The organism is Tabrizicola sp. (assembly GCF_041919135.1).
Classification (GTDB): Bacteria; Pseudomonadota; Alphaproteobacteria; order Rhodobacterales; family Rhodobacteraceae; genus Tabrizicola.
On record NZ_JAYRUJ010000023.1, the window covers coordinates 1 to 55,509 of the forward strand.

57 protein-coding genes, 1 tRNA gene and 1 pseudogene (1 of these 59 only partly in view) are annotated in these 55,509 nt (G+C 68.9%); 46 read left to right on the plus strand and 13 right to left on the minus strand.

The window, feature by feature from the left end:
• Positions 1-244: 244 nt before the first annotated feature.
• Positions 245-664: a tellurite resistance TerB family protein gene (locus ACE3UA_RS15010; protein ID WP_374646511.1), complete on the minus strand. Its 420-nt coding sequence runs from the start codon at positions 662-664 to the stop codon at positions 245-247.
• A 102-nt stretch (positions 665-766) separates the two neighbouring features.
• Here ACE3UA_RS15010 and ACE3UA_RS15015 point away from each other — a divergent pair, with 102 nt between their 5' ends.
• A complete protein-coding gene (locus ACE3UA_RS15015) occupies positions 767-2,344 on the plus strand; it encodes a lysine--tRNA ligase (protein ID WP_374646604.1) in 1,578 nt (525 codons plus the stop codon).
• A 137-nt stretch (positions 2,345-2,481) separates the two neighbouring features.
• Entirely contained in the window at positions 2,482-3,156 is a 675-nt protein-coding gene (gene pth / locus ACE3UA_RS15020) for an aminoacyl-tRNA hydrolase (RefSeq protein WP_374646513.1), read from the plus strand.
• A gap of 80 nt (positions 3,157-3,236) precedes the next feature.
• Here pth and ACE3UA_RS15025 read toward each other — a convergent pair whose 3' ends face one another.
• Positions 3,237-4,235, minus strand: coding sequence for a YcjF family protein (locus ACE3UA_RS15025; protein ID WP_374646515.1), 999 nt, complete (start codon positions 4,233-4,235; stop codon positions 3,237-3,239).
• Positions 4,232-5,647, minus strand: coding sequence for a YcjX family protein (locus tag ACE3UA_RS15030; protein ID WP_374646517.1), 1,416 nt, complete (start codon positions 5,645-5,647; stop codon positions 4,232-4,234). Before ACE3UA_RS15030 ends, ACE3UA_RS15025 begins: the two co-directional genes overlap by 4 nt.
• A 188-nt stretch (positions 5,648-5,835) precedes the next feature.
• Here ACE3UA_RS15030 and truA point away from each other — a divergent pair, with 188 nt between their 5' ends.
• Positions 5,836-6,609: a tRNA pseudouridine(38-40) synthase TruA gene (gene truA, locus ACE3UA_RS15035; RefSeq protein ID WP_374646519.1), complete on the plus strand. Its 774-nt coding sequence runs from the start codon at positions 5,836-5,838 to the stop codon at positions 6,607-6,609.
• A 171-nt stretch (positions 6,610-6,780) separates the two neighbouring features.
• Here truA and ACE3UA_RS15040 read toward each other — a convergent pair whose 3' ends face one another.
• Together ACE3UA_RS15040 and ACE3UA_RS15045 are read right to left on the minus strand one after the other, a co-directional pair.
• Positions 6,781-7,605, minus strand: a complete 825-nt coding sequence (locus ACE3UA_RS15040) for a hypothetical protein (protein WP_374646521.1) — start codon at positions 7,603-7,605, stop codon at positions 6,781-6,783.
• Between the two features lie 106 nt (positions 7,606-7,711).
• Entirely contained in the window at positions 7,712-8,386 is a 675-nt protein-coding gene (locus ACE3UA_RS15045; RefSeq protein WP_374646523.1) for a hypothetical protein, read from the minus strand.
• Between the two features lie 118 nt (positions 8,387-8,504).
• On the opposite strand from ACE3UA_RS15045, the gene argE reads away from it, so the two are divergent.
• Complete coding sequence (gene argE / locus ACE3UA_RS15050) at positions 8,505-9,653, plus strand: acetylornithine deacetylase (protein WP_374646525.1); 1,149 nt, start codon at positions 8,505-8,507, stop codon at positions 9,651-9,653.
• Positions 9,654-9,702: 49 nt separating this feature from the next.
• On the opposite strand, the gene ACE3UA_RS15055 is transcribed toward argE, so the two are convergent.
• On the minus strand, positions 9,703-10,086 hold the full coding sequence (locus tag ACE3UA_RS15055) for a MerR family DNA-binding transcriptional regulator (protein WP_374646527.1): 384 nt from the start codon (positions 10,084-10,086) through the stop codon (positions 9,703-9,705).
• Positions 10,087-10,187: 101 nt separating this feature from the next.
• Between ACE3UA_RS15055 and ACE3UA_RS15060 the strand changes: the two genes are divergently transcribed.
• From ACE3UA_RS15060 to ACE3UA_RS15140, 17 genes and pseudogenes are all read left to right on the plus strand, one after another.
• Positions 10,188-10,619: a PaaI family thioesterase gene (locus tag ACE3UA_RS15060; protein ID WP_374646529.1), complete on the plus strand. Its 432-nt coding sequence runs from the start codon at positions 10,188-10,190 to the stop codon at positions 10,617-10,619.
• Positions 10,616-11,110, plus strand: a complete 495-nt coding sequence (locus ACE3UA_RS15065) for a PaaI family thioesterase (protein ID WP_374646531.1) — start codon at positions 10,616-10,618, stop codon at positions 11,108-11,110. The genes ACE3UA_RS15060 and ACE3UA_RS15065 overlap by 4 nt, the downstream gene beginning before the upstream one ends.
• Positions 11,107-12,417 (plus strand): MATE family efflux transporter, encoded by a 1,311-nt coding sequence (locus tag ACE3UA_RS15070; RefSeq protein WP_374646533.1) that lies wholly within the window; start codon positions 11,107-11,109, stop codon positions 12,415-12,417. The genes ACE3UA_RS15065 and ACE3UA_RS15070 overlap by 4 nt, the downstream gene beginning before the upstream one ends.
• Before the next feature lie 51 nt (positions 12,418-12,468).
• Entirely contained in the window at positions 12,469-12,924 is a 456-nt protein-coding gene (locus ACE3UA_RS15075; protein WP_197642560.1) for a universal stress protein, read from the plus strand.
• 117 nt (positions 12,925-13,041) lie between these two features.
• Positions 13,042-14,670: a phosphoethanolamine transferase gene (locus ACE3UA_RS15080; RefSeq protein WP_374646535.1), complete on the plus strand. Its 1,629-nt coding sequence runs from the start codon at positions 13,042-13,044 to the stop codon at positions 14,668-14,670.
• Position 14,671: 1 nt separating this feature from the next.
• A complete protein-coding gene (locus ACE3UA_RS15085; protein ID WP_374646537.1) occupies positions 14,672-15,043 on the plus strand; it encodes a diacylglycerol kinase in 372 nt (123 codons plus the stop codon).
• Between the two features lie 106 nt (positions 15,044-15,149).
• Positions 15,150-15,302 carry a hypothetical protein gene (locus ACE3UA_RS15090; protein ID WP_374646539.1) on the plus strand — a complete coding sequence of 51 codons (153 nt, stop codon included), beginning with the start codon at positions 15,150-15,152 and terminating at the stop codon, positions 15,300-15,302.
• 124 nt (positions 15,303-15,426) lie between these two features.
• Positions 15,427-15,990 carry a NifU family protein gene (locus ACE3UA_RS15095; protein ID WP_374646541.1) on the plus strand — a complete coding sequence of 188 codons (564 nt, stop codon included), beginning with the start codon at positions 15,427-15,429 and terminating at the stop codon, positions 15,988-15,990.
• 4 nt (positions 15,991-15,994) lie between these two features.
• Positions 15,995-16,597 (plus strand): tRNA (adenosine(37)-N6)-threonylcarbamoyltransferase complex dimerization subunit type 1 TsaB, encoded by a 603-nt coding sequence (gene tsaB, locus ACE3UA_RS15100; protein WP_374646606.1) that lies wholly within the window; start codon positions 15,995-15,997, stop codon positions 16,595-16,597.
• A 94-nt stretch (positions 16,598-16,691) separates the two neighbouring features.
• Positions 16,692-17,120, plus strand: a complete 429-nt coding sequence (locus ACE3UA_RS15105) for a GNAT family N-acetyltransferase (RefSeq protein WP_374646543.1) — start codon at positions 16,692-16,694, stop codon at positions 17,118-17,120.
• 163 nt (positions 17,121-17,283) lie between these two features.
• Positions 17,284-18,270 (plus strand): annotated as a pseudogene (locus ACE3UA_RS15110) (BMP family protein); the annotation flags it as partial.
• A 118-nt stretch (positions 18,271-18,388) separates the two neighbouring features.
• Complete coding sequence (locus ACE3UA_RS15115; RefSeq protein ID WP_374646545.1) at positions 18,389-19,933, plus strand: ABC transporter ATP-binding protein; 1,545 nt, start codon at positions 18,389-18,391, stop codon at positions 19,931-19,933.
• Positions 19,934-20,093: 160 nt separating this feature from the next.
• Positions 20,094-21,194: an ABC transporter permease gene (locus ACE3UA_RS15120; RefSeq protein ID WP_374646547.1), complete on the plus strand. Its 1,101-nt coding sequence runs from the start codon at positions 20,094-20,096 to the stop codon at positions 21,192-21,194.
• Positions 21,194-22,162 (plus strand): ABC transporter permease, encoded by a 969-nt coding sequence (locus tag ACE3UA_RS15125; protein WP_374646549.1) that lies wholly within the window; start codon positions 21,194-21,196, stop codon positions 22,160-22,162. The genes ACE3UA_RS15120 and ACE3UA_RS15125 overlap by 1 nt, the downstream gene beginning before the upstream one ends.
• Positions 22,163-22,245: 83 nt before the next feature.
• On the plus strand, positions 22,246-23,049 hold the full coding sequence (locus tag ACE3UA_RS15130) for a purine-nucleoside phosphorylase (protein ID WP_374646551.1): 804 nt from the start codon (positions 22,246-22,248) through the stop codon (positions 23,047-23,049).
• A gap of 83 nt (positions 23,050-23,132) precedes the next feature.
• Complete coding sequence (locus tag ACE3UA_RS15135; protein ID WP_374646553.1) at positions 23,133-24,050, plus strand: sulfite exporter TauE/SafE family protein; 918 nt, start codon at positions 23,133-23,135, stop codon at positions 24,048-24,050.
• Positions 24,047-24,808, plus strand: coding sequence for a TIGR02186 family protein (locus tag ACE3UA_RS15140; protein WP_374646555.1), 762 nt, complete (start codon positions 24,047-24,049; stop codon positions 24,806-24,808). Before ACE3UA_RS15135 ends, ACE3UA_RS15140 begins: the two co-directional genes overlap by 4 nt.
• 96 nt (positions 24,809-24,904) lie before the next feature.
• Here ACE3UA_RS15140 and ACE3UA_RS15145 read toward each other — a convergent pair whose 3' ends face one another.
• Positions 24,905-25,159 carry an accessory factor UbiK family protein gene (locus ACE3UA_RS15145; RefSeq protein WP_197642574.1) on the minus strand — a complete coding sequence of 85 codons (255 nt, stop codon included), beginning with the start codon at positions 25,157-25,159 and terminating at the stop codon, positions 24,905-24,907.
• Between the two features lie 109 nt (positions 25,160-25,268).
• Between ACE3UA_RS15145 and lgt the strand changes: the two genes are divergently transcribed.
• From lgt to ACE3UA_RS15165, 4 genes are all read left to right on the plus strand, one after another.
• On the plus strand, positions 25,269-26,132 hold the full coding sequence (gene lgt / locus ACE3UA_RS15150; RefSeq protein WP_374646557.1) for a prolipoprotein diacylglyceryl transferase: 864 nt from the start codon (positions 25,269-25,271) through the stop codon (positions 26,130-26,132).
• Complete coding sequence (locus ACE3UA_RS15155; RefSeq protein WP_374646559.1) at positions 26,129-27,184, plus strand: class I SAM-dependent methyltransferase; 1,056 nt, start codon at positions 26,129-26,131, stop codon at positions 27,182-27,184. The genes lgt and ACE3UA_RS15155 overlap by 4 nt, the downstream gene beginning before the upstream one ends.
• Positions 27,184-27,942: a peptidoglycan editing factor PgeF gene (gene pgeF, locus ACE3UA_RS15160; RefSeq protein WP_374646561.1), complete on the plus strand. Its 759-nt coding sequence runs from the start codon at positions 27,184-27,186 to the stop codon at positions 27,940-27,942. Before ACE3UA_RS15155 ends, pgeF begins: the two co-directional genes overlap by 1 nt.
• A gap of 111 nt (positions 27,943-28,053) precedes the next feature.
• Complete coding sequence (locus ACE3UA_RS15165; RefSeq protein ID WP_374646563.1) at positions 28,054-28,242, plus strand: hypothetical protein; 189 nt, start codon at positions 28,054-28,056, stop codon at positions 28,240-28,242.
• Here the strand turns inward: ACE3UA_RS15165 and ACE3UA_RS15170 are convergent.
• Positions 28,239-28,739, minus strand: a complete 501-nt coding sequence (locus tag ACE3UA_RS15170; RefSeq protein WP_197642579.1) for an Lrp/AsnC family transcriptional regulator — start codon at positions 28,737-28,739, stop codon at positions 28,239-28,241. The genes ACE3UA_RS15165 and ACE3UA_RS15170 overlap by 4 nt on opposite strands.
• Before the next feature lie 183 nt (positions 28,740-28,922).
• Between ACE3UA_RS15170 and trxB the strand changes: the two genes are divergently transcribed.
• From trxB to ACE3UA_RS15225, 11 genes are all read left to right on the plus strand, one after another.
• Positions 28,923-29,861 carry a thioredoxin-disulfide reductase gene (gene trxB / locus ACE3UA_RS15175; RefSeq protein ID WP_374646566.1) on the plus strand — a complete coding sequence of 313 codons (939 nt, stop codon included), beginning with the start codon at positions 28,923-28,925 and terminating at the stop codon, positions 29,859-29,861.
• A gap of 75 nt (positions 29,862-29,936) precedes the next feature.
• Complete coding sequence (gene crcB, locus ACE3UA_RS15180; protein WP_374646568.1) at positions 29,937-30,284, plus strand: fluoride efflux transporter CrcB; 348 nt, start codon at positions 29,937-29,939, stop codon at positions 30,282-30,284.
• Positions 30,281-31,324, plus strand: a complete 1,044-nt coding sequence (locus tag ACE3UA_RS15185) for an RluA family pseudouridine synthase (RefSeq protein ID WP_374646570.1) — start codon at positions 30,281-30,283, stop codon at positions 31,322-31,324. The genes crcB and ACE3UA_RS15185 overlap by 4 nt, the downstream gene beginning before the upstream one ends.
• Positions 31,321-32,031, plus strand: a complete 711-nt coding sequence (locus ACE3UA_RS15190) for an ATP12 family chaperone protein (protein WP_374646572.1) — start codon at positions 31,321-31,323, stop codon at positions 32,029-32,031. Before ACE3UA_RS15185 ends, ACE3UA_RS15190 begins: the two co-directional genes overlap by 4 nt.
• A gap of 233 nt (positions 32,032-32,264) precedes the next feature.
• The gene (locus ACE3UA_RS15195) at positions 32,265-33,281 is read left to right on the plus strand and encodes an amino acid ABC transporter substrate-binding protein (RefSeq protein WP_374646574.1); all 1,017 of its coding nucleotides are present in this window, start codon (positions 32,265-32,267) and stop codon (positions 33,279-33,281) included.
• A 126-nt stretch (positions 33,282-33,407) separates the two neighbouring features.
• Positions 33,408-34,685 (plus strand): amino acid ABC transporter permease, encoded by a 1,278-nt coding sequence (locus ACE3UA_RS15200; RefSeq protein WP_374646576.1) that lies wholly within the window; start codon positions 33,408-33,410, stop codon positions 34,683-34,685.
• Position 34,686: 1 nt separating this feature from the next.
• Positions 34,687-36,249: an amino acid ABC transporter permease gene (locus tag ACE3UA_RS15205; RefSeq protein WP_374646578.1), complete on the plus strand. Its 1,563-nt coding sequence runs from the start codon at positions 34,687-34,689 to the stop codon at positions 36,247-36,249.
• Between the two features lie 9 nt (positions 36,250-36,258).
• A complete protein-coding gene (locus ACE3UA_RS15210) occupies positions 36,259-37,026 on the plus strand; it encodes an amino acid ABC transporter ATP-binding protein (protein ID WP_197642586.1) in 768 nt (255 codons plus the stop codon).
• Between the two features lie 87 nt (positions 37,027-37,113).
• Positions 37,114-38,136, plus strand: coding sequence for a glycosyltransferase family 2 protein (locus ACE3UA_RS15215; protein WP_374646608.1), 1,023 nt, complete (start codon positions 37,114-37,116; stop codon positions 38,134-38,136).
• Between the two features lie 10 nt (positions 38,137-38,146).
• The gene (locus ACE3UA_RS15220; protein ID WP_374646580.1) at positions 38,147-40,429 is read left to right on the plus strand and encodes a glycosyltransferase family 2 protein; all 2,283 of its coding nucleotides are present in this window, start codon (positions 38,147-38,149) and stop codon (positions 40,427-40,429) included.
• A gap of 4 nt (positions 40,430-40,433) precedes the next feature.
• Complete coding sequence (locus ACE3UA_RS15225) at positions 40,434-41,759, plus strand: sulfatase-like hydrolase/transferase (RefSeq protein ID WP_374646582.1); 1,326 nt, start codon at positions 40,434-40,436, stop codon at positions 41,757-41,759.
• A 48-nt stretch (positions 41,760-41,807) separates the two neighbouring features.
• Here ACE3UA_RS15225 and argB read toward each other — a convergent pair whose 3' ends face one another.
• Entirely contained in the window at positions 41,808-42,707 is a 900-nt protein-coding gene (argB, locus tag ACE3UA_RS15230; RefSeq protein ID WP_374646584.1) for an acetylglutamate kinase, read from the minus strand.
• A 117-nt stretch (positions 42,708-42,824) separates the two neighbouring features.
• Between argB and ACE3UA_RS15235 the strand changes: the two genes are divergently transcribed.
• The 6 genes from ACE3UA_RS15235 (at position 42,825) to yihA (ending at position 49,789) form a co-directional block, all read left to right on the plus strand.
• Entirely contained in the window at positions 42,825-43,556 is a 732-nt protein-coding gene (locus ACE3UA_RS15235) for an SDR family NAD(P)-dependent oxidoreductase (protein WP_374646586.1), read from the plus strand.
• A 468-nt stretch (positions 43,557-44,024) separates the two neighbouring features.
• Positions 44,025-44,894, plus strand: coding sequence for a tRNA 2-thiocytidine(32) synthetase TtcA (gene ttcA / locus ACE3UA_RS15240; RefSeq protein WP_374646588.1), 870 nt, complete (start codon positions 44,025-44,027; stop codon positions 44,892-44,894).
• A gap of 66 nt (positions 44,895-44,960) precedes the next feature.
• Positions 44,961-46,451, plus strand: a complete 1,491-nt coding sequence (locus ACE3UA_RS15245; RefSeq protein WP_374646590.1) for a putative bifunctional diguanylate cyclase/phosphodiesterase — start codon at positions 44,961-44,963, stop codon at positions 46,449-46,451.
• A 109-nt stretch (positions 46,452-46,560) separates the two neighbouring features.
• Entirely contained in the window at positions 46,561-48,390 is a 1,830-nt protein-coding gene (yidC, locus tag ACE3UA_RS15250) for a membrane protein insertase YidC (RefSeq protein ID WP_374646592.1), read from the plus strand.
• Positions 48,387-49,139, plus strand: a complete 753-nt coding sequence (locus ACE3UA_RS15255; RefSeq protein ID WP_374646594.1) for an MOSC domain-containing protein — start codon at positions 48,387-48,389, stop codon at positions 49,137-49,139. Before yidC ends, ACE3UA_RS15255 begins: the two co-directional genes overlap by 4 nt.
• Positions 49,136-49,789 (plus strand): ribosome biogenesis GTP-binding protein YihA/YsxC, encoded by a 654-nt coding sequence (gene yihA / locus ACE3UA_RS15260; RefSeq protein ID WP_374646596.1) that lies wholly within the window; start codon positions 49,136-49,138, stop codon positions 49,787-49,789. The genes ACE3UA_RS15255 and yihA overlap by 4 nt, the downstream gene beginning before the upstream one ends.
• 38 nt (positions 49,790-49,827) lie before the next feature.
• On the opposite strand, the gene yidD is transcribed toward yihA, so the two are convergent.
• From yidD to rpmH, 3 genes are read right to left on the minus strand one after another with little or no spacing between them, the layout of a single operon-like run.
• Entirely contained in the window at positions 49,828-50,076 is a 249-nt protein-coding gene (yidD, locus tag ACE3UA_RS15265; protein WP_374646598.1) for a membrane protein insertion efficiency factor YidD, read from the minus strand.
• Positions 50,073-50,471 (minus strand): ribonuclease P protein component, encoded by a 399-nt coding sequence (gene rnpA, locus ACE3UA_RS15270; protein ID WP_374646610.1) that lies wholly within the window; start codon positions 50,469-50,471, stop codon positions 50,073-50,075. Before rnpA ends, yidD begins: the two co-directional genes overlap by 4 nt.
• Positions 50,472-50,503: 32 nt before the next feature.
• On the minus strand, positions 50,504-50,638 hold the full coding sequence (gene rpmH, locus ACE3UA_RS15275) for a 50S ribosomal protein L34 (RefSeq protein WP_103259146.1): 135 nt from the start codon (positions 50,636-50,638) through the stop codon (positions 50,504-50,506).
• Between the two features lie 245 nt (positions 50,639-50,883).
• On the opposite strand from rpmH, the gene ACE3UA_RS15280 reads away from it, so the two are divergent.
• From ACE3UA_RS15280 to ACE3UA_RS15295, 4 genes are all read left to right on the plus strand, one after another.
• Positions 50,884-51,627 (plus strand): TVP38/TMEM64 family protein, encoded by a 744-nt coding sequence (locus ACE3UA_RS15280; protein ID WP_374646600.1) that lies wholly within the window; start codon positions 50,884-50,886, stop codon positions 51,625-51,627.
• Position 51,628: 1 nt separating this feature from the next.
• Entirely contained in the window at positions 51,629-53,038 is a 1,410-nt protein-coding gene (locus ACE3UA_RS15285) for an NAD(P)/FAD-dependent oxidoreductase (protein WP_374646602.1), read from the plus strand.
• 93 nt (positions 53,039-53,131) lie between these two features.
• A complete protein-coding gene (locus tag ACE3UA_RS15290) occupies positions 53,132-54,472 on the plus strand; it encodes a sensor histidine kinase (RefSeq protein ID WP_374646612.1) in 1,341 nt (446 codons plus the stop codon).
• Positions 54,473-54,520: 48 nt separating this feature from the next.
• Positions 54,521-54,597 (plus strand) — tRNA-Arg (locus tag ACE3UA_RS15295).
• A 179-nt stretch (positions 54,598-54,776) separates the two neighbouring features.
• Here ACE3UA_RS15295 and ACE3UA_RS15300 read toward each other — a convergent pair.
• A protein-coding gene (locus ACE3UA_RS15300; RefSeq protein ID WP_374646614.1) for a UvrD-helicase domain-containing protein crosses the window boundary here: on the minus strand, positions 54,777-55,509 show its 3' end. Its footprint extends 2,003 nt past the window's final position; 733 of the gene's 2,736 nt are visible here — the last part of the coding sequence; the start codon falls outside the window, past its right edge; it ends in the stop codon at positions 54,777-54,779.

Genomic DNA, 55,509 nt, shown 5'->3' on the forward strand with positions numbered 1-55,509 from the left:
GGAAAGAAGGGCTGCAGCCGTGCCATCTGCACGTCCGTCAGCCAAAAAAGGTTGGTCATAGGTCAGTCTCCTTGCGGAGCCTGAATCACGCCGAAAGTGGAAGATCAATGGGTCCTGACCCTAGTTCACTTCTAAGTTGCACCAACTCCAGCGCATTTTGCAAGTGATACGTATATTAGATATGGGCGTTGGTGCCCAATGAATGCGCATCAAGCCGCAGGCGGTCAGGCCCCAACCTACGGGGTCACACCCCCATATGCCTTACCCTCGCGCCCCACTCGATCGCCGCGGCGTGCAGGCGGTCGATCTTCAGCTCCTCGCGGACCTCTTCCAGCATGCGAAGCTCGACCTGGGAGTGGCGGCCGTCGGCGGTGACCACGTCGCAGGCCAGCGCATAGGCGGTCTCGAAGAGGTGTTCGGGCAGGGCCTCGCGGATCAGGCCGAAGAGGGCGTCGAGGCCGTCTTCCTCCTCGAACAGGTCGAAGACGATGCGGCTGACGCGGCGGATGCGGTCGGGGTCGTAGGTGGCGAAGGCGGGCATGTGGTTGACCATGCGGGTGATCGCGACCAGCTCGGCCGTGCGCATGTTCTGGTCCGAGGCGGAGCAGGCCACCATTACGGCCACGAGGGCATCCTGCGGGGACATGGGGGAGGTGTCGGACATCTGCGGCTCCTGTGATCTCGGGCCGCAGATTATTGACGCGGGGCGGGGGGGGCAATAGAGGACGGGCGGTCGGGGGTTTCCCGGCGTTTCGGGAGAATGGACATGACTTCCCTGCGCGACGCGGCGATGAATTCGAAGGCCTGGCCCTTTGAAGAGGCCCGCGCGGTGCTGAAACGCTATGGCGGCAAGGACCCGGCCAAGGGTTACGTGCTGTTCGAGACGGGCTACGGCCCCTCGGGCCTGCCGCATATCGGCACCTTCGGCGAGGTGGCGCGGACGACGATGATCCGGCGGGCCTTCGAGATCATCAGTGACATCCCGACGCGGCTGATCTGCTTTTCCGACGACGTGGACGGGATGCGGAAGGTGCCGGAGAACGTGCCGCAGCAGGAGATGCTGCGCCAGCACATGCAAAAGCCCTTGACCTCGGTCCCGGACCCCTATGGCGAGTTCGAGAGCTTCGGCCACCACAACAACGCGATGCTGCGGCGGTTCCTGGACACGTTCGGCTTCGAGTATGAGTTCATCTCGGCGACCGAGTTCTACAAGTCGGGCCGCTTCGACGACACGCTGCGGCTGGCCGCCGAACGCTATGAGCAGATCATGGAGATCATGCTGGCGTCCCTGCGCGAGGAGCGGCAGCAGACCTATTCCTGCTTCCTGCCGATCCATCCCGAGACGGGGCGGGTGCTGTATGTGCCGGTGAAGCATGTCGACAAGGTGAACCACACGATCACCTTCGACGACGAGACCGGGCGGGAGTGGACGCTGCCCGTCACCGGCGGCCAGGTGAAGCTGCAGTGGAAGCCGGATTTCGGCGCGCGCTGGGCGGCGCTGGACGTGGACTTCGAGATGTACGGCAAGGACCATTCCACCAATACGCCGATCTATGACGGGATCTGCGAGGTGCTGGGCGGGCGGAAGCCGAACCACTTCACCTATGAGCTGTTCCTGGATGACCAGGGGCAGAAGATCTCGAAGTCGAAGGGGAACGGGCTGACCATCGACGAATGGCTGACCTATGCCGCCACCGAGAGCCTGTCCTATTTCATGTACCAGAAGCCGAAGACGGCGAAGCGGATGCATTTCGACGTGATCCCGCGGGCGGTGGACGAATATCACCAGCAGCTGCGCGCCTTCGCCGAGCAGGACGTGGCGGGTCAGGTCAACAACCCCGTCTGGCATATCCACAACGGCAAGCCGCCGGAGAGCCGGATGGTGGTCAGCTTCGGGATGCTGTTGAACCTGGCCTCGGTGGCCGGCGCCAAGGATGCGGGGGCGCTGTGGAAGTTCATCCGGCGCTATGCCCCGGAGGCGAGCCCGGAGAAGAACCCGGACCTGGACGCGGCGGCGGGCTTCGCGGTGCGCTATTTCGCCGACCGGATCGCGCCGACGCGGGTGTTCCGGCTGCCCGACGCGAAGGAGCGGGCGGCGATGGAGGATCTGGTGGCGCGGCTGAGGCTCTGGGACGGGGGTCTGGACGACGAGGCCTTGCAGTCGATGGTCTTCGCCGTGGGCAAGGCGCACGGGTTCGAGCCGCTGAGGGACTGGTTCAAGGCGCTTTACGAGGTGCTGCTGGGGGCCTCGGACGGGCCGCGCTTCGGCGGATTCATCGCGCTTTATGGCGTCGAGGAGAGCGTGGCGCTGATCGAGCGGGCGCTTTCGGGCGAACTGGCCTGACATCCCGCGCGACGCCGGTTTCCGAACGGAAACCGGGTCGAAATCCGTTCGGATTTCGGGCTCGCGCGGGTGGGTGCGGTTGAGGCGACAGGGCCGCCGGTCTATATCGGGAGCTGGGTGACGGCGGAGGCGATCGGGTGAAGCTATTCGTGGGCCTCGGCAATCCGGGGGCGAAATATGCCGGGAATCGGCACAACATCGGCTTCATGGCCGTCGACCGGATCGCCGCCGATCATGGCTTCACGCCCTGGCGCAAGGCGTTCCAGGGGCTGGTCGCGGAGGGGCGGCTGGGTGGCGAGAAGGTCGCGCTTCTGAAGCCCGAGACCTTCATGAACCTGTCGGGCCAGTCGGTGCAGGCGGCGGTGGCCTTCTGGAAGCTGCCCCTGTCCGAGGTCACGGTGTTCCATGACGAGCTGGACCTGGCCCCCGGCAAGCTGCGGCTGAAACAGGGCGGCGGGCACGCCGGGCACAACGGGCTGCGGTCGATCCATGGTCATCTGGGCGAGGCCTACGGCCGGGTGCGGCTGGGGATCGGGCATCCGGGGCACAAGGATGCGGTGGCGGCCTATGTGCTGCATGACTTCGCCAAGGCGGATGCGGGCTGGCTGGAGGACCTTCTGCGCGGCATCTCGGACGGGGCCGAGGCGCTGGCCGCGGGCGACGGGCAGAAGTTCATGAATGCGGTCTCGCTGCGGACGGCGCCGCCACGCTCCTCGACCACGACGGAGAAGGGGGAGGCGCCCGCGCCGGCGCCCGCCCCGGTGGAGGATGCGCGCAGCCCGATGCAGAGACTTCTGGACAGGTTCCGCTGAGCCTGGTCCGGCGGGCCGCATCTCCTCGTGCGACTTCGTCTTCTCGTCGGAAGGCGCGCCGCCTGCGAGGAGTGACGAAGTCAACGAGGAGCCGCCTCCCTGCCCGGCACCAGTCCCGTCAGGGCGCGGCGGACCAGCGAAGACACCGCCGGCCGGTCGAGCGCGGCGAAGGGCAGGGGCCGGCACAGCTCCATCGCCGCCACCCCGACCCGCGCCGTCAGCGCGCCGTTCACCACCCCCTCGCCGAAGCGGCGCGAGAGTTTCGACAGCGCCCCGCCGCCCGCGACCGAGCCGATCATGTCGTCGGTCAGCGCCAGCGCCCCGGCGGCGAGGAGCGAGGCGAAGACGCGGCGCAAGAGGCGCAGGCTGCCGAGGCTGCCGGAGCGGCCGCCGTAGATCTCGGCGATGCGGCGGATCATCCGCAGGTTGGCGAAAAGCGCCATCGCCACATCGGCCAGCGCGAGGGGGACCAGGGCGGTGACGGTGGCGACCTGGCGGGCGGCCGCCTCGATCACCAGCCGGGCCTCGGCGTCGAGGGTGGCCAGAAGCTCGCGTTCGGCCAGCGCGAGGAGGGCGTCGGCGTCCATCAGGTCCGGCGCGCGCTCGGCGAGGCGGGCGCGGCCCCAGGCGGTGTCGGGGCGGGCGGCGTAAAGCGCGCCCAGGGCGGAAAGCACGCGGCGCGCGGCCTTCACGTCGGCGGCGGCGCCTGCGGCCTCGGCCTGGCTGCGCAGGTGGTCGAGCCGTTTCAGCCGCAGGAAGGCGGCCCATTCCTTCGCCGCGAGCACCAGGGCGGCGAGGAGGGCGAGCGTCACGAGGAGGAGCGCGGTCCAGCCCAGCACCCGGTTGCGCGCCAGAAGGCCGGTCACGAAGTCCCAGGCGGCGACGGAGAGGACGAAGGTGAAAAGCGCGCCGAAGGCCCAGAGGGCGAAGCGCAGGGCGGGCGAGCCGCGGCCTTGCGAGAGCCGCGCCACCGCCTGCATGGCCTGGCCCTCGGGCGCGACGTCGGGCACCGGCGGGGCGGAGGAAGGATCGGCGGCCTCGTCCAGCTCCTGCAGGAAGGGCTTTGGCGGGCGGCTCACAGCTGGTCTCCGATCAGGAATTCCACCGCCCGGTCCAGGCGGATATGCGGCGGACCCTCGCCGGGTTTCAGGCTGATCCGGGCGGGGGCGAAGGACATGAGGTGATAGTCGGCGTCCAGCCAGGCCTCGGCCCCCTCGCGCGCGGGGGAGAGGAGGCGGGCGGGGTCGGCAGGCAGCGCGCCGGGATACATCAGCGCGGGCTTGCCGGTGGCCAGAAGCGTGCCGCGCACGGCGGGGACGGTGGCGCCGTCGCGGGTGACCGTCTCCTCGACCGTGGTGCGCAGCGAGGCGAGCGACATCGCCTCGGTCCGGGCGCCGGAGAAATCGGCGCGCGACTTCGCTTCGGCCAGAAGGGCCGCGGTGATCGCGGTCAGGGCGGGATGCTGTTCGTGGTGCAGATGGTCGGCCTTGGTGGCGGCGAAGAGGATACGCTCGACCCGGCGGGCACCGAGGAGGGCGGCGAGCCAGGAGTTCCGGCCGGGGCGGAAGGCGGAGAGGACGCCGGCCATGCTGCGGCGCAGGTCCTCGACCGCGCGGGGGCCCTGGTGGATCGCGCCGAGGACATCGACGAGGACGATCTGGCGGTCGACCTTGGCGAAATGGTCACGGAAGAAGGGGCGGACGACCTTCGACCTGTAGGCGTCGTAGCGCCGCTCCATCTCGCGCCAGAGGCTTGCGCGCGGGGTGAGGGCGGGTTTCGGCAGCGGGGCGAAGGTCAGGACCGGAGAGCCGGCGAGGTCGCCGGGCAGCAGGAACCGGCCGGGGGTGAGGTCGCTCTGGCCGGCGTCGCGGGCGGCGGCAAGGCAGGCGGTGAAGGCCTCGGCCGCCGCGCGGGCGCGGGTCTCGTCCAGGGCAAGCGCCCCGTCCTCGGCCCGGGCGAGGGCGAGGAAGGCGGCGGCCTCGGGGCGTCTTTCCAGCCGGGCAAGGGTGGATTCGGACCAGTCCTCGTAGCTTTGTTCAAGCAGGGCGAGGTCGAGGAGCCATTCGCCGGGATAGTCGACGATGTCGAGATGCAGGGTGCGGGGGCCGCGCCAGGAGGCGAGGAGGCCGGCGGGCTGGACGCGGAAGGAGAGGCGAAGCTCTGAGATCGCGCGGGTAGAGGCGGGCCAGCGCGGGTTGTCGCCGGTGAGGGCGGCGAGGTGGGTCTCGTAGTCGAAGCGGGGCAGGGTGAGATCGGGCTGGGGTTGCAGGTGGACCGCCTGGATTCGGCCCTGGGCCTGGGCCTTGAGTTGCGGCATCCGGCCCCGGTTGAGGAGGTTCGCGACGAGGGCAGTGATGAAGACGGTCTTGCCCGCGCGGGAGAGGCCGGTGACGCCGAGGCGGAGGGTGGTGTCAAGGAAGGTCCCGGACAGGGTGGAGCCCGCGCCCTCGATCCTGCGGGCGATGCCGTCGGTCAGTCCCGAAAATGCCAAGGCCCGCTCCCGCTGGTTCTCGGGGAAAAGATAGGCGGCGGCGCGGGGGAATGGTAGGGGTGGCAGGATGGGGGATCCACCCGCCTTGCGCTGGCGCCGCCCGGGCGGGCGGGTGTGCGCGCCTGCCGTCCGGCAACCGGGCGGCCAGCCACATTCACAAGGCGCCGCTTCCGGTATAGGGAGGGGCCATGCTCCGCTATGCGCTTCAGATCGAATATCACGGCGGCCCCTTCGCGGGCTGGCAGCGTCAGGCCGGCGGCCTGCCCTCGGTGCAGGCTTCTGTCGAGCGGGCTTTGGGCAGGCTGGAGCCCGGCCCCCATACCATCGCCGCGGCGGGGCGGACCGATGCGGGGGTCCATGCCACGGCGCAGGTGGCGCATGTCGATCTGGCGCGGGACTGGGATCCGTTCCGGCTGTCCGAGGCGCTGAACGCGCATCTGCGGCCCGATCCGGTGGCGATCACCGCCTGCGCCCCGGTGGAGGCGGAATTCCACGCCCGCTTTTCCGCGCTGGGGCGGCGATATGCCTTCCGGCTGGTCGCGCGGCGCGCCCCGGTCACGCATGACCGGGGGCTGGTCTGGCAGGTGCTGAACCGGCTGGATCTGGCGGCGATGCGGGCCGGCGCGGCGGAACTGGTCGGGCATCACGACTTCACCACCTTCCGCTCGACCCTCTGCCAGTCGAAAAGCCCAGTGAAGACGCTGGACCGGATCGAGATTTCGGAACTCGCCTATCCCGGCGGCATCGAATACCGCTTCGACCTTGCGGCGCGGTCCTTCCTGCACAACCAGGTCCGCTCGATCGTGGGCACGCTGGAGCGGGTGGGCGCGGGGTCCTGGGAGGTGGGAGACGTGCGCGCGGCGCTGGCGGCGCGGGACCGGGCGGCCTGCGGGCCGGTGGCGCCGCCGCAGGGGCTGTATCTGGTGGGCGTGGCCTATCCGGCCGATCCCTTCGCGCGCTGAGCCGACCGGCGCCGGGTTCGGGCCGGACGCCGACCTCTGCCTGACCGCGGACAGCCCGCGCGCGCAAGCCCGGCTGTGGCAGGCGCTTTGAAACAGAGGATGGGACGGTGCGGCGCGGCGCAAAAGGCCCGGGACGCGCGCCCCGGGCCGTGAAATCCGCCGCTGCCGGGGTCAGTTGGTCATCAGGTAATAGCTGTTCCGCACCCCGCCCATGTTCTGCACGGTGACGTAGAAATAGCCGTCCCAGGCCGGGGTGAAGTCGCAGTAGAGCTTATCGGACCAGCTGACGTCATAGCAGATGACATTGCCGTTCCCGTCGGTGACCGCCACGTCCAGGTCGGCGTCGCCGTCGCCCACGATGGCGACCTCGGCGTAGGAATTGCCGTAGAACGGCACCTCCCAGACATCGGTCTGGCCGGCCGGCAGCCGCGAGAGCCACTGCACCGCCCCGCCGATCCGCCCGCGCGAGCCTTCGGCCATGGCGTCGTCGATCAGCCCGAGAAGTGCCTCGTCCCCGGCGGCGAGTTCCTTGGCCTTGGCGAACATCGCATCGGCGGTGACCGGGGCATCGGCCGCGCCCTCGTCCTCGGAGGTGGCGGTGAAGAAGGTGGCCTTGCCGGCCGCGCGCGGGCTGCCGTCGTTCATCATCGGGGCCGGGGCTGCCGGGGCGGCGGGGGCGGCCTTCTTGCGGAAGCTTTCCTGTCCGCCCTCGGCGAAGGCGACCTTGGCGGGGTCGAGGGCGGCGGGCTCGGCCGTGGTCGCCTCGACCGAGGCGGCCAGCTTCGCGGCGGCGAGCACGGTGATCGCATCGCCCTGGGCGACGCCGGTGGCATAGAGTTCCTGCGCAAGGCCCATGGTCGTGGCGCCGCCCGGCGCCGTGCCCTCGGCCGAGGGGCCGACGTTCGCGCCGGACTTGTCCTCGGCCAGAAGCGGAAGCGAGAGCGCGGCCAGCATGGCGGTGGTGGCAAGCGCGAGGGAAAGGCGTTTCTGCGTCATCTCGTTACCTTCTTGAAAAAACCGGCCCGCATCCGGCCGGACTGACCGCATCCTTGCAGGGAGTCACGCGTTTGAGAAGGTGGCACCGCGTGACAAATGCCGTCACTCAGTTGCCGATCAGCCGGTAGCTGTTCACGCTCGCGCCCGGATTGCCGATGGTGACGGTGAAAAAGCCGTTGCGGGCCGGCGTCAGGCTGCAAAGCACCGGCTGCACGCTGGCCGGGCGGGCGCAGAGGATGGCGCCGGTCTCGTCGGTCAGGGCAAGGGTCAGGGGGCCGTCGCCGTCGCCGATCAGGCCGATCTCGGCCGCGACCTCGCCGAAGAGGGGCAGGGTCCAGCGGTCGGTCTGGCCGGGGGCAAGCTCGGCCGTGGCGACAAGCGCGGTGGGCAGGGCGCCATGCGGCAACTGGGCGTCCAGGGCATAGACCAGGTCCTGCAGGTCCGGATCCTCGCCCGCGAGGTTGCGCGCCATGGCCATCGCCGCCTCGCCGCCCGGATCGGGCGCGGCGGGGTTGCCGGGGGGCGCGTCCAGCCGGGCCTTGCCCTCGGTCTCGCGGGTCCAGCCGACGGCGGGGCGCTGGCTGATCCCGCGCGCCAGCCGGATCGCCGCCAGCAGCGCCATGACCTCGCCCCGCTCCAGCGCCGCCTGCTGCGCGCGCTGGGCCAGCACCAGCCGGGCGGCGCTGCCCGGCGCGCCACTGGCGGGGCGGGAGAGGTTCGGCGCCTCGGCCAGGGCGGGCAGGGCGGCAAGGGCAAGGATCGGCAGCAGGCGCAGGGTCATGGGCGGTCCGGTTCGGGGGTGGGATCCGTTGTGGCAAAGAGGGGCGGCAGCGGCAAGCCCGCGCGACCTTTCCGCGCCGCGCGTTTCACGCTAGCAGGTGGCAAAAGGGGAGGAAGCAATGCGCGGGATACTCGACCGGCTGGTGGGTTTCGACACGGTAAGCTCGAAGCCGAACATCGCGCTGATGGACTATGTGAAGGGCCTGCTGGAAGGCGCGGGGATCGCGGTGACGCTGGTGCCGGACGCGGAGGGCGGCAAGGCGAACCTCTATGCCACCACGGGACCGGAGGGGATGGGGGGCGTGATGCTCTCGGGCCATACCGACGTGGTGCCGGTCGAGGGCCAGGCCTGGACGAAGCCGCCCTTCGCGCTGACCGAGGAGTCGGGGCGGCTTTACGGGCGCGGCACGACCGACATGAAGGGTTTCGTCGCCTGCGCGGTCGAGGCGATGCTGCAGGCCGCGCGCCGGCCGCTGCGGGTGCCCTTGCACCTGGCGCTGTCTTATGACGAGGAAGTGGGCTGCATGGGGGTGCGCAGCCTGATCGACCTGCTGGCCGCGGCCCCGGTCCGGCCCCGGTTCTGCATCGTCGGAGAGCCGACCGGGATGCAGGTTGCCACCGGGCACAAGGGCAAGGTCGCGCTGCGGGCCAGCTGCACCGGGCGCGAGGGACATTCGGCGCTGGCGCCGCTGGCGCTGAACGCGCTGCATCTGGCGGCGGATTTCCTGGGCGCGGTGCGGCGGCTGCAGGCCGAGGTCGCGGCCACGGGGCTGACGGACGGCGATTACGACGTGCCCTACAGCACGCTGCATGTCGGCAAGATGTCGGGGGGCGTGCAGGTGAACATCGTGCCGAACCATGCCGTGCTGGATTTCGAGATCCGCGCGCTGGCGGGCGAGGATGTGGCCGCCCTGATCGCCCGGCTGGAGGCCGAGGCCGAGGCGATCGTCGCGCCCCTGCGCGCCGAGTTCCCCGAGGCCGCGATCCGGGTGGAGCGGCTGTGGGACTATCCGGGGCTGGGCACGCCCTCGGATGCCGGGGTGGTGAATTTCGTCAAGGGTCTGACCGGGGCGAACGGCACGATCAAGGTGGCCTTCGGCACCGAGGGCGGGCTTTTCGACCAGCGGCTGGGGGTGCCTACGGTGATCTGCGGGCCGGGCTCGATGGCGCAGGGCCACAAGCCGGACGAATTCGTCTCGGTCGAGCAGCTGGAGCTGTGCCGGGGGATGCTGGGCCGGCTGGTCGACCGGCTGGAGACGGGGATCTGAGGGCGCGAAGCCTCTCGCGCGGAGTGTTCGGCTGCTCCGCGCCCCGGTGTCAGGCGTCGGGCAGGCGGTCCAGTTCGGCGACCGCCGTTTCCCTCAGGGCGCGCAGGTCCGCCAGGGTGCTGTCCAGTTCCTCGCGCTGGCGTTCAAGCGCCTGCAACTGGCGGTCGGCAAGGGCGAGCCAGGCCTGGAGCTGCGGCCTTTCGCCCTTCTTGCCATAGATCAGCAGCCACTGGCGGATCTCCTCGAGGCTGAAGCCGAAGCGGCGGCCGCGCAGGATCAGCTTCATCCGCGCCACCTCGCGCGGGCCGTAGAAGCGGGCGCGGCCTTCCTTCTCGGGGGCCAGAAGCTCGATATACTCGTAATAGCGCAGGGTCCGGGGCGTCACGTCGAACCGGCTGCACATTTCCTTGAAGCTGAGGCGGGTCTCGCTCATCTGCGCCTCCTTTCGTCCTGCAGCCTAGGCGCAAGCGGTCGCGCCGCGCAACGGTGACGCTGGGGCTTGCGTTCCCCGCGGGCTGGCGGTTTGATCGCGCCATGCAAGATCGAGACACCCTGACCATCGCCCGGCAGTTCATCGAGGCGCTGCCGCACAGCCGGACGCTGGGCATGCGGCTGAAGGAGATGGGCGAGGGCTGGGCCCTTCTGGCCATGCCCTACGACCCAAAGCTGGTGGGCGATCCGCAGACCGGGGTGATCCATGGCGGCGCCGTCTCGGCGCTGATGGACACGGCCTCGGGCGCGGCGGTGCTGTGCCATCCGCAGGCGGGATTCTCGACCGCGACGCTGGACCTGCGCATCGACTACATGCGCCCCGCGACGCCGGGCCAGACGATCCGGGCGCGGGCGGAATGCCACCATGTCACCCGCAGCGTGGCCTTCGTCCGCGCGGTGGCGACGGATGACGACGCGGACCGGCCGGTGGCGATGGCGACCGGGGCCTTCACCATCGAGCGGGGCGCGCAATGAAACGGCCGGAGCCGGTCCATGTCGTGAAGCAGCGGCGCGAGGGGCTCCTCCGCACGCTGGTCGATGCGGTGCCCTACATCGCCTTCCTCGGCATCCGGTTCGACCGGCGCGGCGACGAGCTGACGGCGGTGCTGCCCTACAAGGAGGAGCTGATCGGCAATCCGATCCTGCCCGCGCTGCATGGCGGGGCGACCGCCGGCTTCCTGGAGATCGCGGCGATGATCGAGCTGTCGTGGTCCACCCTCTGGGACGGGGTCGAGGCGCAGGGCGCGCTGCCGGAGGGGCCGCTGCGCCTGCCCAAGACCATCGATTTCACCGTGGATTACCTGCGCCCCGGCCTGCCGCGCGACGCCTATGCGCGGGCGCGGGTCAACCGCTCGGGCCGCCGCTACGCCAGCGTGCATGTCGAGGCCTGGCAGGACAACCGCGCGCGGCTCTTCGCCCAGGCGACGGGGCATTTCCTGATGCCGCCGGCCGAGTCGCCGAAGTGAGCGACATCACCCACGGCCGGGTGCTGCGGATCGCGGGGCCCATCGTCCTGTCGAATGCGACGGTGCCGCTTCTGGGCGCGGTGGACACGGCGGTCATCGGCCAGCTGGGCGATCCGGCCGCGCTGGGGGCGGTCGGGATCGGGGCGGTGATCCTGGCGACGCTCTACTGGGCCTTCGGTTTTCTCAGGATGTCGACCTCGGGCCTGGCGGCGCAGGCGCATGGCGCGGGCGATCATGCCGAGCGGTCGGCGGTGCTGCTGCGGGCGCTGGTCGTGGGCGCGGCGGCGGGGCTTGCGCTGGTGGCGGTGCAGGCGCTGCTGTTCGCGGCGGCCTTCGCGGTGGCCCCGGCCAGCGCGACGGTCGAGCGTCTGGCAGGGCAGTATCTGGCGATCCGCATCTGGGGCGCGCCCGCGACCATCGCGCTTTACGCGATCACCGGCTGGCTGATCGGGCTGGGCCGCACGCGCGGCGTCCTGGCGCTGCAGGTCTGGCAGAACGGGGCGAACGTCGGGCTGGACCTGTGGTTCGTGCTGGGCCTCGGCTGGGGCGTGCCGGGGGTGGCCTCGGCCACGCTGATCGCGGAATGGACCGGGCTGGCGCTGGCGCTGTGGCTGGCGCGCGAGGCCTTCGGGCCGGGGTTCCGCGCGGGCATGGCGCTTCTGGGCGACCGGCTGGCGCTGCGCCGGATGTTCACCGCCAGCCGCGACATCATGGGCCGCACGATCGTCCTGCAACTGTCCTTCACCAGCTTCGTCTTCCTGGGCGCGCGCTTCGGCGACGTGACGCTGGCGGCGAACCAGGTGCTGATGCAGTTCCTCGAGGTCACGGCCTATGCGCTGGACGGCTTCGCCTTCGCGGCCGAGGCGCTGATCGGCCAGGCGGTCGGCGCGCGCTCGGTCGGCCAGACGCGGGCGGCGGCGCGGATCTGCATGCAATGGGGGATCGGCGGGGCCATCGGGCTGGCGCTGGTCTTTGCCCTGACCGGGCCTGCGATCATCGACCTTCTGACCACCTCGGACGTGGTGCGGCAGGAGGCGCGGGCCTATCTGCCCTGGCTGGTCGCCGCGCCGCTGATCGGCATTGCCGCCTGGATCTATGACGGCATCTTCATCGGCGCGATGCTGACCGGCGAGATGCTGCGGGCGATGCTGGCCTCGGTCGCGGTCTATGCGCTGGCGCTGGCCGTGCTGGTGCCGCTGGCGGGCAATCACGGGCTCTGGGCGGCGCTGATGGTGCTGAACGGGACGCGGACGCTGACCCTGTGGCGGCTCTATCCCAAGGTCCCGGCGCTGGCGGCCAGCGGCTGAGGCTTGCCTTTCCCCGCCGGGAAAGGGCATGATCCGGCCAAGGGGGAAATGATGCGGAAATTCCTGGTCGTCCTGGACGACAGCCGCGAATGCCTGAACGCCATGCGCTATGCCGCGCTCCGGGCCTCGCATACCGGGGGCGGGGTGACGATCCTTTCGATCGTCCCGCCCGACGAATTCCAGACCTGGGTGGGCGTGGCCGACCTGATGCGGGCCGAGGCGCGCGACCGGATCGAGGCGCATTTCGAGGTGTTCGCCAAGTGGATGCGGGACAAGCAGGGGGTCAACCCGGAACTGGTGATCCGCGAGGGCGACCCGGTGGTCGAGATCCTGGCCCAGGTGAAGGACGATCCCCAGATCAGCGTGCTGGTGCTGGGGGCCGGAACCGAGAAGGCCGGGCCGGGGCCGCTGGTCACGGCGCTCAGCCGCAACTCGGGCAACCTGCCGATTCCGATCACCATCGTGCCCGGCGACATGTCGAAGGAACGGCTGGAAAGCATCACATGACCGCGCGCGAGGGCTGAAGGACAGGCAAATAAGCGCATGCTTACAGCAACCCGCCAGACCATCCGCTAGATGGGCGCCAGGGCCGCAGCCTGGCCCGGCCTTCCCCAGGACAACCCGATGCCCCTTCCGCTGCTGACCGAGCGCCGCCCGACGCTCTCCGCCCTCGGTCTCAACCTGCTGGTCACCACCTATCTTCTGGCGCTGTGCAACGCGACCTTCTGGGGTCACCTGTTCCGCATCTTCGAGGGCCGCACCCTGACGGCCCTGGTCTTTGCCGGGGCGGTCTGGGCGCTTTTGCTGCTGGTGGTGCAGTCGCTGGCGGCGCGCTGGATGCAAAAGCCGGTGCTGGTGACGCTGCTGCTGATCGGCGCGGTCAGCTCGTGGTATGCCGATGTGATGGGCGTCGTGATCGACCGCGAGATGATCCAGAACGCGATGACGACGACCTTCGCCGAATCGCGGCATCTGGTCACCCTGGCCTTCCTGACCCATGTCGGCCTGTTCGGCGTCCTGCCCTCGCTCCTGGTCCTTTGGGTCGGGGTCCGGCGGCAGACGCGCTGGCGGGCGCTGGGCAGCTGGTCCCTGGTCACCGTCGGGGCGGCGGCGCTGGTGGTGGGGCTTCTGTTCACCAACCTCAAGGCCTATTCCACCGTCCTGCGCGCCGACAAGGAACTGATGGGCGCGGTCCAGCCGCTGGCACCGATGACGGGCGCGCTGCGCTATGCCAGGATGATGCTGAAATCGACGCAGATCGTGGTGCAGCCCACCGGGCTTGACGCCGCTCCGGGCCCCTACCTGGGCGAGGCGTCCAAGCCGGTCCTCATGGTCATCGTGGCGGGCGAGACGGCGCGGGCGCAGAACTGGTCGCTGGGGGGCTACGGACGCGAGACGAACCCCGAACTGGCGGCGCGCGACATCCTCTACTACTCCGACGTCACCAGCTGCGGCACCGCGACCGCGACCTCGCTGCCCTGCATGTTCTCGCCCCTGACCAAGGCCGACTATTCCTATGAAGGGGGTCTCTCGCACGAGAACCTGCTGGACGTGCTGGCCCATGCCGGGTTCGACGTCGAATGGTGGGACAACAACACCGGCCACAAGAACATCGCCGACCGTGTCGCCTCGCGGACGATGACGGCGGCGGACGGGGCCGAGTTCTGCCAGCCCGAATGCATCGACGCGGTCTTCCTGGAAGACCTGCAGAAGAAGGCCGGGACGATCACCCGCAACACCGTCATCGTGCTGCACCAGATCGGCAGCCACGGACCAAGCTACTGGCTGCGCTATCCGGCCGACCGCGAGGTCTTTGCCCCGGCCTGCCAGACGCCCGAACTGACCGAGTGTTCGGCCGAGGAGATCGTGAACGCCTATGACAACACGATCGCCTATACCGACCATTTCCTGGCGCAGGTGATCGACCTTCTGGACGGGCAGGGGCGGGTGATCCCGGCGATGTATTATGTCTCGGACCATGGCGAGAGCCTGGGCGAGGGCGGGCTCTACCTGCATGGCGCGCCCGAGTTCATGGCGCCGGACTTCCAGACGCGGGTGCCGATGGTGCTCTGGATGTCGCAACGCTTCCGTGCCAGTCTGGCGCTGGATGCCGGATGCATGGCGGCGGCGACGGGGGAAGCGGTGAGCCACGACAACATGTTCTCGACCGTGCTGGGCCTTCTGGACGTCGCGACCACGGCGCGGGACGCGGGGCTGGACCTCGCGGGCCATTGCCGCAAGGGCGCGGGCTGAGATGTCGGTGCAGGAGAAACCTCCGCGCAAGAGCGGCCTGGCGCATTTCATCGCGGCGGCCGGCTATTCGGCGGCGGGGCTGGCGCGGCTGGCCCGGGAAAGCGCCTTCCGGCAGGAGGCGGGGCTGATCGCGGCGCTGCTGCTGCTTTTCGTCGTCCTCGGCGCCAGCCTGCCCGAAACGCTGGGGCTTCTCGGCCTGGGGCTGCTCCTGATCGCGGTCGAGGCGCTGAACACCGCGCTCGAGGTGCTGGTGGATCATCTCTCTCCGGGCTGGTCGGCCTGGGCGAAAGAGGCCAAGGACCTCGGCTCGCTGGCGGTGGCCTGCACGATCGGGCTGGTGCTGATCTATGCCGGGGTCGTCCTGATCTGGTAGATAGGCGCCGCACGCAGACCTGCCATGCGCGAACGGGGGTTGGGGCGGCGCGCGCGCAGGGCTAGATCGGGGGACGGGAGGAGCGCAAGCCTAGAGGTCCCGAAAGATGTCCATCCATTCCCTGCCCCGCCAAGCCAGCGCCATTCCGGTCGAGGCGCTGTATTTCCAGACGGATCGCCAGCCCGAGACCCCGGTCCGGCTGCGCCCGCTGACCGCGCTGGAGCAGATGTATGCCTATTGGGGCTCCGACCTGCGGTAGGCGCGCAGGCGCAGGGCGGGTGAATCGCCCACCCTGCCCGGGCGGCCCGCAATTTAGAACTGTTCCAAACTTGACAGTGGCGGGCCGAGGGCGCATATCCGACTGATCCTGTCGGAGACTCATCATGTTCATCCAGACCGAATCCACCCCGAACCCGGCGACGCTGAAGTTCCTGCCAGGCCAGACGGTTCTCGACACCGGCACCGCAGACTTCCCCGGCGCCGAGGCCGCGGCGAAATCCCCGCTTGCCCGGCGCATCTTCGCGGCCGGCGGCGTGACCGGCGTCTTCTTCGGCAATGACTTCGTCACCGTGACCAAGGCCGAGGACGTGGAGTGGCAGCATGTCAAGCCGCAGATCCTGGGCGCGATCATGGAGCATTTCCAGTCCGGCCAGCCGGTGATCGAGGGTGACGGCGCCCCCACCGGCGGCCATGCCGAGCATAGCGGCGAGGATGGCGAGATCGTGCGCCAGATCAAGGAACTGCTGGACACCCGCGTCCGTCCCGCGGTGGCGCAGGATGGCGGCGACATCACCTTCCACGGCTTCGACCGCGGCGTGGTCTACCTGCACATGCAGGGCGCCTGCGCGGGCTGCCCCTCCAGCACGCTGACGCTGAAGATGGGGATCGAGAACCTTCTGCGGCACTATATCCCGGAAGTGCTGGAAGTGCGTCCGGTCGCGGCCTGACGTGATCCTGCCGATCCTCGCCTTCGACACCTCGGCCGCGCATTGCGCGGCCGCTTTGCTCTGGCAGGACGGCCTGATCCTGCATGACGAGGCGATGGAGAAGGGCCAGGCCGAGCGGCTGCTGCCGATGCTCGAGGAGGTCCTGGCCGAGGCCGGGCTGGGCTGGTCCGACCTCAAGGCGCTGGCCGTGGGCACCGGGCCGGGCAATTTCACCGGCGTGCGCATCGCGGTCGCGGCGGCGCGGGGGCTGGCGCTGGGCCTCGGCATCCCGGCGGTGGGCGTCACCCGGCTGGAGGCCCTGGCCCATGGCCTGCCGCGTCCGCTGACGGTGGTCGAGGATGCCCGGCGCGGCGAGGTCTATGTGCAGCGGTTCGACCCCGACGGCGAGAGGCCGGCACGTCTGGCCCCTGCGCTCGCCCCCGTCGCCGGGCCGGTGACCGGATCGGCGGCGGGAGCCATGGCCTTGCCTCCGGCGATGCCGCTGGCCGAGGCCATCGCCCGGATCGCCGCCGCCCGCGCCCCAGGCGCGCCGCCGCCCGCCCCCTTCTACCTGCGCGGTGCCGATGCCGCCCCGCCCGCCGACCCGCCGCCGGTGATCCTGCCGTGAGCCTGCGACTCTCTCTGACACCCCCCATCCCCTCGCCACGAGGGGAGGCGCGAATCCCGGACCTGCGGAAGGACGGGACGGGGGGGCCTGCCGGATGACACCGGAAGACCTCGCCGTCCTTCACGCCCGCTGCTTCACCATTCCCCGCCCATGGAGCGCGGCGGAATTCGCCGGGTTCCTTACCGATCCCCTGGCCTTCCTGCTGGTCGAGGGCGACGCGGGCTTTCTTCTGGGCCGCGCCGTGGCGGGCGAGGCGGAGCTGCTAACGCTGGCCGTCGCGCCCGAGGCCCGGCGGCGCGGGCTGGGCCAGCGGCTGGTCGGCAGGTTCCTCTATCAGGCGCGGCTGCGCGGGGCGGCAAGCGCCTTCCTCGAGGTGGCGGCGGACAACGCCCCGGCGCGGGCGCTGTATGAACGGGCCGGCTTCGCCACGGCGGGACGGCGGCGCGGCTATTACGCCGGTCCGGACGGGGCCTTGGTGGATGCGCTGGTCCTGCGCCGCGAACTGGTCCCGGCCGCAACCTGACCGGATGGTCAGAATTCGAAGATCCCGGACGGAATAACCCTTGACCGTTCCAAGGGAAACGGCCCAACTTCAACCGTGAGTGCCGAGTGTCGACTCTGCTCCCGTCGGGGTGCCGGGCCGCTGGCCGGCATGACGGACAACGACAACCGACCGGGAGCATCCGATGACCTTCATGAAATCCCTGCTGGGCGCCACCGCCATGGCGCTGACCGCCGGCGCCGCCCTGGCCGATCCTGCGATCATCTTCGATCTGGGCGGCAAGTTCGACAAGTCGTTCAACGAGGCCGCCTTCAACGGCGCGACCCGCTGGGCCCAGGAAACCGGCGGCACCTTCAAGGAGTTGGAGATGCAGTCGGAAGCCCAGCGCGAACAGGCGCTGCGCCGCTTGGCGGAATCGGGCGCGAATCCGATCGTGATGACCGGCTTCGCCTTCGGCGACGTGCTGAACACCGTGGCCCCCGACTTCCCCGAGACCAAGTTCGCCATCGTCGACATGGTGGTGGAGCAGCCGAACGTGAAATCGGTCGTCTTCAACGAGCATGAGGGCAGCTATCTGGTCGGCATGCTGGCCGCGCTGGCCTCGAAGACCGGCACCGTCGGCTTCATCGGCGGCATGGACATCCCGCTGATCCGCAAGTTCGGCTGTGGCTATGCCCAGGGCGTCAAGGCGGTGAACCCGGACGCGACCATCGTGCTGAACATGACCGGCACCACCCCGGCGGCCTGGAACGACCCGGTGAAGGGCGCGGAACTGGCCAAGGGCCAGAAGGCCCAGGGCGCCGACGTGATCTATGCCGCCGCCGGCGGCACCGGCGTGGGCGTGCTGCAGGCCGCCGCGGACGAGGGGATCCTGTCGATCGGCGTCGATTCGAACCAGAACTACCTGCATCCCGGCAAGGTCCTGACCTCGATGGTCAAGAAGGTCGACAACGCCGTCTACGAAGCCTTCAAGGAGGGCACCGACCTCAAGCCGGGCCTCAACGTCATGGGGCTGGCGAACGACGGCGTCAGCTATGCGATGGACGAGAACAACGCCAGCCTGGTGACGCCCGAGATGCAGGCCCAGGTCGATGCCGCGGCCGAGAAGATCAAGTCGGGCGAGATCGTGGTGCACGACTACATGGCCGACAACACCTGCCCGGCCGCCACGTGCTACGGCGGCGGGGCAGATGATCCGGGCCGCGCCGGGCCTTGGCGCGGCACGTTTCGCAAGGAGCGCCACCCGCGCGGCAGACGCGGGCGCATCCGGCGGCTGACAGGGGGAAGGCATGGCTGACGGCACGCTCGCCATCGAACTGAAGGGCATCTCCAAGGCCTTCGGTCCGGTCCAGGCGAACAGGGACATCAACTTCGCCGTGCCGCGCGGCACGATCCACGGCATCATCGGCGAGAACGGGGCGGGGAAATCCACGCTCATGTCCATCCTCTACGGTTTCTACAAGGCCGACGCAGGCGAGATCTTCATCGGCGGCAAGCCGACCGCCATCCCCGACAGCCAGAGCGCGATCCGCGCCGGGATCGGCATGGTGTTCCAGCATTTCAAGCTGGTGCAGAACTTCACCGTGCTGGAGAACGTGATCCTGGGCGCCGAGGAGGGGCAGCTCCTGAACCGCTCGCTCGCCAAGGCGCGCGAGGTGCTGGAGGGGCTGAGCCGCGACTATGACCTCGACGTGGACCCCGACGCGCTGATCGAGGACCTCTCCGTCGGCCATCAGCAGCGGGTCGAGATCCTGAAGGCCCTTTATCGCCAGGCCGACATCCTGATCCTGGACGAGCCCACGGGGGTGCTGACCCCGGCCGAGGCCGACCACCTGTTCCGCATCCTGGAAGGGCTGAAGGACCAGGGCAAGACCATCATCCTGATCACCCACAAGCTGCGCGAGATCATGGAGGCGACGGACAACGTCAGCGTCATGCGGCGCGGGACCATGGTCGCCACGGTCAGGACGGCCGCGACCTCGCCCGAGGAACTGGCCGAGCTGATGGTCGGCCGCAAGGTCCTGCTCGAGGTCGAGAAGAAACCCGCCACCCCCGGCGCCGTGGTCCTGAAGGTCGAGGACCTGCGCGTCAGCGACGAGCACAAGGTCGAGCGGCTGAAGGGCGTCAGCTTCGAGATCCGCGCCGGCGAGATCCTGGGGATCGCGGGCGTCGCCGGCAACGGCCAGTCCGAGCTTCTGGCCGCGCTGGGCGGGATGGTGCGGGCGACCGGCAAGGTGACGCTGAACGGGGTCGAGCTGCCGCTTGCGGGCCGGGGCGCGGACGGGCAAAGCCGCCGCCGGGCCGGGATCGCCCATGTCCCCGAGGACCGGCACCACTACGGCCTGATCCTGGACTTCACCGCCTGGGAGAACGTGGCCTTCGGCTATTTCAACGAACCCGAATACCAGAAGAACGCGCTGTTCATGGACAATGCCGCGCTGCGCGAGGACACCCGCCGGAAGATGGAGAAATACGACGTCCGCCCGCCGATTCCGGGCCTTGCGGCGAAAAGCTTCTCGGGCGGGAACCAGCAGAAGATCGTCGTCGCCCGCGAGATGGAGCAGAACCCCGACCTCCTCCTGGTCGGCCAGCCGACCCGCGGCGTCGACATCGGCGCGATCGAGTTCATCCACAACCAGATCGTCGCCCTGCGCGACGCCGGCAAGGCGGTGCTTCTGGTCAGCGTCGAGCTGGACGAGATCATGTCGCTGTCGGACCGGATCGCGGTGATGTTCGACGGCCGCCTGATGGGCTTCCGCGACCCCGACGCGACGGATGAGCGTGAACTGGGGATGATGATGGCCGGAATGGCCGGGCAGGGGGAAGCGGCGTGATGGTTCCTTCCCGGCGGCGGCCCCCCACCCCCACCCCCTCCCCGCAGGCGGGAAGGGGAGGCGCCCGCTCCCTGTGCCTGACGGTTGATGCCGGGCGCCTCCTGGCGGAGGGCCGGGATGGGGAAGCCGCCTCCCGATCGAACGACCGGAGGCTCGCCTGATGGACCGTCTCCCCCGCTGGGCCGACGTGGCCCTCGTGCCGCTGATCTCGCTTCTCCTTGCCGCGATCATCTCGGCGCTGGTCCTGCTGTCGATCGGGCAAAGCCCGGTCGAGGCGTTCAACGTCATGGTGGATGGGGCGCTCGGCTCGGCCTATGGCTGGGGCTATACGCTGTATTACACCACCAGCTTCATCTTCACCGGCCTTTCGGTGACCTTCGCCTTCCACGCCAGCATGTTCAACATCGGCGGCGAGGGGCAGGCGCAGCTGGGGGGGCTGGGCGTGGCGCTGGTGGCGCTGGCGCTGCCCTGGCCGCACTGGACGCTGGCCCTGGCGGCGGCGACCCTGGGCGCGGCGCTGTTCGGCGCGGCCTGGGCGGCGATCCCGGCATATCTCCAGGCCAGGCGCGGCAGCCATATCGTGATCACCACGATCATGTTCAACTACATCGCCGCCGCCTTCCTGGTCTACCTCCTCGTCGACGTGCTGCGCCCGGCCGGGCAGATGGACCCGGCCTCGGCCCGCTTCCCCGAGGGCGCGCATCTGCCGGCGCTGAACGACATTCCCGGCCTGAACCTGATCTTCACCAAGCCGGTCCCGGCCAACGTCACCCTGTTCATCGCGCTGGCCATGGCGGTCGTGGTCTGGGCGATCCTGTGGCAGACGCGGCTGGGCTACCAGATCCGCGCCTTCGGCAAGTCGGAACCCGCCGCCCGCTACGCCGGGATCAATCCGACCTTCATCATCATGGTCGCGATGCTGGTCTCCGGCGCGCTGGCGGGAATGATGAGCGTCAACAACGTGATGGGCGAGGCCGAGCGGCTATTGCAGAACTCCTCGGAAGGGGCGGGCTTCATCGGCATCGCGGTGGCGCTGATGGGGCGGAACCATCCGCTGGGCGTGGTGCTGGCGGCGCTGCTTTTCGGCTTTCTCTACCAGGGCGGGGCCGAACTGGGCCTCTGGACCTCGATCCCGATCGAGATGCGGATCGTGGTGCAGGGGCTGGTGATCCTGTTCACCGGCGCGCTGGACATGATGGTGCGGATGCTGCTGGCCCGGATCTTCGCGCTGTTCCGCAGCCGCAACCCGGGGGTGGCGTGATGGATTACGCAACGCTTCTGCAGCTTCTGGACACCACGCTGCGGCTGGCCACGCCGCTTCTCTTCGCCTGCCTGGCCGGGCTGTTCTCGGAACGCTCGGGCATCTTCGACATCGGGCTCGAGGGCAAGATGCTCGCCGCCGCCATGGCCTCGGGCGCGGTGGCCTTCCTGACCGGCTCGGCCTGGCTCGGCCTGCTGGCGGGGATCGGGGCCTCGCTGGTCTTCGCGGCGATCCACGGCCTCGCCTCGATCACCTTCCGCGGCAACCAGCTGATCTCGGGCGTGGCGCTGAACTTCCTCGCCTCGGGGATCACGGTGCTGGTGGCGCAGGCGCTCTTCGGCCAGGGCGGCCGCACCCCGCCCCTGTCGGGCGCCGCCCGCTTCAACCCGATCACGCTGCCCTTCGCCGACGAGCTGCAGGGCGTCCCCGTCCTCGGCCCGCTCTACCACGAGGTCATCTCGGGCCACGCGCTGCCGGTCTACCTCGCGCTGGCCATGGTGCCCCTGTCCTGGTGGGTGTTGAACCGCACCCGCTTCGGCCTGCGCCTGCGCGCGGTCGGAGAGAACCCGGCCGCGGTGGACACGGCCGGCGTCTCGGTCGTGGGGCTGCGCTATGCCGCCCTGGCGATCACCGGCATCCTCTGCGGCCTGGCCGGGGCCTATATGGCGACCGCGCTGCAGGCGGGCTTCGGGCGCGAGATGACGGCGGGCCGCGGCTATATCGCGCTGGCCGCGCTGATCTTCGCGAAATGGCGCCCAGTGGCCGCGCTCTGGGCCTGCCTGCTGTTCGGCTTCTTCCAGGCGCTCGCCCTGCGCCCCGACGTGGTGCAGGCGGTGGTGCAGGTCAAGGTGCCCGTCCCCTTCCTGGACGCGCTGCCCTATATCCTGACCGTCGTCGTCCTCGCCGGCTTCATCGGCAAGGCGATCCCGCCCCGCGCCGGGGGCGAGCCCTATGTGAAGGAACGCTGAGGCGCTTTCATACTGGTCCAAATATCCCACGGGGGTGCGGGGGTGTGAAACCCCCGCTCCGCCTCCAGCCAGAGGCGATGCCGATGACCGATGCCGCTACCCTTGCCACCCTGATCCGCGCCCGCGCCGGGGATGCCCCCGTCCGCCTCGGTCTGATCCTCGGCTCCGGCCTCGGCCATCTCGCGCATGAGGTGGAGGGGGTCGCGATCCCCTATGCCGAACTGCCGGGATTCCCGCATGTCGGCGTCTCGGGCCACAATCCGCAGCTGCACATCGGCGATCTGGAGGGCACCCGCGTCGCCGTCTTCGGCGCGCGCGAGCATTACTACGAGAACGGCAATCCCCGGGCGATGCTCCTGCCCCTGCAGGTGTTGCAGGCCCTGGGGGCCGGGGCGGTGCTTCTGACCAATGCCGCGGGCTCGCTGCGCGCGGATATCCGGCCGGGCGATCTGATGCTCCTGTCCGACCACATCAACTACAACGGCCTGAACCCGCTGATCGGCGAAAAGACCGACGCCCGCTTCGTGCCGATGACCGAGGCCCACGACCCGGACCTCCGCGCCGCCCTCAAGGCCGCCGCCGCGCGGCAGGGCCTGCCCCTGCCCGAGGGCGTCTACTGCTGGTATTCCGGCCCCTCCTTCGAGACCCCGGCCGAGATCCGGATGCTGAAGCTGCTCGGCGGCGATGCGGTGGGCATGTCCACCGTGCCCGAGGTGATCCTGGCCCGCTTCCTGGGGCTGAGGGTCGCGGCGATCTCGACCGTCACCAACATGGCGGCGGGCCTCTCGGACGAGCGGATCGGGCATGAGCATACCAAGGCGATGGCCCCGCTCGGTGCGGCAAAACTGGAACGGATCCTGCGCGAATACCTGCGCAACCTGACCTAGCGCGCATCGGGGTTTGACTTCGCCGGCAAGACCGCGCAAGCCTTTGAACACTCCGCCCCTTTCCGCCCGAGCCAGCCGTCGCCATGCAGGTCTACCTCCCCATCGCCGAGGTATCGGTCAATGCCTTCCTGATTCTCGGGCTGGGCGGAATCGTGGGCTTCCTGTCGGGGATGTTCGGGGTGGGCGGCGGCTTCCTGATCACGCCGCTCCTGTTCTTCATCGGCGTCCCCCCGGCCGTCGCGGTGGCCACCGGCGCGAACCAGGTCGTGGCCTCCTCGGTCTCGGGCGTGCTGGCGCAGCTCAAGCGCAAGGGCGTGGACTTCACCATGGGCTGGGTGCTGCTGGCGGGGGGCTTCGCGGGCTCGGCGCTGGGGGTCTGGGTCTTCCGGCTGATGACCGAGGCCGGCCAGGTCGACCTGTTCGTCCAGCTGTCCTATGTCGTCTTCCTGGGCCTGATCGGCGCGATGATGTTCCAGGAAAGCCTGCGCAGCATGCTGCGCGCCCGCAAGCCCGGCGGGCCGGTCCGCCGCGCGCATGTCCATTCCTGGGTGCATGGCCTGCCCTTCAAGATGAAGTTCCGCGCCAGCGGCCTCTACATCAGCGTCATCCCGCCCCTGGCCGTGGGCGCGCTGGTCGGCTTTCTCGCCGCGATCATGGGGGTGGGGGGCGGCTTCATCATGGTGCCCGCGATGATCTACCTTCTGGGCATGCCGACCAAGGTGGTGATCGGCACCTCGCTGTTCCAGATCATCTTCGTCACCGCCTTCACCACGGTGATGCATGCCGTCACCAGCCAGTCGGTCGACATGATGCTGGCGCTTCTGCTGATCCTGGGCGGGGTGGTCGGGGCGCAGATCGGCACCCGGGTCGGGGTGCGGCTGAAGGCGGAACAGCTGCGCATCCTGCTGTCGCTCCTGGTCATCGCGGTCTCGGTCCGCATCGCGGTGGACCTCCTGATCGAGCCGGCCGAGCATTACTCGGTCGCCGCGGTGCTGCCATGATCCGGCAGGCGCTTCTCCTCCTGGCGCTGGCCCTGCCGGCCGCCGCGCAAGAGCAGATCGTCGCCGGGATGAGCCAGAACCGCGTCTCGATCACCGCCGATTTCGACGGTTCGGAAATCCTGATCTACGGCGCGGTCAAGCGCGACGCCCCCCCGCCCGAGGGCCGGGGTCCGCTGGAGGTGATCGTGACGGTCGAGGGGCCCTCGACGCCGGTCGCGGTGCGGCGCAAGGACCGCGTGGCGGGCATCTGGCTGAACAACGCCGAGGTGCGGGTGGACAGCGCGCCCAGCTTCTTCGCCCTGGCGACCACCGGGCCGCTGGACCACATCCTGTCGGACACCGACAACCTGCGCTACGGCATCACCATCGAACGGGTGATCCGCGCCGTCGGCATCACCGCCGAGGCGGACGAGGCGGGCGAGTTCCTGCTGGGCCTGCTGCGGGTGCGCACCAACGAGGACCGCTACCGCGTCCTGCAGGGCAAGGTGGAGCTGACCGAGGACACGCTGTTCCGCACCGACATCGTGCTGCCCTCGAACCTGACCGAGGGCGAATACAAGGTCCGCCTGTTCCTCTTGCGCGACCGCAAGGTGATCGCGCACCAGGAGCGGGTGATCGGCGTGCGCAAGGAGGGGCTGGAACGCTGGATCTTCAACCTGGCCAGAGAGCAGCCGCTGCTTTACGGCCTGCTGTCGCTGGTGATGGCCGGGGTTGCCGGCTGGGGCGCCTCGGCCGCGTTCCGGCTGGTCCGGGCCTGAGCGCCGCTCCTCGTTCGACTTCGTCTCCTCGTCGCCAGGGATGCGCCGCGAGGAGTGACGAAGTCATCGACGAGCGGCCGGTCGACAAGCGGGCCGTCAGCCCTTCTTCGCCAGCGCCGCTTCCAGCGCCGCGATCCGGGCTTCCAGCGCCGCGTTTTCCTCGCGCGCCTTCTGGGCCATGGCGCGGGCGGCGTCGAATTCCTCGCGCGTCACGAAATCGCGATCGGCCATCCAGCGGTCGATGAAGCTGCGGAACGCGGTCTCGGCCTCGGTCTTCGCCCCCTGCGCCACGCCCATGGCATTGGTCATCAGCTGGCTCATGTCGTCGAGAAACTTGTTGCGGCTTTGCATGGGCCTCTCCTTCTGCGGGCTGCGTCCTATATGGCCCCGCCCGCCGGCAGGGGCAAGCGCGGTTGACTTCACCGGCCCCGCCCGCGACAAGCGCCGGACGGAGGCCAGCATGATCCCCTTTCCCGACATCTCGCCCACCCTGTTCGAGATCGAGCTTTTCGGCTTCACCCTGGCGCTGCGCTGGTATGCGCTGGCCTATATCGCGGGGCTCCTCTTCGGCTGGTGGATCATCCTGCGCGCGGTCCGCAATCCGCGCCTGTGGTCCGGCGCGCCGCCGCTGACCCCCGAGCAGGTCGAGCGTTTCCTGACCTGGGCCGTCTTCGGCGTCATCCTGGGCGGGCGGCTGGGCTATGTGATCTTCTACGACCCGCAGACCTACATCGCCGACCCCCTGCAGATCGTCCGGGTCTGGGAGGGCGGCATGGCCTTTCACGGCGGCTTTGCCGGGGTGGTCGTCGCGGGCCTGATCTTCTGCCGGCGCGAGAGGATCCCGATGCTGTCGCTGGGCGACCTCTTGGCCATGGCCGCGCCGGTCGGCCTCATGCTGGGCCGGCTCGCGAACTTCGTCAACGCCGAGCTTTGGGGCCGCCCGACCGCGCTGCCCTGGGGCGTGATCTTCCCCGGCGAGGCGGCGCAAAGCTGCGAAGGCGTCGTCGGCCTCTGCGCCCGCCACCCCAGCCAGCTTTACCAGGCCGCGCTCGAGGGGCTGCTGCTGGCGCTGGTCCTGATCTGGCTGGCCTTCCGGCGCGGCTGGCTGAAGCGGCCGGGCGCGTTGATGGGGCTGTTCCTGGCCGGCTACGGCCTTGCGCGCTTTCTGGTGGAATTCGTCCGCCAGCCCGATGCGCAATTCGTCTCGCCCGGCAATCCGGTCGGCTGGGCGCTGCAATTCGGCGGCTACGGCCTGACCATGGGCCAGATCCTCTCGCTGCCGATGATCGCGGCCGGCCTGTGGTTCGTGCTGCGCGCCCGATGACGCCGCTGGCGCGCCTGCTGGTCGAGCGTATCCGCGAGGGCGGGCCGATCCCGGTGGCCGACTACATGGCCGAGTGCCTCCTGCATCCGCTGCACGGCTATTACACCACGCGCCAGCCCTTCGGCGCGGCCGGCGACTTCACCACCGCGCCCGAGATCAGCCAGATGTTCGGCGAACTTGTAGGCCTCGCCCTGGCCCAGGCCTGGCTGGACCGGGGCGCGCCCGATCCCTTCACCCTGGCCGAGCTGGGGCCGGGGCGCGGCACGCTGATGGCCGACATCCTGCGCGCGACGCGGGGGGTGCCGGGCTTTCACGCCGCCGCCCGGCCGGTGCTGGTCGAGGTCTCGCCCCGCCTGCGCGAGGTGCAGGCGCGGACGCTGGCCCCCCAGATCCCGCTCTGGCTCGACCGGGTCGAGGATCTGCCCGACCGCCCCCTGTTCCTGGTCGCGAACGAATTCCTGGACGCCCTGCCGATCCGCCAGTTCCAGCTGACGCCCGAGGGCTGGCGCGAGCGGCTGGTCGGGCTGGCCGAGGGGGCGCTGGCCTTCGGCCTCTCGCCGCCCCTGCCGCAGGTGCCCGACAGTCCCGCCTTCCGCGCCGCAAGGCCGGGCGATCTGGTGGAGCATTGCGCCCCGGCCCGGGCGGCGGCGGCGGCGGCGCTGGGGCCGGTCCTGCGCCACGGCGGCGCCGCGCTTTTCATCGACTACGGCGGCTGGCGCTCGAACGGCGACACGCTGCAGGCCCTGCGCGCCCATGCCTTCGATCCCGTTCTGGCCCATCCCGGTCAGGCCGACCTGACCGCCCATGTCGATTTCGAGCCGCTGGCCGCGCTGGCCCCGGCCCATGCCTACACCACGCAAGGCGAGTTCCTGCGGCGGCTCGGCATCGGGGTCCGGGCCGAGAGGCTGGCGCGGAACCTGACCGGCGCCGCGCTGGAAAACCACCGGGCGGCGCATCGCCGCTTGACCGATCCCGCAGAAATGGGTTCGTTGTTCAAGGTGCTGGCCCTGACCCGCGCCGACTCCCCCGTGTTACCCGGATTTGGCCCCTGATGCATTCGACGCTGGAGATCATCACCTCGGACGCGCTGGACACCCGCCACGGGTTCTTCACCCGCAAGGGCGGGGCCTCCTCGGGCATCTTCGCGGGGTTGAACTGCGGCATCGGCTCGTCGGACCAGGCCGAGATCGTGGCGATCAACCGCGCCCGGGTGGCCGAGGCGATGGGCGTCGCGCCCGAGGCGCTGGTCACCCTGCATCAGGTCCATTCCGCCAGGGCGATTCCCGTCACCGGCCCGCGCACGGATCGCCCCGAGGCCGATGCGCTGGTCACCGCAACACCGGGGGTGCTGCTTGGCGTGCTGACCGCCGATTGCCAGCCGGTCCTGTTCCATGACCCGAGGGCGCGCGTGGCGGGGGCCGCCCATGCTGGCTGGCGCGGCGCGGTGGACGGCGTGCTGGAGGCGACCGTCGAGGCGATGGAGGCGCTTGGCGCGCGCCGGGCCGACATCCGCGCAGTGATCGGCCCGACGATCAGCCAGGCCGCCTATGAGGTCGGGCCGGAATTCGTCGACCGTTTCCGCGACGAGGATCCCGAGGCCACGCGCTTCTTCGCCAATGGCGCGGGCGACCGTCTCCTGTTCGACCTGCCGGGCTACGGCCTCTGGCGGCTGCGCGCGGCGGGGGTGGGCCATGCGGAATGGACCCGGCACTGCACCTACCGCGACGCGGCGCGCTTTTATTCCTTCCGCCGCACCACCCATGCCGGCGAGGCCGACTACGGCCGTCTGATCGCGACGATCCGTCTCTGATTCAACTCGAACGGGCATGAAAATGCACCGTTTCGCCCCAATCTTTTCCGCATCCTCGCCGCAATCGGGCACCAGCCTGCCTGGAAATCCACATGCTGAGCGGGGACGGGCATGATCATCGAGTTGAAGACCAGGCGGCGCTGGATCGTGTCCGTGCTTGCGGCCGTGGCCGAGGCGGAAGCGGCCCGCCCCCCCGCCCGCGTCGCGGCAAAGCCCTCCGCGCGGCGGCTCAGGCCCGGCGAAAAGGGCTTTGCCTCGCGGCTGAAGGCGGCCACCCGCGCGATGGCCCCGGCGGATTAGGCGTTCCGCGCCAGCCGCGCCTCCAGCACGTCGAAGGGCAGGCCGGGCTCGTCCTTGGCGCAGCGGATCACCAGGCTGGTCTTGACGTTCGCCACATGGTCGGCCTTCAGCAGTTCCTCGGTCAGGAAGCTCTGGAAGGTGGACAGATCGGGCGAGACGCATTTCAGGATGAAGTCGATCTCGCCGTTCAGCATGTGGCATTCGCGGACCAGCGGCCAGGCGCGGCAGCGGGCCTCGAAGGCGGAAAGGTCGGCCTCGGCCTGGCTCGACAGGCGCACCATGGCGAAGACCTGGACCTCGAACCCCAGTTCGCGCGCGTCGATATCGGCGTGATAGCCCTTGATATAGCCCTGCTCCTCCAGCCCGCGCACGCGGCGCAGGCAGGGCGGGGCCGAGATTCCGACCCTGCCGGCCAGTTCGACATTCGTCATCCGGCCATCGGCCTGCAATTCGGCCAGAATCTGACGGTCGATCGGGTCTAGCTTGTGTCCGGCCATCGGGGTGCCCTCTTTGAAGTCACCTTACTTAAGCGCCGAGCCGGGTTTGCGCAATAATGTTTCAACCGGGCGCAAGAAAACGCATTGTCGCAGGTTCGCCATGCCGGCAAGACCGCCATGCGGGGGCTTTCCGCCCCTGTCGCGGCGGACTATATCGGGACCGGATTTCTGCAGGGGGCAAGCATGGGCGAGACGCGTCACACCAGGGTTCTGATCATCGGTTCGGGGCCCGCGGGCTATACCGCCGCGATCTATTCCGCCCGCGCCATGCTGGAGCCCCTGCTGATCCAGGGCCTGCAGCCCGGCGGCCAGCTGACCATCACCACCGAGGTCGAGAACTGGCCCGGCGACACGGAAGTGCAGGGCCCCGACCTGATGGTCCGGATGGAGGAACACGCCAAGGCGATGGGGGCCGAGGTGATCAGCGACTACATCACCACGCTCGACCTGAAGCAGCGCCCCTTCACCGCCACCGCCGACAGCGGCATCACCTATACCGCCGATGCGGTGATCCTGGCCACCGGCGCGCAGGCGAAATGGCTGGGCCTGCCCTCCGAGGAGAAGTTCAAGGGTTTCGGCGTTTCGGCCTGCGCGACCTGCGACGGGTTCTTCTACCGCGGGAAAGAGGTCGTGGTGATCGGCGGCGGCAATACGGCGGTGGAAGAGGCGCTGTTCCTGACCAATTTCGCCGCGAAGGTCACCGTGATCCACCGCCGCGACAGCTTCCGCGCCGAGAAGATCCTGCAGGAGCGGCTGTTCAGGAACCCCAAGGTCGCGGTCGTCTGGGACAGCGAGGTGACCGAGATCCTGGGCACCGAGACCCCGCTCGGCGTCACCGCCGTCAAGGTCCGCAACCTGAAGTCTGGGGCCGAGTCCGAGATCCCCTGCGCCGGGTTCTTCGTCGCCATCGGCCATGCCCCGGCCTCGGAACTGGTGAAGGACCAGCTGCCGTTGCACTCGGGCGGCTATGTCGTGGTCGAGCCGGGCAGCACCCGCACCGCGATCCCCGGCGTCTTCGCGGCGGGCGACCTGACCGATCACATCTACCGCCAGGCCGTCACCAGCGCCGGAATGGGCTGCATGGCGGCGCTGGATGCCGAGAAATTCCTGGCCGGGCACTGATCCATCGGGACCGGCGGGCGCGACGGGGCAAGCGGCAACATTGACAATCCGCCCGCTCCGCCGCAAACCGGGCCCATGTCCCAGACCCTTCCCCTGATCGCGCTTGGCGGCGCCGCGGGTTCCGTCCTGCGCTACCTGATGGCCACCGCCATCGGCGCGCCCCTGGGCACGGCGGCGGTGAATGTGCTGGGCAGCTTCGCCATCGGCATGTTCTTCATCCTTCTCGGGCGCGAGGGCTGGCAGGTCCTGCTGATGACCGGCCTTCTGGGCGGCTTCACCACCTTTTCCGCCTTCTCGCTCGACACGCTGAAGTTGATCGAACGGGGCCAGCCGCTGCAGGCCCTGGCCTATGTCGCCGGCTCGGTCGCGCTTTCCCTTCTTGCGGTCGCCCTTGGCGCCGCCATCGCCCGGAGCCTGACATGACCGTCCAGATCCTGACCGTGACCGAGGACGAGGGCGAGCAGCGCCTGGACAAGTGGTTGCGCCGCCGCTTCCCGCACCTGACCCAGGGCGCGGTCGAGAAGCTGTGCCGCACCGGCCAGATCCGGGTGGACAAGGGCCGGGTCAAGGCCGCGGACCGGGTTTCCCCCGGCCAGATGGTGCGGGTGCCGCCGCTGCCGCCCGCCGAGGCCCCCGCCGATCCGCGCCCCAGGGGGATCAGCGCGGCGGATGCGAAGATGATCCAGGCGGCGGTCCTCTACAAGGACGAGCATCTGATCGTGCTGAACAAGCCCGCCGGCCTGCCGTCGCAAGGCGGCTCGGGCCAGGGCGAGCGGCATGTCGACGGCCTCGCCGAGGCGCTGAAGTTCGGCTACAAGGACAAGCCCAAGCTGGTGCATCGCCTCGACAAGGACACCTCCGGCGTCCTCATGCTCGCGCGCACCGACCGCGTGGCCCGGGCCCTGTCCGAGGCGCTGCGGCATCGGGCGGCGCGCAAGATCTACTGGGCGGTCGTCGCCGGCGTGCCGCATCCAAGGCAGGGCTCGATCAAGTTCGCGCTGGAAAAGGCGCCGGGCCGGGGCAGGGGGGGCGAGGGCGAGAAGATGCTCTGCGTCCACCCGGCGAAGATGGCCGACCACCCCGAGGCGAAGCGGGCGCATACCGATTATTTCACCCTCTGGTTCCTCGGCACCCGCCTGTCCTGGATGGCGCTGGAGCCGGTGACGGGCCGCACCCACCAGCTGCGCGCCCATATGGCCGAGATCGGGCATCCGATCCTGGGCGACGGCAAGTATGGCGGCTCCGAGACCGAGAACCTGGGCGACGGCTGGGGGGCGGGCACCGGCGGCGACCTTTCGAGAAAGCTGCACCTGCACGCACGCTCGCTGACCATCGAACACCCGATCCTGAAGACGCCGATGACCTTCACCGCGCCGCTGCCAGAGCATATGGCCCGTACCTGGAAGCTGCTGGACTGGAAGGAAACCGACGTCCCCGCCGACCCGTTCGAGGCGATCCGATGAGCGTCTGGGCCCCCCGCCGCTTCTGGACCACGGCCGGCACGGTTCCGGCCGAGGGCGGCGGCTTCGCCGTCCAGCTTGACGGCAAGCCGGTGCGCACGCCGCTGAAGGCGCCGCTGGTCCTGCCGACCGAGGGCCTCGCGCAGGCGGTGGCCGCCGAATGGCAGGCGGTCGAGGGCAAGGTCGACCCTTCCGTCATGCCCTTCACCCGCATGGCGAATTCCGCCATCGACAAGGTCGCGCCGCAGTTCGCGGCGGTGGCCGGGATGCTGGCCGAATACGGCGGCAGCGACCTGACCTGCTACCGCGCCGAGCGTCCCGAGGGCCTTGTTGCCCGTCAGGCCAAAGGCTGGGATCCGCTGCTCGACTGGACCGCCGCCACCTTCGCCGCGCCGCTGCACCCCACTCCCGGCGTGATGCCGCGCCCCCAGCCCGAGGCCAGCCTCGCCGCCCTCTCGGCGGCCGTCCATGCGATGACGCCCTTCCAGCTTGCGGCCTTCCACGATCTCGTCGCGCTCTCCGGCTCGCTGGTCCTCGCGCTGGCCGTGACAAGGGGCCGGCTGCGCGCCGAGGAGGCCTGGACCCTCAGCCGGATCGACGAGACCTGGCAGATCGAGGAATGGGGCGAGGACGAGGAGGCGGCCGAGGCAACCGCCCGCAAGCATGTCGATTTCCTGCAGGCGGACCGATTCTTCGCATTGTGCCGGTAACAATTGGGCAGGAAGACTGCGCAATTGATCGCCGATCCCGTGGCGACCTGCCACAACGCCGCGGAAACAGGCGTTTTTTCTGAATGTGACCGCTACCGCTTGACGTCCCAAACCGCTTTCGCCGAAACTGGCGGCACTGGGAGATCAGCTCCGCAGTCCGCCGGTCGCGGGGTCGATCGGCAGCAAGAAAAAGCGCGGCCCCTGGAAGGCCGCTCACTCAGGAAGAGGTAAGAATGAAAAAGACCGTATTCTTCGGCGCGCTGGCGGCCAGCACGCTTGTCGCCGGTCTGGCGGGGGCTGGAACGCTTGATGACGTCAAGGCGCGGGGGGAGTTGATCTGCGGATCGAACACCGGCCTGACCGGGTTCGGTGCCCCGGATGCCAGCGGCAACTGGACCGGCTTCGACGTCGACCTGTGCCGCGCCATCGCCGCGGCGGTCCTCGGCGATCCGAACAAGGTCAAGTTCCTGCCCACCACCGGCGAGACCCGTTTCACCGCGCTGCAATCGGGTGAGGTCGACGTCCTGGTCCGCAACTCGACCTGGTCCTACTCGCGCGATACCGAGCTGGCGCTCGATTTCGTGGCGGTGAACTACTACGACGGCCAGGGCTTCATGGTGAAGAAGGATCTCGGCGTCTCCTCGGCCAAGGAGCTGGACGGCGCCACCGTCTGCATCCAGACCGGCACCACGACCGAGCTGAACCTGGCCGACTTCTTCAAGCAGAACAACATCACCTACCAGCCCGTCACCGTGGCCGACGACTCCGAGGCGCAGCGGCAGTATCTGGCCGGCGCCTGCGACGCCTACACCACCGACGCCTCGGGCCTGGCCTCCAGCCGCGCGACCATGCCGGATGCCGAGACCCATATCATCCTGCCCGAGATCATCTCGAAGGAACCGCTCGGGCCGGCCGTTCGCCATGGCGACAACCAGTGGGGCGACGTGGTCCGCTGGACCTTCTTCGCGCTCCTGGTCGCCGAGGAAAAGGGCGTGACCTCGGCCAATGTCGAGGAAGTCGCGACCTCGACCACGGATGAGGAAGTGAAGCGGATGCTCGGCGTCTCGGGCGACATGGGCGCGAAGATGGGGCTCGACAACGACGCCTTCAAGCGCGCCATCGCCGCCGTCGGCAACTATGGCGAGGTCTACGCCCGCAACATCGGCGAAGGCACCACGATCAACCTGGCCCGCGGCCTGAACGCGCTGTGGACCCAAGGCGGCCTGCAATACGCCCCGCCGTTCCGTTGATCCCGACCCGGGGGCGCCCATCGTGGCGCCCCCTTTTTTCACGACAACGATAACCCGGCAGACCAGGGGCCATGACCCCGTCGCCACCGGAAAAACGGGGCCGTCTGCGGGCAACAGGGGGAAGCCATGGCAATGGCCACGGACGTGCCGAAAGACAGCTTTCGGCTCTCGATGCTGGTATACGATACGCGGTACAGGTCCTATACGATCCAGATCGTGGTCCTGCTTCTGTTCGCCATGGCGGTGGCCTGGCTTCTGAACAACACGGCGCAGAACCTTGCCGCGCGCGGGAAGGAGTTCGACTTCACCTTCCTCTGGCAGCGCGCGGGCTATGACATCGGCCAGCAGCTGATCCCCTATACCAACGACAGCACGCATTTCCGCGCGCTTCTGGTCGGGCTGATCAACACGCTGGTCGTGGCCTTCTGGGGCTGCATCTTCGCCACCATCCTCGGGGTGATCGTCGGCGTCCTGCGCCTGTCGCACAACTGGCTGATCAGCCGGATGATGACCGTCTATGTCGAGACCTTCCGCAACATTCCCCTGCTGCTCTGGATCCTCCTGTCCTACGTCATCCTCTCCGAGACGACGCCCCAGCCCCGCGATTTCCGGGTGACGGACGAGATGGCCGCCGCCGGAGAGGCGCCCGCCGCCTCGATGATCTTCTTCGACACCGTGGCCGTCACCAACCGCGGCACCAACATTCCCGCCCCCCTGTTCGAGCGCGGGCTCGGCTCGGTCGACCTGGGCTTCGTCACGCTGAACCTGACGCTTCTCGCCGTCCTCGCGGTCGTGGCGGGCTCGTTCTGGGTCAACCACCGCCTCGTCGCCGCCGCCCGCGCGCAGCAAGAGGCGACGGGAGTGCGGCCGGTGACCTGGTGGAAGTCGCTGCTGATCCTGTTCGTCCCCTTCATCGCGCTCATGGCCGGGCTCGGCTTCCATCTGGAAGTCCCGGTGCTGAAGGGCTTCAACTTCACCGGCGGCATCCTGGTCGCGCACAGCTTCACCGCCCTTCTGATCGCGCTGACGCTCTATACCGCCGCCTTCATCGCCGAGATCGTCCGCGCCGGGATCCAGGCCATCAGCCGCGGCCAGAGCGAGGCGGCCTTTGCGCTTGGCCTGCGCCCGAACCGGACCACGCGGCTGATCATCCTGCCCCAGGCGCTGCGGGTGATCATCCCGCCCCTGATCAGCCAGTATCTGAACCTGACCAAGAACACCTCGCTGGGGATCGCGGTCAGCTACCTCGACCTGCGCGGCACGCTGGGGGGCATCTCGCTGAACCAGACCGGGAGAGAGCTGGAATGCATGCTCCTGATGATGCTGATCTACCTGACGATCAGCCTGATCATCTCGGCCGCGATGAACCTCTACAACCGTTCCGTCCAGTTGAAGGCGCGCTAAGATGGACCAGCACTTTTCCCGCAGCGAGATGCTGCCCCCGCTGGCCCCGCCGATCACCGAGCGCGGCGCGGTCAAGTGGATGCGCGAGAACCTGTTCTCCACGCCGCTGAACGCGATCCTCACCCTGCTCGGCCTGGCCGCGATCTATGCGCTGGTCGCCGCCTCGCTGCCTTGGTGGCTGAACTCGGTCTGGAACGCGGAGAGTCTGGGCCAGTGCCGCGACATCGTCACCGCGACGGCGGGCGAGGGGGCCACCGGCGCCTGCTGGGCGATGATCCGCGAACGCTGGCACCAGTTCCTGTTCGGCTTCTACCCGCCGGACCAGTGGTGGCGGCCGATCCTGGCGCTTGGCCTGCTCTTCGTCGCCCTCGCGCCGGTCCTGTTCGCGGGCCAGAAGCGCAACATGGCCTTCCTCCTCGGCGGCATCGCGGTCTACCTGGTGGTGACGCTGACCCTCGCCGAGACCCCCGCCGCCGCCTTCGCGCTCGCCGTGGCGCTGGTCCTCGGCCTCACGGCCCTGTCCCAGGTGCAGCCCGGACGGCTTCTGTGGTTCACCGCGATCTATCCCGCGCTCTGCTTCTGGCTCTTGTGGGGCGGGTCGGTCTGGGTTCCGGCACTGACACTCGTCGGTCTTGCCGCAGCCGTGTTCTTCGCTTTCGGCAACCCGCTCAAGCTTGGCAGCCCCTGGCCGTTTCTGGGGGCCGTCCTGATCTTTCTGGTGGTCTTTCTTGATCCCATCAGCTCGATTCTGGATCTTGCGGGATGGATTGGCGGTTTCTTCACCGAAAGCGGCGTGCGGCTGGACCTTGGCGCGACCATCGGCGATGTGCGCTATTCGATCCGCGACATCTTCCCCCTGCTGCCCCACGGCATCGGCGAGATGGACAGTCTGGCCCCCATCGGCCTGAAGGCGATCAACTCCGACCTCTTCGGCGGTTTCCTCCTGGCCATCGTCATCGGCGTCACCGGGATCGCCTTCTCCCTGCCGATCGGCATCCTCCTGGCGCTGGGCCGCCAGTCCGACATGTTGATCGTCAAGACGCTCTCGGTCGGCTTCATCGAATTCGTCCGGGGCGTGCCCCTGATCACGCTCCTCTTCACCGCCTCGCTTCTGCTGCAGTACTTCCTGCCGCCGGGGACGAATTTCGACATCATCCTGCGCGTGATCATCCTGGTCACCTTCTTCGCCGCCGCCTACCTGGCCGAGGTGATCCGGGGCGGCCTCGCCGCCCTGCCGCGCGGCCAGTACGAGGCGGCGGATGCGCTCGGCCTCGACTACTGGCGGGCGCAGCGCCTCATCATCCTGCCGCAGGCGCTCAAGGTCTCGATCCCGGCGATCGTCTCCACCTTCATCGGCCTGTTCAAGGACACCACCCTGGTCGCCTTCGTCGGCCTGATGGACCCGCTGAAGGGCGTCACGCAAATCGTGCGCGCCGACATCGACTGGAAGGGCATCTACTGGGAGCCCTACATCTTCGTCGGCGCCATCTTCTTCATCATCTGCTTCGGCATGTCCCGATACTCGATGTATCTGGAAAAGAAGCTGAAGACCGATCATCGCTAAGGGCACATCATGGCAGAAGCAGCTAAAATGCAGGTCTCGGACGAGGTCGCGATCCAGATCACCGGCATGAACAAGTGGTACGGCCAGTTCCACGTCTTGCGCGACATCAACATGACCGTGATGCGCGGCGAACGCATCGTGATCTGCGGCCCCTCGGGCTCGGGCAAGTCGACGCTGATCCGCTGCATCAACCGGCTGGAGGAACACCAGCAGGGCCAGATCATCGTCGACGGTACCGAGCTGACCAACGACCTGAAGAACATCGACAAGGTGCGCTCCGAGGTCGGGATGGTGTTCCAGCACTTCAACCTCTTCCCGCATCTCACGATCCTGGAGAACCTGACCCTGGCCCCGATCTGGGTCCGCAAGGTGCCGAAGAAGGAAGCCGAGGAAACCGCGATGTATTTCCTCTCCAAGGTCAAGATCCCGGAACAGGCGCACAAATACCCCGGCCAGCTATCCGGCGGCCAGCAGCAGCGCGTCGCCATCGCGCGGTCCCTGTGCATGAAGCCCCGGATCATGCTCTTCGACGAGCCGACCTCGGCCCTTGATCCCGAGATGATCAAGGAGGTGCTGGACACGATGATCCAGCTGGCGCAGGAGGGGATGACCATGCTCTGCGTCACGCATGAGATGGGCTTTGCCCAGGCGGTGGCGAACCGGGTCATCTTCATGGACCAGGGCCAGATCGTCGAACAGAACGCCCCGAAGGAATTCTTCTCGAACCCGCAAAGCGAACGGACGAAGCTGTTCCTCAGCCAGATCCTCGGGCACTGACCACCCCCGGGGCCCGCCGGCTTGATCTTCCGGCGGGCCTCGGCGATAGTCGGGGCGACAGTGACCAGTGCAACCCCGGACAGCCTCTTGCGCATAACGGCCGTGACTTGCGTCAAGAACGAGGGGCCGTTCCTGATCGAATGGATCGCCTTCAACCGGGTCATCGGCGTGACCGATTTCCTCATCTATTCCAACGATTGCACCGATGCGACCGACCTGATCCTCGACCGGATGCAGGACCTGGGCCTCGTCCGCCACCTGCCCAACCCCGCCGAGGGCCGCAATTACCAGATGGAGGCGCTGAAGGACGCGCGCCGGCAACCCGTCGTGCTTGACGCCGACTGGATCTGGATCGCCGATGTCGACGAATTCCTGAACATCCACGCCGGCAACGGCACCATCCCCGAACTGGTCGCGGCCTGCGGCAATCCCCATGCCATCAGCGTGACCTTTCAGTTCTTCGCCAATTCCGGGATCGAGACCTTCGAGGACCGCCCGGTGATCGAGCAATTCACCCGCTCGCACAATCCCGACATCTGGTGCGCCGAGACCCGGCAAGAGGTGAAGACCCTGATCCGCCGCGATTTTCCGGTGAAATACTACGGCGCGCACCGGCCCTTCATGAGCGAGGGCGTGAAAAAGGCCGACCGCCCGGTCTGGACCGATGGTTCGGGCCGCGATGTGCCCTGGAAATTCCGCTCCGCCGGCAACAAGCAATGGATCCGGAAGTTCCCGGCCAAGGGCGCGCGCGCCCATGCCACGCTCAACCATTACGCGCTGCGCTCGCTGGACAGCTATCTGGTGAAGAATGACCGCGGCGACGTGAACCGCGAGAACCGCCATTTCGACGACAGCTATTGGCGCGAGCGCAACGATCCCGCCCATGAGGATCGCTCGATCCTGCGCATGCTGCCGCGGCTGCGCGAGGAGATGGCCAGGCTCAGGGCCGATGCGCGATTGCGCGACCTGCACGACAGCGCCGTCGCCGCCCATCGCGCCACCCGCGACCGTCTCCTGGCCGATCCCGACTACCGCGCCCTGCGCGACCGGCTGCGACAGCTTCCGACCGAAAGCCCGGCGGAACTGGCGCTTCTGGAGTTGATCGGGTGAGCCGGCGCTGATGCGGATCCTCGTGCATATCGGTATGCCGCACTGCGGGGCAGAGGCGATGCAATCGGCCCTCGGGCAATTGCGGCCCGAGCTTTTGCGCAAGGGCGTCCTCTATTCCGGCGCGGCGGGGCGCAGCAACCACAGCCGGCTTTACATGGCGGTGTCCGATCCCGACCGCGGCGATCCCCTGCGCCATGCCCGCGGCTTCGCCTCGCCCCCGGCGCAGGAGAAGCTGCGGCGCGACCTGGCCCGGGAGCTTGCGGCCGAGGCCGCGCGCCATCCCGATGCCCGCCTTCTCCTCTTTTCCGCGCCGCAACTCGCGACCCTGCCCGATACGGCCGAGCTTGAGCGGCTGCGCGCCCTCCTCGCGCCCCTGTCCGACGATATCACGATCCTCGCCCATCTGGACGAACAGGCGCGCATCCTGGCCCGGTTCTATGCCGAGGCCCTGCGCCACGGCCGCCTCGCCTCCCTCCAGCAAGAGCTTTCGCTGGCGGCAAGCGGCGCGCCCTGGGCCGAAACCGCGATTGCCGGCTGGGGGCCGGTGCAAGCCGCGCAGGATTGCGCCGAGATCCAGGGAATCCCGCATTGGCTGGATTACCCGGCGCTGCTGGCGCGCTGGCAGCAGGTCTTTGGCGCCGAGAAGGTGATCCTGCGCCCCCACGACCCGACCGGCGCGGCGCTTCCGGATCAGCTTTGCGCGCTTCTCGGCCTCAAGGCCCTGCGCAAGAAGATCGAGGCCCCGCCCGTGGACCCCCCGGTCTCCGCCGTCACGCTGGCCCGCTGGCGCCAGCTGAACGCCGTCCTGGCCAGGGTGCTGGCGACAGGCCGCAACGTCCCGCGCCCGCTCTGGCGCGGCCTTCTGGCCGAGGCGTCGCTTCCCGGCCCGCCGGTCGAGGCGGGGGCGCTGGCCGCCCTCTCCCGCCGCTTCCAGCCCGGGAACCGCGCGCTCGTCGCCCGCTTTCCGGACCTCGCCGATTGCCTCGGCCCGGAGGAGCCCCGGCCCGACTGGACCGAGCCCGCCCCCGGCTTCGGTTTTCGCGCGACGCAATATGTCGCCGCGATCCTGCCCGCGATCCTTGAGGCCACGGCCGCAAGGCCGGCAGAGCAGGCCGGATTGAGCCCGGCGGCCGAACGCCTGCTGTCCGACAAGGCGAAAGAGATCCTCGCCTCGCTGAAAGGCAACCGCTTCGCCCCGCATGACCGGATCGGTCCCCGGAGCGACGCCGAGGCGACACCCTTCGCCGAAACCACGCTCGCCCCCTTGCCCGCCGGCAAGACCGGCAAGGTCATCCTGGCCTGCATGAAGAACGAGGCCCCCTATATCCTGGAATGGATCGCCTACCATCGCCAGATCGGTATCGACAATTTCCTGATCTACACCAATGATTGCAGCGACGGCACCGATGCGTTGCTGGACCGCCTGCAGGACCTCGGCCTGGTCCAGCACCGGCCGAACGGCGACTGGAAGGGAAACTCGCCGCAACAGCATGCCCTGAACAAGGCCCTGCGCGAGGAGATGGTGCGCAATGCCGACTGGCTGATCCATATCGACGTGGACGAATTCATCAATGTCCGGGCCGGGAACGGCACGCTGGACGATTTCCTTGCCTGCGTCCCCGATGCCACCAATGTCGCCATGACCTGGCGCATGTTCGGCAACAACCGGGTGGAGAGGTTCGAGGACCGTCCGGTGATCGCGCAATTCGATCATGCGGCGCCAAGATACTGCCCCAAGCCGCATACCTCCTGGGGCTTCAAGACCATGACCCGCAATTCCGGCGTCTATGGCAAACTCTCCTGCCACCGGCCGAACAAGCGCAACCCCGGCGCCCCCGTGCAATGGGTGAACGGATCCGGAAAGCCGATGCCCGCGCGCTATCACGACAAGGGCTGGCGCTCGGATCCGTCGAGCGTCGGCTATGACATGCTGCAACTCAATCACTATGCGCTCCGCTCGGCCGAAAGCTTCCTGATCAAGCGCCAGCGCGGCCGGGCCCTGCATGTCGACCGCTCGATCGGGCTGAACTACTGGGTGCGGATGGACTGGTCGCAGAACCGGGATGTCACGATCATGCGCAACCTTCCGCGCCTCGCGGCCGAAACCGCGCGCCTCATGGCCGACCCCGAGGTGAAGCGGCTGCATCTGGCCGCGGTGGACTGGCACCGGGCCAAGGCCGCCGAACTGCGCGACACCCCCGAATTCGCCGAATTGCTCCGGCAGGCCCAGGCCGTTCAGCTTGACGATCTGGAACGGGCCGCCATGGCGCTGGCGCTTGAGATCGACGGATAACCCCATGAGCCCAGCCGAAAAGCGCAAGAATATCGTCCTGATCAGCTTCGATGACGCCGTCGCCTTCTGGAAATACAAGACCCTGTTCGGCGCGGAATTGCAGACGCCGAACCTCGACCGGATCCGCGCGGTCTCGACCACCTTCTCGGCCGCCTATTGCCAGTCGCCATTGTGCGGCCCCTCGCGCGCCAGCTTCATGTCCGGCCGCTCGCCGATCGAGACCGGGATCCTCTCCAACCGCATCGAGGCCTTCAGCATCCTGAAACCCCGGGACATCTGGTCCCACGGCCTGAAGCGCGACGGCTATTTCTGCTCGTCCGGCGGCAAGGTGCATCACGGCTATGTCCCGCTTCCCGGCGCGATCCACGACCAGCTCTATTCGGACGCGCCGAAGCAGTTCCCCCGGGATCTCCGGCTTCGCCCCGGCGTCAGCGCCAATATCTCGGGCGGCGCCGGCGGCGGGATCGCGACCCTGGATCCCGCGGATGACGGCAGCTATTACGACGCCCATTCCGCCCGGTCCTTTGCCGAATTCATCGCGAATTACGACGGCGACGCCCCGTTCTACCGCGAGGTCGGTTTCTTCAGCCCGCATAATCCCTTCATCACCCCGGCCCGCTTCAAGCAGCTCTACAGGATCGGCGATTTCGAATACCCGCCGGAATGGGAGGAGGAGCTGCAGCCCGAAGGAGAGCGGTCGGACTCCGTGCGGGCCAATTTCAAGACCAACCGCAAGCGGCATTGGCAAAAGAGCGTCCGCAACTACTTCTCGGCCATATCGCATGGCGACCACCATCTGGGGACGGTCTGGGATGCGCTGCAATCCTCGCGCCATGCCGGGAATACCATTCTGGTAATCCTGACCGATCACGGCATGCATCTGGGGGAAAAGCGGCGGTTCGGGAAATCGACGCTTCTGGAGCAGGTCGCCAATGTGCCGCTCATCCTCCACGACCCCGCCCGGCCCCGGCCGCAGGAGGTGACCGATCCGGTCGGCCTGATCGACGTCGGGCCGACGGTCCTGTCGATGGTCGGCCTGCCCGCCCCCGCGCATGGCCTGGGGCAATCCCTGGCTCCGCTGATCGCGGGTGCCGAAAGCCTGCCGGACCGCGCCATTCCCACGTTCCGGGCCGACGGCGCCTCGATCCGCCTGGGCCGCTACAGGTTCACGCGGACCAGGGACGGCGACACATCCCTGCATGACCTGGTGGATGACTGGTGGCAGCAAAGGGACCTCGGCCCCGCTCATCCGGCCCATGCCGAACTGGCGCAGGCCTTTGCCGAGGTCTGCAAGACCTATGGCGCCGCCGGAATGTTCCCGGACGGGTGACAGCCCGGACCGCTTCCCCGGTATCCGCGACGCGCCGGGCCCGGGGCCCTAGCGCCGGACCTGCGGCTTCACTCTGGGCTCGGTCGAGCGGATCTGGCTGCCCGCGCCGTGGTCGGTGAACAGTTCCAGCAGGCAGGCGTTCGGCACCTTGCCGTCCAGGATCGTGACCGCCCGCGTCCCCTGTTCGATCGCCATCAGCGCGGTCTCGGTCTTCGGGATCATCCCGCCCGAGATCACCCCGTCCCGCGTCATCTGCCGGATCTCGTCCGGCGTGATCTGGGTCATCACCTCGCCCGAGGCATCCTTGACCCCCGGCACGTCGGTCAAGAGCAGGAGGCGGTCCGCCTTCAGCGCCCCGGCGATCGCCCCGGCGGCGGTGTCGCCGTTCACGTTGAAGGTCTCGTTGTCCTGCATCCCCGTCGCCACCGGCGCCACCACCGGGATGATCCCGGCGTTGTAAAGGTCGCGCAGCACCTGCACGTTCATCTCGACCGGGCGGCCGACATAGCCCAGTTCGGGGTCGTCCGGCTCGCAGACTATCAGGTCGTCGTCCTTGCCCGAGATCCCCACCGCGCGCCCGCCCGCATCCATGATCGCCTGCACGATCCGCTTGTTGACCAGGCCCGAGAGGATCATCTCGACCACCTGCACGGTCGCCTTGTCGGTGACCCGCTTGCCGCGCACGAATTCCGACTTGATGCCCAGCTTGGTCAGCATCTCGTTGATCATCGGCCCGCCGCCATGGACCACCACCGGATGCACGCCGACCTGCTTCATCAGCACGATGTCGCGGGCGAATTCCGCCATCGCCGCGTCGTCGCCCATGGCATTGCCGCCGAACTTGACGACCACCACCGCGCCCTCGAACCTTTGCAGGTAGGGCAGCGCCTCGGACAGCATCTTCGCGGTGGTCTTGGCGTCTTCTGCGGTCAGGGTCTGCTGCTTCATCGGGACCTCCATGCTTTCGCGCCGCATAAGCCTTTTCCACCCCCCCGCCAAGACTATTCGGCCAAGCCTTGCCTTCCCCATCGGCGCGGGTAGCTTGTCACGCCAAAGGAGACCGCGATGTCCGAACGGAAAACCCTCGTCCTGACCGGCGCAAGCCGGGGGATCGGCCATGCCACCGTCAAGCGGTTCTCGGCCGAGGGCTGGCGGGTCCTGACCTGCTCGCGCCAGCCCTTCGATCCGCGCTGCCCCTGGCCCGGCGGCGAGGCGAGCCATATCGAGCTGGACCTTGCCGACCCGAACAAGACCATCGCCGCGATCGGGACGATCAGGGAAAAGGCCGGCGGCCGGATCCATGCCCTGGTGAACAACGCCGGAATCAGCCCGAAAGGCCCCGGCGGCTCGCGGCTGAACACGCTCGAGACCGACCTGCGCACCTGGGGCCATGTCTTCCACGTCAATTTCTTCGCCAGCGTGATCCTGGCCCGCGGCCTCAAGGACGAGCTTGCCGCCGCGCGGGGCAGCATCGTCAACGTCACCTCCATCGCGGGCTCGCGCGTCCATCCCTTCGCCGGGGCGGCCTATGCCACCTCGAAGGCGGCGCTGGCGGCGCTCACGCGCGAGATGGCGCATGACTTCGGCCCGCTCGGCGTGCGCGTCAACGCCATCGCGCCCGGCGAGGTGGAGACCGCGATCCTCTCGCCGGGGACCGAGAAGATCGTCGAGAAACTGCCCATGCAGCGCCTCGGCCAGCCGCGCGAGGTGGCGGATGTGATCTGGTTCCTCTGCTCGGACCAGTCCAGCTACATCTCCGGCGCCGAGATCGAGGTCAACGGCGCCCAGCACGTCTGACCGCCCCGCCGCCCGCCCCGCCTCGCAGGATGCGCTATGGCGCAGCTTCCGATCTTGGGGGCACGGTTCCGGCACCCCCTGCCGCCGCGCGAGGTGGCAGTCCAGCTACATCTCCGGCGCCGGGATCAAGGTCAACGGCGCCCAGCACGTCTGACCGCCGCACCTCGTAGGGTGCGCTACAGCGCACCTTCCGCCAGACCGCACGTCGCGCCATCCGATTCGCCAAACACGGTTAATGCCACCCCCTCCCGCCCGGCGTCTGTACCGATGCCAGACAGATGCCAGACGCAAGGCAGACGGTCCCGCCGCTCGGGAAACCTCCATTAACGCAGCGTTTCCAAACCCTTGTCCGGCATCGCGCCGCCCCATCGGACCCGCGTTCATCTTCCCGTAACCAATCCCCGCCCACCCCCGCTTTGCCCTCGACCCCGGCCTCTGGCATAAGGGCGCATCCCGCGCGAGGCACCCATGCTTGACGACACCGACGACGACATCCACCCGCTTTTCCACGGCGCGCCCAAGGGGCTGGAGTTCCGCAAGCTGAGGAAGCGCCTGGTGCAACAGGTGCGCGAGGCGATCGACACCTATGGCATGGCGAAACCCGGCGACCGCTGGCTGGTCTGCCTTTCGGGCGGCAAGGACAGCTATACGCTGCTCGCCATCCTGCACGAGCTGAAATGGCGCGGCCTTCTGCCGGTGGATCTCCTGGCCTGCAACCTCGACCAGGGCCAGCCCAATTTCCCCGCGACCGTCCTGCCCGGCTTCCTGTCGAAGATGGGCGTTCCGCACCGGATCGAATACCAGGACACCTATTCGGTGGTGATCGACAAGATCAGGCCGGGCGGGACGATGTGCAGCCTCTGCTCCCGGCTAAGACGCGGAAATCTCTATCGTATCGCCCGCGAGGAGGGCTGCTCGACCGTCGTTCTGGGGCATCATCGCGACGACATCCTCGAGACCTTCTTCATGAATCTCTTCCATGGCGGCAGGCTGGCTTCGATGCCGCCGCGCCTCTTGAACGAGGAGGGCGACCTCTACCTCGCCCGCCCGCTGGCCTTCGTCTCCGAGGAGGATTGCGGGAAATTCGCCGCCGGGATGAACTATCCGATCATCCCCTGCGACCTTTGCGGCAGCCAGGACGGCTTGCAGCGCGCCCAGGTCAAGAAGCTCCTCAACGAGTGGGAGGCGCGCACGCCGGGCCGCCGCCAGGTGATGTTCCGCGCGCTGATGAACGTCCGGCCCTCGCATCTGGCCGATCCGGACCTGTTCGACTTTGCCGGGCTGACTGCCGCTCTGGCAGATGGCGACAATTCTACGCAACTTCCGGACGAGCGTTAAGGAACTGATCACGAACATCCCGCTAACCTGCCCGGAACATGAGGTGAACCGGGCAGGGATGGTGGAATGACGCTCGCACGGATTGCGGATCGGCTTGACCGCCCCGGACTTCTGCTGTTCCTGCCGGCCGCGATGCTGCTGGCCCTGATGCTCGGGGGCGAGGTTGCGATAATTCCCCTTTCCCTGGGCACACTTGCGGCGGTGGCCGCGATGCGGCGGGGCAGGGGGACGGCGGTCCCGGTCTCGGACCAGGTGGCGCGGGCGCTGGACCTGGCGCTTGCCGAAGGGGCGGCCAGCGGCGCCTCGACCGGCTGTTTCGTGATCCAGTTCGACGATGCCTCGGATCTGTGCGACCGGCATGGCCGGGTCCGCCAGTCCGGGCTTCTCGCCGCCTGCATCGCCCGCCTGCGCGGCGCGCTGCGGCCCGGCGATCGGCTCTACGCGCTCGAGGATGGCAGCATGGCCGTCGTCCTCGGCCCGACCCTGCGCCTGGACATCGAGGCGATGGTCGCCATTGCCGGGCGCCTGCAACTGGTGGTGCAGCAGCCCATGGCCCTCAGCCTGGAGGTGGCGCAGGTGACCTGCTCGATCGGCTTTTGCCATGCGCGGCTTCTGCCCGGCGCCGACGGGCGCGCGCTGCTGGATGCCGCCCAGGTCGCGGCGGACGAGGCCGGGCGCCACCGCCCCGCCGCCATCCGGGCCTATACCAGCGATCTTGCCGGGATACGGTCCGCCCGCGATGCGCTGCGGGCCGGTTTCGCCGCCGCCATCGACAGCGGCCAGATCCGCGCCCATTTCCAGCCCCAGGTCAGCACCGACAGCGGCGAGGTGACCGGGGTCGAGGCGCTGGCGCGCTGGCACCACCCCGAACGCGGGATCCTTGCCCCCGGCCAGTTCCTGCCCGCGATCGAGGGGACCGAACTGATGGAGCAGCTTGGCCAGGCGATGATCGCCCAGGGCCTCGCCGCGCTTGCCGCATGGGAGAAGGCGGGGCTGCGCGTGCCGACGGTGGCCGTCAACCTCTCGGCGCAGGAGTTGCGCGACCCCGGCCTGCCCGAGCGTCTGCGCTGGACGCTGGACCGCCACGACCTCGCCCCCGCGCGCCTGACGATCGAGGTGCTGGAAACCGTCATCGCCGCCCCTTCGGACGACGCCATCGTGCGCAACATCGCCCGGATCTCCCAGATGGGCTGCGGCGTGGACCTGGACGATTTCGGCACCGGCAATGCCTCGATCACCTCGATCCGCCGCTTCGCCCTCGGCCGGCTGAAGATCGACCGCTCCTTCGTGCGCGAGGTGGACCTGGACCGCGGCCAGCAGCGCATCGTCACGGCGATCCTGGCCATGGCCGAACAGCTTGGCCTCGACACCCTGGCGGAAGGGGTGGAGACGCCGGGGGAACATGCGATGCTGGCCCAGCTTGGCTGCGGCCATGTCCAGGGCTATGTCCTCGCCCGCCCGCTGCCGGCCGAGGAGGTCGCGGCCTGGCTGCGCCAGTATCGCGACCGCCTGGCCCAGGCCCTGCGCATCGGCATCCGGGCCGAGCGGCCGAACTGACGCGGTGATTTGATCATGCCCGCGACCCTCGCCGGGGCGAAACTGCTTGACCTTTCGCCGCCCCTGTCGTTGAAGCACCGCTGATCCGATGATGCTTGGGTGCGGGCCGATGGAAGAGCAGAACAACAAGAACCTGATCCTGGCGATGGCGCTCTCCGCCGCCGTGATGGTCATCTGGTTCGTCTTCTTCCCGCCGCCGGAACCGGCCGTGACCCCGCCCGCGACCGAGGTCGCCGAAGGCACCGTCACCGTCCCGGCCACCGAGTCCACCCCGGCCGCGACTCCCGGCACCACCCCGGCCATCGAGCCCGTCCCCGAGGCGCCGCGCCTCGCCATCGACACGCCCAAGCTTGGCGGCTCGATCTCGCTCTTGGGCGGCCGCATCGACGATCTGTCGCTGAAAGCCTATCACGAGACGCTGGAACCCGGCTCGGACACCGTCCGGCTCCTGTCGCCGGTGGGAGAGGACCTGCCCTATTACTCGGTCTTCGGCTGGCTGCCCGGCAGCGGGCTGGAGGGGGCCGACGTTCCCGGCGCGACGACCGAATGGACCACGACCGGCGGCACCGCGCTGGCCCCCGGCCAGCCGGTCACGCTGAGCTGGACCAGCCCGAACGGCCTGACCTTCACCCGCGAGATCGCGGTGGACGAGGACTACATGTTCACCGTCACCGATCATGTGAAGAACGGGTCAGCCGATCCGGTCAGCCTGCAGCCCTACGGCATCATCGCCCGGCACGGCCTGCCGCAACTGCAGAAGATCTTCGTCGTCCACGAAGGCGCCGTGCAGCGCGCCGATGGCGAGCTGACCGAGACCGACTATGCCGACCTGACCGAATTCGCGGTCGATCCGAACGAGGGCCAGCCCGCCCATGTGACCGAGGCCGCGAGCGATGGCTGGATCGGCTTCACCGACCACTACTGGATGACCACGCTGGTTCCCGAGCAGGGCAAGCCCTACAAGCAGGTGCTGAAATACGTCCCCTCGGCCGGGATCTACCAGGCCGAGGTCCGCCCGCCCGCCGTCAGCCTTGCCGCCGGGGCCGAGGCCAGCTCGACGATCCGCCTGTTCGCCGGGGCCAAGGAATGGGCCACCATCCGCGCCTACGAGACCGAGGGCGGCATCCCGGGCTTCATCGATTCGATCGACTGGGGCTGGTTCTACTTCCTCACGAAGCCGATCTTCGCCGTCCTGCACTGGCTGCACGGCCTGATCGGCAACATGGGCCTGGCCATCATCGGGCTGACCTTCTTCCTCAAGTTCCTGGTCCTGCCGCTGGCCTACAAGTCCTATGTCTCGATGGCGCGGATGAAGGAACTGCAACCCGAGATGGAGGCGCTGAAGGAACGCGCGGGCGAGGACCGCCAGAAGCTCCAGCGCGAGATGATGCAGCTCTACAAGGAAAAGAAGGTGAACCCCGCCGCGGGCTGCCTGCCGATCCTGATCCAGATCCCGATCTTCTTCAGCCTCTACAAGGTGATCTTCGTCACCATCGAACTGCGCCATGCGCCGTTCTTCGGCTGGCTCAGGGACCTGTCCGCGCCCGATCCCTCCTCGCTTTACAACCTCTTCGGCCTCTTGCCCTGGGACGCGCCCGCCTCCGGCACGATCCTGCACCTGATCTTCATCGGTGCGCTGCCGATCCTGCTCGGCATCACCATGTGGCTGCAGCAGAAGCTGAACCCGGCCCCCGCCGATCCGGTGCAGCAGCAGATCTTCGCCTGGATGCCCTGGGTGTTCATGTTCATGCTGGGCGGCTTCGCCTCGGGCCTGGTGATCTACTGGATCACCAACAACACGATCACCTTCGTGCAGCAGTATCTGATCATGTGGAGCCACGGGAAACGCCCCGACATCTTCGGCAACATCCGCTCTGCCCGCGCCGCCAGGGCCGAGGCCAAGGCCGCGCCGCCGCAGCCGAAGAAGGGCAAGAAGTGAGGGCGCGGGTCGCGCATCTGGTCCGTCACCCGATCAAGTCCGCCGGGCATGAGCCCGTGGAGGTGGCCGCGCTGACCCCCGGCGCGGCCTTTCCCTTCGATCGGGTCTGGGCCGTGGCCCATGCCGCCGCGCGGCTGGCCGCGCCTCCGGCCTGGGCACCCAAGCTGCAGTTCCTGCGCGGCTGGGGCTCGGCCGGGCTGATGGCCGTGGCCTGCACCTCTGACGCAGAGGCGGGCCGGGTCACGCTCAGCCATCCGCAGCTGCCAAGCGCGAGCTTTCGCCCGGACGATCCCGGGGATGCCGCGCGGCTGATCGACTGGCTGCGCCCGCTCTGGCCCGATACCCGGCCCGAACCGGCGCGGGTGGTCCGCGTCCCCGGCCAGGCCATGACCGACCAGAATGAGCCGCTGGTCTCGATCAACAGCCTGTCCTCGCTGGCCGAGCTTTCCGCGCAGATGGGGCAGGAACTGTCGATCCACCGCTTCCGCGGCAATATCTGGATCGAAGGCCTGCCGCCCCGCGCCGAGCTGGATCTGGTCGGGCAGGAGATCGGCATCGGCAATGCCCGGCTGCGGATCGAAAAGCCGATCGGGCGCTGCCGTGCGACCGGGGCGAACCCCGCGACCGGGCGGCAGGACGCCGATGTGATGGCGGCGCTGGCGGGCGGGTTCGGCCATGCCGACTTTGGCGTCTTCGCCCGGGTGATCCAGGCGGGGGCCGTGGCCCTGGGAGACGAGGTGCACCTGTGACCAGCCTGACCTTCACCCTTGCGCCCGAGGCCGAGGAAGAACCGCGCGAGGCCGGGCGCCTTCTGTTCGCCGGGCCGGTGACCTTCGTCAAGGGCGTCGTCGCCATGGCGGGCCTGCCTCCGGCCGACCGGGTGGAGGTCTGCTTCGCGGGACGCTCGAACGTCGGCAAGTCCAGCCTGATCAACGCGCTGACCGGCCGCAAGACGCTGGCCCGCGCCTCGAACACGCCGGGGCGGACGCAGGAGATCAACTATTTCGCCCTGGGCGAATCGCGCTATCTGGTCGACCTGCCCGGCTATGGCTATGCCGAGGCGCCGGTGGCCGTCGTGGCCAAGTGGCAGGCGCTGCTGAAACAATATCTCGCCGGCCGCCAGACCCTGCGCCGGGCCTTCGTGCTGATCGATTCGCGGCACGGGATCAAGGCGGTGGATGCCGAGATCCTGAAGCTTCTCGACCGTTCGGCGGTGACCTTCCAGGTGGTGCTGACCAAGGTCGACAAGATCAACCGCGCCGAGCGCGAGGCGGTGATCGAGCAGGTCAAGGGGGCGCTGGCGAAGCATCCGGCGGCCTATCCCGAGATCGTGGTGACCAGTTCGGAAAAGGGCGAGGGGATCGAAACCCTCCGCGCCATCATCGCCACCCTGGAGTGACGCGACGCCGATTTCCGTTCGGAAATCGTGGCCCGGCCCTAGCGTCCCGCGTCGTGTTCGGGGTCTGCGCCCGGCACCGGGTCATAGCCATGTCCGCCCCAGGGATGGCAGCGGCAGAGGCGATGCGCGGTCAGGTAGCCGCCCTTCAGCGCGCCATGCCGCTCCAGCGCCTCGAGCGCATAGGCCGAGCAGGTCGGCTGGTAGCGGCACCCATGCCCGACCCAGGGCGACAGGAGCAGGCGGTAGGCCCGCACCGGCAGGGCAAGGACATGGGCCAGGGGCGTCATCCGCGATGGACCGAGCGCAGGGCCCGCTCCATGTCGGCGCGCAGATCGGCATAGGAGCGGGTCACGGTCGCCCCGGGCCGGGCGACCAGCACATAGTCCCAGCCGGGGCGGGCGGCCGGGCCCAGCACCTCGCGCGCCAGGGCCCGGAGCCGCCGCTTGGCGCGGTTGCGCGCCACCGCATTGCCGATCTTCTTCGAGGCGGTGAAGCCCAGGCGCACCGTCGCCTCGCCATCGGCGCGATCGCGGGCCTGCAAGAGGAAGCCATCCGTCCCCTGCCGCCGGGCGCTGGCGGCCTTCAGGAAGTCGGCGCGCTTGCGCAGCACGCAAAGCGAAACCGCCGGGGAACCTTCGGGTCCGGCGCGGTCGCGCGTCCCCTGGCTCTCCGGCGGTGTCATCATGCCACCGATCGCCCCCGCAGGGGCAGGCATCAGGCGGTCAGCTTGTGGCGGCCCTTGGCGCGGCGGGCAGCCAGCACAAGACGGCCGTTCTTCGTCGCCATGCGCGCACGGAAGCCGTGGCGGCGCTTGCGGACCAGGTTCGACGGTTGAAAGGTGCGCTTCATCGCGGCTCTCCGTAATTGACCCGAACCCTGACGGGATTCGAGGGCCCTTGAACTTGAAGCCCGTCCTTTACGGGCGACCGGCGGCCAAGTCAACGGATCCGGCGCGGATTTCCTGCAACATTTCCGCGCCTGCCGGCATCGGAATGTGTCAACCGCGTCCCGCCTTCCGCCCGCCGGATCAATGCGGCGTGACCGCAGGCCATGGCCCTGTCCAAGGCCCTCCGTTTCGGCCATCTTCACCCCCCATGCAAGGCCCGCCGCAGATCACCACCCGGAGTCCTGGCCAGCGCCGCATCTGGCTGCGGCGCGCGCCGATCCTTGCGCTTCTGGCGGCGGCGCTGCTGGGGGCGCTGTTCTTCCGCGACGCGCTGGGGGTCGAGGCGCTTGCCCGGCACCGCGAGGCGCTGCTTGCCTTCCGCGATGCGCATTACCTGGCCAGCGCCGCCGCCTTCCTGGCCGCCTATGTCGCGATCGTGGCGCTGAGCCTGCCCGGCGGGACCGTGGCCACGCTGGCCGGCGGCTTCCTCTTCGGCCTCTTTCCCGGCGTCCTTCTCAACGTCACCGCCGCCACCCTGGGCGCGGTCCTGCTGTTCCTTGCCGCCCGTTCGGGCCTTGGCGACAGGTTCGCAAGCCGTCTGAGCCAGGGCGGGGGCCGGGCTGCCGGGCTGATCGCGGCGATCCGGCAGAACGAATGGTCGGTGCTGCTGATGCTGCGGCTGGTGCCTGCCGTGCCCTTCTTCCTGGCCAACCTGATCCCCGCCTTCACCGGAACCCGCCTGCCGACCTATGCCGCAACCACCTTTCTTGGCATCATCCCGGCGGCCTTCGTCTTCACCTCGGTCGGTGCGGGCCTGGGCGAGGTCTTTGCGCAAGGGGGGCGGCCGGACCTGGCGCTGATCTTCTCGCCCCCGATCCTCGTGCCGCTTCTGGGCCTTGCCGTGCTGGCGGCGCTGCCGATGCTGCTTCGGGCGTTGAGGAAAGGGCCCTGACATGCTGACGACCGACATCTGCGTGATCGGCGCCGGAGCGGGCGGGCTGACGGTCGCGGCCGGGGCGGTGCAGATGGGGGCGCGTGTCGTCCTGGTCGAGGGCGGCGAGATGGGCGGCGACTGCCTGAATGCGGGCTGCGTGCCGTCGAAGGCGCTGATCGCCGCCGCCCGCGCGGCCGAGGCGCAGCGGCGCGGCTTTCCCGGCATCGCGGCGCAGGAGCCCCGGATCGACTTTGCCGCCGTCAGCGACCATGTCGCCGCCGTGGTCGCCGGGATCGCCCCGATGGACAGCCAGGCGCGGTTCGAGGGGCTTGGCTGCACCGTGATCCGCGCCATGGCCCGCTTCACCTCGCCGCGCGAGGTCGAGGCCGGCGGGCAGCGGATCCGCGCCCGCCGCTTCGTCCTCGCCACCGGCTCGCGCCCCATGCTGCCGGTGATTCCGGGCATCGAGGCCACGCCATACCTGACCAGCGAGACCATCTTCGCCCTGCGCGACCGGCCCCGGCATCTGGTCATTCTCGGCGGCGGGCCGGTCGGGGTCGAACTGGCCCAGGCCCACCGCCGCCTTGGCAGCGCGGTCACGGTGATCGAGGCCGCGACGGCCCTTGGCCGCGAGGATCCCGAGGCCGCCGCGCTGGTGCTGGACCAGCTGCGGGCCGAGGGCGTGCGGCTGGTCGAGGGGCAGGCGGTCGTCCGGCTGGCGGGCGGGGCAGGGGGCATCATCGCCACGCTGGCGGACGGGACCGAGGTCGGGGGCAGCCACCTCCTCCTCGCCACCGGCCGCAGGGCCGCGCTGGAGGGGCTTGGCCTTGAGGAAGCCGGGATCGCCCATACGGCGCAGGGCGTCACCGTCACCCCCGGCCTGCGGACCACCAACCGCCGGGTCTATGCGGTGGGCGACGTGACGGGCGGGCCGCAGTTCACCCATCTCGCGGGCTGGCAGGCCGGGATCGTGATCCGCCAGATCGTCCTTGGCCTGCCCGCCCGGGCCGATCGCCGCGCCATTCCGCGCGTGACCTATACGGCGCCCGAACTGGCCCAGGCCGGCCTGACCGAGGCCGAGGCCCGCGCCAGGCATGGCGAGCGGCTGACCGTCACCCGCGCCGCGCTTGCGCACAACGACCGCGCAAGGACCGAAGGCCTGGGCACGGGCTTTGCCAAGGTGATGGTGGTCCGGGGCCGCCCGGTCGGGGCCACGATCGTCGGCCCGCAGGCCGGAGAGCTGATCTCGCTCTGGTCGCTTGCCATCGCCGCCCGGCTGAAACTTTCCGCCGTGGCCGGCACGGTCCTGCCCTATCCGACGCTGGGAGAGGTTTCCAAACGGGCCGCAGGTGCCTATTTTAGCCCGAGATTGTTCGGGAACCCCCTGCTGCGGCGCATCGTGCGCCTGATCCAGGACCGGGTGCCCTGACGCCGGGCAAGGACGAACCAGGTGGCGGAACGGCGCAGAGGCTTCTTCAAGACCCTGTCGGGGCGCTTCCTGATCCTTACGGTCATCTTCGTGATGCTGGCCGAGGTGCTGATCTTCGTCCCCTCGATCGCGCGCTACCGCGCCGATTTCCTGCTGACCCGGCTGAAACAGGCCCAGATCGCGGCGCTGACCCAGCTTGCGACCGAGGACATGATCATGCCCGAGCTTGAGGCCGAGCTTCTCGCCAATGCCGAGGTCTACAACGTCGTCCTGCGCCGCAACGAGGTGCGCCAGCTGGTCCTGTCGTCGCCGGTCCCCGGCGAGATCCACGCGACCTACGACCTGCGCGTCGCCGGCCCGTGGGAACTGATCCGCGATGCCTTCGCCCTGATGATCGATCCGCAGAACCGGATCGTCCGGGTGATCGGCTATCCGGTGCAGGAGGCGGGCACGCTGATCGAGGTCACGATGGAGACCCGGCCGCTGCGCCTGGCGATGCTGGACTACGGGCTGCGCATCCTGTTCCTCTCGGCGCTGATCTCGGTCGTCACCGCCTTTCTTCTGTTCATCGCGGTCCAGCGCCTGCTGGTCCTGCCGATCCGCCGGGTCGTCCACCACATGCAGACCTATGCCGAGGCGCCCGAGGATGCCCGCCGGGTGATTGAGCCCAATGCCGATGTCGAGGAATTGCGCCGGGCCGAGGAGGCGCTGAAATCCATGCAGACCCAGCTGACCGCCGCGCTGCGCCAGAAGGAACGGCTGGCCCAGCTGGGCGGCGCGGTGGCCAAGATCAGCCACGACCTGCGCAACATCCTGACCACGGCGCAGCTGTTCGCCGACCGGCTGGAAGGCAGCGCCGACCCCGCCGTGGCCCGATCCGCGCCGAAGCTGATCAACTCGATCAGCCGGGCGGTCAGCCTGTGCGAGGCGACGCTGGCCTTCGGCAAGGCCGAGGAACCGCCGCCGCAACTGCGCCGCCTGAACCTGGCCCAGCTGGCGGGCGAGGTGGCCGAAGGCGAGGGGCTGGGGGCCGAGACGCAGATCACCTGCCTGATCGACATCCCGCCGGGCCTGACGATCCGCGCCGATGGCGAGCAGCTGCACCGCGTGCTCTCGAACCTGATGCGCAACGCCCGCCAGGCGATCGAGGCCACCGGCCAGCCCGGCACGATCGAGCTTTCCGCCGGCGAGGACGAGGGCGAATGGTGGATCCGCGTCGGCGACACCGGGCCCGGCCTGCCGCCCAAGGCGCGCGAGCACCTGTTCTCGGCCTTCCAGGGCGGCGCGCGCAAGGGCGGCACCGGCCTTGGCCTTGCCATCGCCGCCGAACTGGTGCGCGGCCACGGCGGCCGGCTGGAGCTTGCGCGCTCCGATGCCGAGGGCACGGAGTTCACCATCCACCTGCCGAAGGAAACAACCGAATCTTTTGCATGATTTGCCCTTGCATTGCCCGCCGCAGGGGGCTACATCGCCCGGCATTGCGGACCCGTAGCTCAGCTGGATAGAGCATCAGACTACGAATCTGAGGGTCGGGCGTTCGAATCGCTCCGGGTCCGCCACTCACCCTTGAAAATAAAAGCTAAAATGTGCCCGTTCGGTGGGTACCCATCATTAGACCCATCGTAGATTTTGCGCTTGAATGCGACTTGTCGCACTGGACAGAAGTTCGGCATCGAGTAAATCGACACAAAGACGGCGACCTTGCTGATGGGACTTGGCGACGTTTCCGGCCGTCAGATCAACTTTGTCTCCCCTGCCGGCAGTGTGATGCTGTAGGCGCCTTGGCTTTCCCGACACAGGTCGGATAGCGGACGCATCCGAGGAACTTACCGAAGCTGCCGCTGCGTTCGACCAGCCAGCCATCTTCGCAGACCGGGCACGTCGGAAAAGTGGCACCGCAGGAACATCGAACCTCACTCGTCCCCTCGGCATGTCGTGGCAGGGCCGTGCCGCAGGATGGGCAGGCGGGCAGCAGGTTTCCGCAATGCTGAACATGCTCGCAGCGATACCAGATGCGGCCATCCTGCCCGGTCACGCCCAGCAGTCGCCCACCGCATTCGCCGCAGACGTGGGCCTCTGGTTCCGCTCCGGGGGCTGTCGAAATCCCGTAGGCCGGGTCTTTGCGCAGCTCGGTCACGAAAGACGACGGTCGGGCATTCGAGGCAATGATCGTCAGTGTATGCCGGGCCCGCGTCATCGCAACATACATGACGCGCCGTTCCTCTGCGTTCTGGAACGCCTCCTCCTCCGGCGAGACCAGCGACAGGAGCGGGTCGTCCACAATCTCTGACGGGAACCCCATGCGCCCGCTGTCGGCGTTCAGCAGGACGACGTGGTCGGCCTCCAACCCCTTCGACGCATGGATGGTCTTGAATTCAATCTTCAGCCGCGGGAAACGGCGCCGCAGACCCGGCATGTCCGGTTCGTTGAAACGGTAGCGGCCGAGGAGCAATACCGTCGCAGGCTTTGCC

Coding starts and splice junctions, on each gene's coding strand:
- ACE3UA_RS15010 (WP_374646511.1), bottom strand. CDS start 664: ATGTCCGACACCTCCCCCATGTCCCCGCAGGATGCCCTCGTGGCCGTA.
- ACE3UA_RS15015 (WP_374646604.1), top strand. CDS start 767: ATGACTTCCCTGCGCGACGCGGCGATGAATTCGAAGGCCTGGCCCTTT.
- truA (WP_374646519.1), top strand. CDS start 5,836: ATGCTCCGCTATGCGCTTCAGATCGAATATCACGGCGGCCCCTTCGCG.
- ACE3UA_RS15040 (WP_374646521.1), bottom strand. CDS start 7,605: ATGACGCAGAAACGCCTTTCCCTCGCGCTTGCCACCACCGCCATGCTG.
- ACE3UA_RS15045 (WP_374646523.1), bottom strand. CDS start 8,386: ATGACCCTGCGCCTGCTGCCGATCCTTGCCCTTGCCGCCCTGCCCGCC.
- argE (WP_374646525.1), top strand. CDS start 8,505: ATGCGCGGGATACTCGACCGGCTGGTGGGTTTCGACACGGTAAGCTCG.
- ACE3UA_RS15055 (WP_374646527.1), bottom strand. CDS start 10,086: ATGAGCGAGACCCGCCTCAGCTTCAAGGAAATGTGCAGCCGGTTCGAC.
- ACE3UA_RS15060 (WP_374646529.1), top strand. CDS start 10,188: ATGCAAGATCGAGACACCCTGACCATCGCCCGGCAGTTCATCGAGGCG.
- ACE3UA_RS15065 (WP_374646531.1), top strand. CDS start 10,616: ATGAAACGGCCGGAGCCGGTCCATGTCGTGAAGCAGCGGCGCGAGGGG.
- ACE3UA_RS15075 (WP_197642560.1), top strand. CDS start 12,469: ATGCGGAAATTCCTGGTCGTCCTGGACGACAGCCGCGAATGCCTGAAC.
- ACE3UA_RS15080 (WP_374646535.1), top strand. CDS start 13,042: ATGCCCCTTCCGCTGCTGACCGAGCGCCGCCCGACGCTCTCCGCCCTC.
- ACE3UA_RS15085 (WP_374646537.1), top strand. CDS start 14,672: ATGTCGGTGCAGGAGAAACCTCCGCGCAAGAGCGGCCTGGCGCATTTC.
- ACE3UA_RS15090 (WP_374646539.1), top strand. CDS start 15,150: ATGTCCATCCATTCCCTGCCCCGCCAAGCCAGCGCCATTCCGGTCGAG.
- ACE3UA_RS15095 (WP_374646541.1), top strand. CDS start 15,427: ATGTTCATCCAGACCGAATCCACCCCGAACCCGGCGACGCTGAAGTTC.
- ACE3UA_RS15105 (WP_374646543.1), top strand. CDS start 16,692: ATGACACCGGAAGACCTCGCCGTCCTTCACGCCCGCTGCTTCACCATT.
- ACE3UA_RS15115 (WP_374646545.1), top strand. CDS start 18,389: ATGGCTGACGGCACGCTCGCCATCGAACTGAAGGGCATCTCCAAGGCC.
- ACE3UA_RS15120 (WP_374646547.1), top strand. CDS start 20,094: ATGGACCGTCTCCCCCGCTGGGCCGACGTGGCCCTCGTGCCGCTGATC.
- ACE3UA_RS15125 (WP_374646549.1), top strand. CDS start 21,194: ATGGATTACGCAACGCTTCTGCAGCTTCTGGACACCACGCTGCGGCTG.
- ACE3UA_RS15130 (WP_374646551.1), top strand. CDS start 22,246: ATGACCGATGCCGCTACCCTTGCCACCCTGATCCGCGCCCGCGCCGGG.
- ACE3UA_RS15135 (WP_374646553.1), top strand. CDS start 23,133: ATGCAGGTCTACCTCCCCATCGCCGAGGTATCGGTCAATGCCTTCCTG.
- ACE3UA_RS15140 (WP_374646555.1), top strand. CDS start 24,047: ATGATCCGGCAGGCGCTTCTCCTCCTGGCGCTGGCCCTGCCGGCCGCC.
- ACE3UA_RS15145 (WP_197642574.1), bottom strand. CDS start 25,159: ATGCAAAGCCGCAACAAGTTTCTCGACGACATGAGCCAGCTGATGACC.
- lgt (WP_374646557.1), top strand. CDS start 25,269: ATGATCCCCTTTCCCGACATCTCGCCCACCCTGTTCGAGATCGAGCTT.
- ACE3UA_RS15155 (WP_374646559.1), top strand. CDS start 26,129: ATGACGCCGCTGGCGCGCCTGCTGGTCGAGCGTATCCGCGAGGGCGGG.
- pgeF (WP_374646561.1), top strand. CDS start 27,184: ATGCATTCGACGCTGGAGATCATCACCTCGGACGCGCTGGACACCCGC.
- ACE3UA_RS15165 (WP_374646563.1), top strand. CDS start 28,054: ATGATCATCGAGTTGAAGACCAGGCGGCGCTGGATCGTGTCCGTGCTT.
- ACE3UA_RS15170 (WP_197642579.1), bottom strand. CDS start 28,739: ATGGCCGGACACAAGCTAGACCCGATCGACCGTCAGATTCTGGCCGAA.
- trxB (WP_374646566.1), top strand. CDS start 28,923: ATGGGCGAGACGCGTCACACCAGGGTTCTGATCATCGGTTCGGGGCCC.
- crcB (WP_374646568.1), top strand. CDS start 29,937: ATGTCCCAGACCCTTCCCCTGATCGCGCTTGGCGGCGCCGCGGGTTCC.
- ACE3UA_RS15185 (WP_374646570.1), top strand. CDS start 30,281: ATGACCGTCCAGATCCTGACCGTGACCGAGGACGAGGGCGAGCAGCGC.
- ACE3UA_RS15190 (WP_374646572.1), top strand. CDS start 31,321: ATGAGCGTCTGGGCCCCCCGCCGCTTCTGGACCACGGCCGGCACGGTT.
- ACE3UA_RS15195 (WP_374646574.1), top strand. CDS start 32,265: ATGAAAAAGACCGTATTCTTCGGCGCGCTGGCGGCCAGCACGCTTGTC.
- ACE3UA_RS15200 (WP_374646576.1), top strand. CDS start 33,408: ATGGCAATGGCCACGGACGTGCCGAAAGACAGCTTTCGGCTCTCGATG.
- ACE3UA_RS15205 (WP_374646578.1), top strand. CDS start 34,687: ATGGACCAGCACTTTTCCCGCAGCGAGATGCTGCCCCCGCTGGCCCCG.
- ACE3UA_RS15210 (WP_197642586.1), top strand. CDS start 36,259: ATGGCAGAAGCAGCTAAAATGCAGGTCTCGGACGAGGTCGCGATCCAG.
- ACE3UA_RS15220 (WP_374646580.1), top strand. CDS start 38,147: ATGCGGATCCTCGTGCATATCGGTATGCCGCACTGCGGGGCAGAGGCG.
- ACE3UA_RS15225 (WP_374646582.1), top strand. CDS start 40,434: ATGAGCCCAGCCGAAAAGCGCAAGAATATCGTCCTGATCAGCTTCGAT.
- argB (WP_374646584.1), bottom strand. CDS start 42,707: ATGAAGCAGCAGACCCTGACCGCAGAAGACGCCAAGACCACCGCGAAG.
- ACE3UA_RS15235 (WP_374646586.1), top strand. CDS start 42,825: ATGTCCGAACGGAAAACCCTCGTCCTGACCGGCGCAAGCCGGGGGATC.
- ttcA (WP_374646588.1), top strand. CDS start 44,025: ATGCTTGACGACACCGACGACGACATCCACCCGCTTTTCCACGGCGCG.
- ACE3UA_RS15245 (WP_374646590.1), top strand. CDS start 44,961: ATGACGCTCGCACGGATTGCGGATCGGCTTGACCGCCCCGGACTTCTG.
- yidC (WP_374646592.1), top strand. CDS start 46,561: ATGGAAGAGCAGAACAACAAGAACCTGATCCTGGCGATGGCGCTCTCC.
- yidD (WP_374646598.1), bottom strand. CDS start 50,076: ATGACGCCCCTGGCCCATGTCCTTGCCCTGCCGGTGCGGGCCTACCGC.
- rnpA (WP_374646610.1), bottom strand. CDS start 50,471: ATGACACCGCCGGAGAGCCAGGGGACGCGCGACCGCGCCGGACCCGAA.
- rpmH (WP_103259146.1), bottom strand. CDS start 50,638: ATGAAGCGCACCTTTCAACCGTCGAACCTGGTCCGCAAGCGCCGCCAC.
- ACE3UA_RS15280 (WP_374646600.1), top strand. CDS start 50,884: ATGCAAGGCCCGCCGCAGATCACCACCCGGAGTCCTGGCCAGCGCCGC.
- ACE3UA_RS15285 (WP_374646602.1), top strand. CDS start 51,629: ATGCTGACGACCGACATCTGCGTGATCGGCGCCGGAGCGGGCGGGCTG.
- ACE3UA_RS15290 (WP_374646612.1), top strand. CDS start 53,132: ATGCTGGCCGAGGTGCTGATCTTCGTCCCCTCGATCGCGCGCTACCGC.